Annotated in this window: 47 protein-coding genes (2 of these 47 only partly in view); 17 read left to right on the plus strand and 30 right to left on the minus strand. The window is 40.8% G+C overall.

What is annotated here, in order from left to right:
• The 4 genes from E5N72_RS20265 to E5N72_RS20280 form a co-directional block, all read right to left on the minus strand.
• Positions 1–2110 carry the 5' portion of a multiheme c-type cytochrome gene (locus tag E5N72_RS20265; protein ID WP_240704572.1) on the minus strand. 131 nt of this gene lie to the left of the window's left edge, so 2110 of the gene's 2241 nt are visible here — the first part of the coding sequence; the start codon lies at positions 2108–2110; its stop codon lies off the left edge, out of view.
• 124 nt (positions 2111–2234) lie between these two features.
• Positions 2235–3461: a threonine/serine exporter family protein gene (locus tag E5N72_RS20270; protein WP_135926886.1), complete on the minus strand. Its 1227-nt coding sequence runs from the start codon at positions 3459–3461 to the stop codon at positions 2235–2237.
• Between the two features lie 149 nt (positions 3462–3610).
• The gene (locus E5N72_RS20275) at positions 3611–4831 is read right to left on the minus strand and encodes a glycosyltransferase (protein ID WP_135926887.1); all 1221 of its coding nucleotides are present in this window, start codon (positions 4829–4831) and stop codon (positions 3611–3613) included.
• Positions 4828–5835 carry a LacI family DNA-binding transcriptional regulator gene (locus E5N72_RS20280; RefSeq protein ID WP_135926888.1) on the minus strand — a complete coding sequence of 336 codons (1008 nt, stop codon included), beginning with the start codon at positions 5833–5835 and terminating at the stop codon, positions 4828–4830. The genes E5N72_RS20275 and E5N72_RS20280 overlap by 4 nt, the downstream gene beginning before the upstream one ends.
• Positions 5836–5996: 161 nt before the next feature.
• Here E5N72_RS20280 and E5N72_RS20285 point away from each other — a divergent pair, with 161 nt between their 5' ends.
• The 3 genes from E5N72_RS20285 (at position 5997) to E5N72_RS20295 (ending at position 9640) form a co-directional block, all read left to right on the plus strand.
• Entirely contained in the window at positions 5997–8450 is a 2454-nt protein-coding gene (locus E5N72_RS20285) for a prolyl oligopeptidase family serine peptidase (protein ID WP_135926889.1), read from the plus strand.
• 339 nt (positions 8451–8789) lie between these two features.
• Positions 8790–9182, plus strand: coding sequence for a DUF4345 domain-containing protein (locus E5N72_RS20290; protein ID WP_135926890.1), 393 nt, complete (start codon positions 8790–8792; stop codon positions 9180–9182).
• A 161-nt stretch (positions 9183–9343) separates the two neighbouring features.
• Entirely contained in the window at positions 9344–9640 is a 297-nt protein-coding gene (locus E5N72_RS20295; RefSeq protein ID WP_135926891.1) for a hypothetical protein, read from the plus strand.
• Here E5N72_RS20295 and E5N72_RS20300 read toward each other — a convergent pair.
• Positions 9614–10522, minus strand: coding sequence for a LysR family transcriptional regulator (locus E5N72_RS20300; protein ID WP_135926892.1), 909 nt, complete (start codon positions 10520–10522; stop codon positions 9614–9616). The genes E5N72_RS20295 and E5N72_RS20300 overlap by 27 nt on opposite strands.
• 107 nt (positions 10523–10629) lie before the next feature.
• Between E5N72_RS20300 and E5N72_RS20305 the strand changes: the two genes are divergently transcribed.
• Positions 10630–11391 (plus strand): SDR family oxidoreductase, encoded by a 762-nt coding sequence (locus tag E5N72_RS20305; RefSeq protein ID WP_205994335.1) that lies wholly within the window; start codon positions 10630–10632, stop codon positions 11389–11391.
• A gap of 91 nt (positions 11392–11482) precedes the next feature.
• Positions 11483–12100, plus strand: coding sequence for a LysE family translocator (locus E5N72_RS20310; protein WP_054562642.1), 618 nt, complete (start codon positions 11483–11485; stop codon positions 12098–12100).
• A gap of 51 nt (positions 12101–12151) precedes the next feature.
• On the opposite strand, the gene E5N72_RS20315 is transcribed toward E5N72_RS20310, so the two are convergent.
• The gene (locus E5N72_RS20315; protein ID WP_135926893.1) at positions 12152–13060 is read right to left on the minus strand and encodes a LysR family transcriptional regulator; all 909 of its coding nucleotides are present in this window, start codon (positions 13058–13060) and stop codon (positions 12152–12154) included.
• A 118-nt stretch (positions 13061–13178) separates the two neighbouring features.
• On the opposite strand from E5N72_RS20315, the gene E5N72_RS20320 reads away from it, so the two are divergent.
• Both E5N72_RS20320 and E5N72_RS20325 read left to right on the plus strand, forming a co-directional pair.
• A complete protein-coding gene (locus E5N72_RS20320; RefSeq protein ID WP_135926894.1) occupies positions 13179–15155 on the plus strand; it encodes a ligand-gated channel protein in 1977 nt (658 codons plus the stop codon).
• A 220-nt stretch (positions 15156–15375) separates the two neighbouring features.
• Positions 15376–17556, plus strand: a complete 2181-nt coding sequence (locus tag E5N72_RS20325; protein WP_205994337.1) for a PHB depolymerase family esterase — start codon at positions 15376–15378, stop codon at positions 17554–17556.
• Positions 17557–17601: 45 nt separating this feature from the next.
• On the opposite strand, the gene E5N72_RS20330 is transcribed toward E5N72_RS20325, so the two are convergent.
• The 5 genes from E5N72_RS20330 to E5N72_RS20350 form a co-directional block, all read right to left on the minus strand.
• Positions 17602–19680 carry a TonB-dependent siderophore receptor gene (locus tag E5N72_RS20330; protein ID WP_135926895.1) on the minus strand — a complete coding sequence of 693 codons (2079 nt, stop codon included), beginning with the start codon at positions 19678–19680 and terminating at the stop codon, positions 17602–17604.
• A gap of 441 nt (positions 19681–20121) precedes the next feature.
• Positions 20122–21768: a hypothetical protein gene (locus E5N72_RS20335; protein ID WP_135926896.1), complete on the minus strand. Its 1647-nt coding sequence runs from the start codon at positions 21766–21768 to the stop codon at positions 20122–20124.
• A 167-nt stretch (positions 21769–21935) separates the two neighbouring features.
• Positions 21936–22820 carry a DMT family transporter gene (locus E5N72_RS20340; RefSeq protein ID WP_135926897.1) on the minus strand — a complete coding sequence of 295 codons (885 nt, stop codon included), beginning with the start codon at positions 22818–22820 and terminating at the stop codon, positions 21936–21938.
• A gap of 151 nt (positions 22821–22971) precedes the next feature.
• Entirely contained in the window at positions 22972–24543 is a 1572-nt protein-coding gene (locus E5N72_RS20345) for a PepSY-associated TM helix domain-containing protein (RefSeq protein ID WP_135926898.1), read from the minus strand.
• Positions 24540–24830, minus strand: a complete 291-nt coding sequence (locus tag E5N72_RS20350; RefSeq protein ID WP_119853064.1) for a hypothetical protein — start codon at positions 24828–24830, stop codon at positions 24540–24542. The genes E5N72_RS20345 and E5N72_RS20350 overlap by 4 nt, the downstream gene beginning before the upstream one ends.
• Before the next feature lie 444 nt (positions 24831–25274).
• On the opposite strand from E5N72_RS20350, the gene E5N72_RS20355 reads away from it, so the two are divergent.
• Complete coding sequence (locus E5N72_RS20355) at positions 25275–27290, plus strand: TonB-dependent receptor (protein ID WP_063701349.1); 2016 nt, start codon at positions 25275–25277, stop codon at positions 27288–27290.
• A gap of 31 nt (positions 27291–27321) precedes the next feature.
• On the opposite strand, the gene E5N72_RS20360 is transcribed toward E5N72_RS20355, so the two are convergent.
• Complete coding sequence (locus E5N72_RS20360) at positions 27322–28893, minus strand: methyl-accepting chemotaxis protein (RefSeq protein ID WP_135926899.1); 1572 nt, start codon at positions 28891–28893, stop codon at positions 27322–27324.
• Positions 28894–29182: 289 nt separating this feature from the next.
• Here E5N72_RS20360 and E5N72_RS20365 point away from each other — a divergent pair, with 289 nt between their 5' ends.
• Positions 29183–30538 carry a flagellin gene (locus E5N72_RS20365; RefSeq protein WP_168246771.1) on the plus strand — a complete coding sequence of 452 codons (1356 nt, stop codon included), beginning with the start codon at positions 29183–29185 and terminating at the stop codon, positions 30536–30538.
• A 16-nt stretch (positions 30539–30554) separates the two neighbouring features.
• Here the strand turns inward: E5N72_RS20365 and E5N72_RS20370 are convergent, their stop codons facing one another.
• The 7 genes from E5N72_RS20370 to E5N72_RS20400 form a co-directional block, all read right to left on the minus strand.
• Positions 30555–31544 (minus strand): Gfo/Idh/MocA family oxidoreductase, encoded by a 990-nt coding sequence (locus E5N72_RS20370; RefSeq protein ID WP_135926901.1) that lies wholly within the window; start codon positions 31542–31544, stop codon positions 30555–30557.
• 2 nt (positions 31545–31546) lie between these two features.
• Positions 31547–32347 carry a class I SAM-dependent methyltransferase gene (locus tag E5N72_RS20375; protein ID WP_135926902.1) on the minus strand — a complete coding sequence of 267 codons (801 nt, stop codon included), beginning with the start codon at positions 32345–32347 and terminating at the stop codon, positions 31547–31549.
• Positions 32348–32351: 4 nt separating this feature from the next.
• The gene (locus E5N72_RS20380; RefSeq protein WP_135926903.1) at positions 32352–32723 is read right to left on the minus strand and encodes a hypothetical protein; all 372 of its coding nucleotides are present in this window, start codon (positions 32721–32723) and stop codon (positions 32352–32354) included.
• A 54-nt stretch (positions 32724–32777) separates the two neighbouring features.
• Positions 32778–33197, minus strand: a complete 420-nt coding sequence (locus E5N72_RS20385; RefSeq protein ID WP_135926904.1) for a DUF3429 domain-containing protein — start codon at positions 33195–33197, stop codon at positions 32778–32780.
• A gap of 81 nt (positions 33198–33278) precedes the next feature.
• Positions 33279–34814, minus strand: coding sequence for an AMP-binding protein (locus E5N72_RS20390; RefSeq protein ID WP_135926905.1), 1536 nt, complete (start codon positions 34812–34814; stop codon positions 33279–33281).
• A 9-nt stretch (positions 34815–34823) separates the two neighbouring features.
• Entirely contained in the window at positions 34824–35504 is a 681-nt protein-coding gene (locus E5N72_RS20395) for a hypothetical protein (protein WP_135926906.1), read from the minus strand.
• 103 nt (positions 35505–35607) lie between these two features.
• Positions 35608–36621, minus strand: coding sequence for an AraC family transcriptional regulator (locus tag E5N72_RS20400; protein ID WP_135926907.1), 1014 nt, complete (start codon positions 36619–36621; stop codon positions 35608–35610).
• 148 nt (positions 36622–36769) lie between these two features.
• Between E5N72_RS20400 and E5N72_RS20405 the strand changes: the two genes are divergently transcribed.
• The 4 genes from E5N72_RS20405 to ahpF all read left to right on the plus strand — a co-directional run bounded on the left by E5N72_RS20405 (position 36770) and on the right by ahpF (position 40837).
• Entirely contained in the window at positions 36770–37771 is a 1002-nt protein-coding gene (locus tag E5N72_RS20405) for an NAD(P)-dependent oxidoreductase (RefSeq protein WP_135926908.1), read from the plus strand.
• 47 nt (positions 37772–37818) lie between these two features.
• Positions 37819–38322: a 2,4'-dihydroxyacetophenone dioxygenase family protein gene (locus tag E5N72_RS20410; RefSeq protein WP_135926909.1), complete on the plus strand. Its 504-nt coding sequence runs from the start codon at positions 37819–37821 to the stop codon at positions 38320–38322.
• Between the two features lie 209 nt (positions 38323–38531).
• Positions 38532–39101, plus strand: a complete 570-nt coding sequence (gene ahpC, locus E5N72_RS20415; RefSeq protein ID WP_135926910.1) for an alkyl hydroperoxide reductase subunit C — start codon at positions 38532–38534, stop codon at positions 39099–39101.
• Between the two features lie 155 nt (positions 39102–39256).
• Positions 39257–40837: an alkyl hydroperoxide reductase subunit F gene (gene ahpF, locus E5N72_RS20420; protein WP_135926911.1), complete on the plus strand. Its 1581-nt coding sequence runs from the start codon at positions 39257–39259 to the stop codon at positions 40835–40837.
• Between the two features lie 88 nt (positions 40838–40925).
• Here ahpF and E5N72_RS20425 read toward each other — a convergent pair whose 3' ends face one another.
• From E5N72_RS20425 to E5N72_RS20470, 10 genes are all read right to left on the minus strand, one after another.
• A complete protein-coding gene (locus E5N72_RS20425) occupies positions 40926–41396 on the minus strand; it encodes a DM13 domain-containing protein (protein WP_135926912.1) in 471 nt (156 codons plus the stop codon).
• A 2-nt stretch (positions 41397–41398) separates the two neighbouring features.
• Entirely contained in the window at positions 41399–42205 is an 807-nt protein-coding gene (locus tag E5N72_RS20430) for a transporter substrate-binding domain-containing protein (protein ID WP_135926913.1), read from the minus strand.
• 18 nt (positions 42206–42223) lie between these two features.
• Positions 42224–43855, minus strand: coding sequence for a methyl-accepting chemotaxis protein (locus tag E5N72_RS20435; RefSeq protein WP_240704573.1), 1632 nt, complete (start codon positions 43853–43855; stop codon positions 42224–42226).
• A 114-nt stretch (positions 43856–43969) separates the two neighbouring features.
• Positions 43970–44806 carry a patatin family protein gene (locus E5N72_RS20440; protein ID WP_135926914.1) on the minus strand — a complete coding sequence of 279 codons (837 nt, stop codon included), beginning with the start codon at positions 44804–44806 and terminating at the stop codon, positions 43970–43972.
• 86 nt (positions 44807–44892) lie between these two features.
• Positions 44893–45345, minus strand: a complete 453-nt coding sequence (locus E5N72_RS20445; RefSeq protein WP_135926915.1) for an NfeD family protein — start codon at positions 45343–45345, stop codon at positions 44893–44895.
• 8 nt (positions 45346–45353) lie between these two features.
• The gene (locus E5N72_RS20450) at positions 45354–46307 is read right to left on the minus strand and encodes an SPFH domain-containing protein (RefSeq protein ID WP_135926916.1); all 954 of its coding nucleotides are present in this window, start codon (positions 46305–46307) and stop codon (positions 45354–45356) included.
• 353 nt (positions 46308–46660) lie between these two features.
• The gene (locus tag E5N72_RS20455) at positions 46661–47578 is read right to left on the minus strand and encodes a GGDEF domain-containing protein (protein WP_135926917.1); all 918 of its coding nucleotides are present in this window, start codon (positions 47576–47578) and stop codon (positions 46661–46663) included.
• Between the two features lie 150 nt (positions 47579–47728).
• Positions 47729–48622 carry a bile acid:sodium symporter family protein gene (locus tag E5N72_RS20460; protein WP_135926918.1) on the minus strand — a complete coding sequence of 298 codons (894 nt, stop codon included), beginning with the start codon at positions 48620–48622 and terminating at the stop codon, positions 47729–47731.
• 9 nt (positions 48623–48631) lie between these two features.
• Positions 48632–49381 carry a class II aldolase/adducin family protein gene (locus E5N72_RS20465; RefSeq protein WP_135926919.1) on the minus strand — a complete coding sequence of 250 codons (750 nt, stop codon included), beginning with the start codon at positions 49379–49381 and terminating at the stop codon, positions 48632–48634.
• Positions 49382–49390: 9 nt separating this feature from the next.
• On the minus strand, positions 49391–49711 hold the full coding sequence (locus E5N72_RS20470; RefSeq protein WP_135926920.1) for an Mpo1-like protein: 321 nt from the start codon (positions 49709–49711) through the stop codon (positions 49391–49393).
• A gap of 97 nt (positions 49712–49808) precedes the next feature.
• Between E5N72_RS20470 and E5N72_RS20475 the strand changes: the two genes are divergently transcribed.
• The 4 genes from E5N72_RS20475 (at position 49809) to E5N72_RS20490 (ending at position 56892) form a co-directional block, all read left to right on the plus strand.
• Entirely contained in the window at positions 49809–50774 is a 966-nt protein-coding gene (locus E5N72_RS20475) for an AraC family transcriptional regulator (protein WP_135926921.1), read from the plus strand.
• A gap of 232 nt (positions 50775–51006) precedes the next feature.
• Positions 51007–52941 carry a methyl-accepting chemotaxis protein gene (locus E5N72_RS20480; protein ID WP_135926922.1) on the plus strand — a complete coding sequence of 645 codons (1935 nt, stop codon included), beginning with the start codon at positions 51007–51009 and terminating at the stop codon, positions 52939–52941.
• A gap of 205 nt (positions 52942–53146) precedes the next feature.
• Positions 53147–54040 (plus strand): cation diffusion facilitator family transporter, encoded by an 894-nt coding sequence (locus E5N72_RS20485; protein WP_135926923.1) that lies wholly within the window; start codon positions 53147–53149, stop codon positions 54038–54040.
• A 62-nt stretch (positions 54041–54102) separates the two neighbouring features.
• Entirely contained in the window at positions 54103–56892 is a 2790-nt protein-coding gene (locus E5N72_RS20490; protein WP_240704574.1) for a response regulator, read from the plus strand.
• Here E5N72_RS20490 and E5N72_RS20495 read toward each other — a convergent pair.
• Positions 56864–57671, minus strand: partial view of an EAL domain-containing protein gene (locus E5N72_RS20495; RefSeq protein ID WP_240704575.1) — the 3' portion only. It continues 3725 nt past the right edge of the window; only the last 808 of its 4533 coding nucleotides appear in the window; its start codon lies off the right edge, out of view; its stop codon occupies positions 56864–56866. The two genes, E5N72_RS20490 and E5N72_RS20495, sit on opposite strands and share 29 nt — an antisense overlap.

Below are 57671 nucleotides of genomic sequence, written 5' to 3' on the forward strand. Positions count from 1 at the left end.
GTGTAAGACTGTAGCTAATATCCGGGTTATTCGGAGTCAGATTAAAGGCGCGTTCAAGGGCAGATATAGCTGCGGGCATATTGCCTAAATCTTGTAACAGTAACGCGTAGGTATACTGATAATTTGCATTTTCTTGTGCAAACTGCGCGGCTTTTTGTAAATGGTTAAGGGCCGTGTCTTTTTGTTTTGTGCGAATAAGGCTCATTGCCAGGGCATAATGAATATCGCCGCTTTCTGCGTTTACTGCTAAGCCTTGTTTTAAGATAGCTTGCGCGGCATTTTCATCGCCTTGATTGCGATATAAATCAGCTAAATTCACATAAGCGGGAGCAAAAATAGGCTCAACACTGATTGCTTGTAAATAATGTGCTTTGGCTTGTTCTGGCTTTTGTAATGTGAGCGCCAGATTCCCTAAATTAGAATGCGAGTAGCCGCGCTCTGCTTGGTATTGTTGAATATCTTTGTACTCATCGAGCGCTGAATTTAAGCGCTTAGTGTCTTGCTCATTGAGGCCTGCTGGGAACGGCTGAGTTAACATGGCCGCCAGAGCTCTTGCAGCTTCGGCTCTGATTGGTAAATGTTCATCATCTAAAAGCGGGTTTAATAAACGCCAGCGTTGGTTGATATCAAAAGGCATTGCCGCTTCAATGGCTGCTTGGCGTTTCAATGGCTCGTTGTCTTTTACTGAGCGAGCAATCGCAACGACAGCGTTGTTATCTGGGCTTGCGGCTAAGCGGCTGAGCGCTGATGCGCGAATAATCTCAGGAAAGCCCTTATCTTGCACAATTTTAGTCAGCATGGTTGAGGCATTAGGTAAACGGTTATCGGCGGCATAAAACGCCTCAGAAAAATGCGCAGTACCAAGATATTTTGAATTTGGGTGCCAGTCTTTTATTTTGGCGACCGCCCACTGCGGCGTTTTATCTTCATGGCAGCTATTACAGGCATTGGGAGCATTGGTTTTTAACGTTAAATCAGGGCGAGGTACTCGAAAGCTGTGGTCGCGCCTTGCATCTACTTGCATATAGGCAGTGGTGGGCATATGACAATCGACACATTGGCTACCTGTACTTGCCACTTTATGGCCGTGATGTTTAGGTGTATCGAACACCTCTTGGCTATGACATTGCGTACAAGTTTGATTCCCAGGCAGTTTTAATTTACCCGAATGAGGGTTATGGCAGTTAGTACAGGTAACCCCTGCATTGAACATTTTACTTTGTAAAAACGAGCCCCATACATAGTCTTCATCCCATACTTGACCATCAACGTGATAAAGCTCAGGAGTGAGTAAAGAGCCTTGAAAGTTTTGTAAAAAGCTATGTGGGTCTTTGCGGTCATCAAGCTGTGAACGGCGAGCATGACAGGTTGCACACACTTGCACTTGCTCGCTTTTTACCAGTGGCTGTACGCTTTGCATACTGCCATCAGCTTGTTGAGTAAACAGTGGGGTTTGCTTTTTAATGTTATGGGTAAAGCCCTTATCGGCAATACTGCTATCGCCATCAGCCCATTTTAAATGAGCTTGGCTATCGCCATGACACGCTTTACAGCTCACGTTAATGCTTGAATAACTTGAGTTAAAGCTATTCGTTTTAAGGTCGAACTGCTTTTTGAAATCAGTTGAGTGGCAATCAGCACACATATGATTCCAGTTTTGGCCTTTTTGCGCCCAATGAAATAGGTCATGCTGTTTCTGCTCAGGATGCAATACAAACCAGCGCTGACCGCCTTGCGCTTTGCTGCGTGAGTCCCACGCAAACGGAAATAGCTGTATGTGGCCATTGCCCATATCAAACATGTATTGCTGCAATGGCTCATAGCCAAATGTGTATAAAACAGGGTAGTCAGTTAGCTTGCCATCAAGGTTTGGCATGCTTATAAAAAGTTGTTGGCCTTGTTGATAGAAGCGCGCTGGTTGGCCTTGGTAGTCTAGAGTTTGATCATTGAAATTACCAAGCACCGAAGTGGGAGTGGCTTTTTCCATAGCATGAAAATGATGGGATGTTTGCCAGTCTTCAACTTGGGTCTGATGACAGTTAACACACAGGGTTTCTGCAAACACACTAAATGCGAACAAGCTGCATAGCAGCCAAGCCAATCTTATCACTAAATAAATCCTTTTTTATTTTTACCACATGCACTTATGAGTTATATCAGTTTGTTACTGATAAGCAAAGTCGGCTTATTAAAACGAGGGTGTAAAAAAGCCCGATAAACTCGGGCTTAGTAGATTATAGACTTTTCTTTGGTGGAAGCGCGACGTTAGCAAAAATAAGCCCCGCCACTAATGACATAAATATCAAGAAGGTTTGTTGACCAATATGCTCAGCATAGACGAAATCTTGACCTTCAATTAATGAGTTCAAACCAATATAGGTTTTACTCCCCGGTACTAATACGATTAAGCCTTGCATAGCAACAATGGAAGCAGGTGCATTAGCAACACGGTTAAACAAGTTACTAAAAATCCCTACAGATAAAGCGCCAACAAATGTGCCAAGTGTGTAGTCTAGATACATGGCAGATCCAATGCTTGTGCCATAGGCGATAAAGCCAGACGCAATAGACCAACCCGCATGCTTTAGTTTGGTTCTAAAAATCACGATTAGGCTGCTACATAGCATGAATATAGCAAGCCATGCTGTCCATTTTGGTAAAGGCTCTGGTTGCACGTAGTCTGCTTGACCAAACATAGCGAAACCAATTCCAATACCAATAAAAGCGCCAAAATAGAGCTTAAACAGCAGCATGAATGAGTCCATCACCCGTGCTGTACCAGACACCAAGTGCCGTGCTGCAAGCTCTGCTAATCCAAGGGCTAATGCTAAGCCGGGTATAAACACAATGATGGCTGATAGCACCACCAATCGTATGTTTATTTCGGCGTCTAGGTAAACACTGACCGCACACGCGATAATTGCAGAAACAATGGCCACTAAAGGCTCAAGCATATGCGCGACGCGTTTTGAGCGTGTTGACCAAAGCACAAATAAGTACACCACTAAGGTGATCAGTGCTGACCAAAACACATCATTCCAACCGGTACCCATTAACATGGCAAATGCACCGCCAGAGGTTGCAAAAGCAACGCCGGTCATAAATTTATTATACGGGTTTGGCAGGTTGTAAATGATGTCGAGTTGTTTATCGACCTCTTGTAGCGTTAGCTCACCGTTAAGCATTTTGTTTACTAAATCATCGGTATCTGCCAGCGAGCCTAAGTCGTGATCGCCCGGATCAACACGCGCAACATGGGTGTACTCTTCTTCGTGACCATCTGTCCAAATAACAAAGGTCACTGATGTTGGCGACATAACAAAAGATGATTTTAAGCCGAGGTAAGTCGCAACTTCCATTAAGTGCGCTTCTAGTCGGTAAGCAGGTGTACCGTATTTATGAAGCATTTTGCCAAGCTTCACGATAAATTTTCGTTTTTCAGTAAACGTTGCGGTTTTCAAAGGCGTTTTGAACCAAAGGTTAAATTGTTCAGTTAAGGATAGACCAAAATTCAATAAGATATAGTCTAGTAGCAAGACTATATCGCTTAAATTCACCAGCGCGATTTTAGCGACAAAAGCCGCTATGTCTAGTGTTATTTACGGCAAAATTACTTATTTTTAGCTTCAATCCATTGCGCCATATATTGGGTAGATCGCATGGTGTGATGTTTGAGCATTTGGCCGGTAAAATTTTGCTGTCTATGCTGTGCTAATGACTCACTAATGGCGGTGATTTTAGCGATTAACTGCGACTGAAGTTTTGATTTATCATAATATTTTTGCAATAACAGCTGGCCATTTTGCTGTGCCTGAGTAAATAACGCTTCATCTTGATAAAGTGCCACTGCTGCATCAGCAAATTGCTGTGCATCTTCACATATTGCACCTGACCACGGCTCGTTTTGATGCATGCCTTCACTGCCAATCGGAGTTGTTACGCTTGGTGTTTGCATGATCATTGCTTCGAGTAACTTGCCTTTAATACCTGCACCAAAACGCAGTGGAGACAAACACACGCGTGCATCTTCCATGACTTTGTAGGCATCATCAGCCCAGCCTTTTATTAAGAAACCGGTTTTTGGATTGTTCAGCGCTGTCGCCTTTGGTGGCGGGTAAGAGCCATAAATGTGAAGTTCGGCATCGGGCAATTGTTTGCGGATCAGCGGCCAAATTTGTTGTAAGTACAAAACAGCATCCCAGTTTGGCGCATGACGAAAATTACCTATGGTCATAAAGTGTTTACGCTCTGCAAATGCTTTGGTGCTGGTAGGAATATGCTGCAAATCAACCAAAAATGGTAAGTGGTGAAGTAGGGCGCTATCAACTTTGAAAATGTCATTGAGTAGCTGCATCTCGTAGTGCGAGATAATTAAGCTGATGTCTGAGCGTAAAATAGCGGCGATTTCTCGCTTTGCAATATCACTGTGTAAATCGCTATGGCTGAATTCTCGGCCTGCTATGTGAGCTTCGTGGCGTGCATTTCTGAGGCACTGTAAATCTTCGGTATCAAGAATCTTAATTGCCTTAGGGCAGTATTTATCGACTCGCCAACCGAACTGTTCTTCCATCATAAAGCGGTCAAACATCACAATATCAGGATTATACGCTTGCACGTACTCATCAAAGCTTGAGCAGTTTAATGCAATTACCTGCGTGGTGATGCCATCTTCGCTGAGATCTACCATATGTTCGGTTTTTTGCGCTGGGCTTGCAAATTCAACTTGCCAATTTTCTGCACGAAAGGCGCGTAGGAGTGACATCATGTGGGTGCCGGCTGCAGACGAATTAGGCTCAGGCCAAACATAGCCGATCACTAACACTTTTTTCATTGACTTGAGTCTCGTATTTTTAAGTTAACATCCACCAAGGTGCGAACTGGGGGTGTTGATTTATCTAATAGTTCTTTTAACACCTGACAGGTGCGTTTACCGATCTCGTCGGCATTAATAGCGATGGTCGAAAGAGAAGGCAGCATTAAGCGCGAATCTTCTAAGTCATCAAAGCCAATAACTTTGATATTTTTACCCGGCTCGAGACCGTGTTGACGCATTGCTTCAATCGCGCCGTAGGCAATAACATCATTAAAACAGACAATGGCTTTGGTATTTGGCGCTTGCTTTATAAGGGTATTAAAGGCTTCTCGACCACCTTGGCGATTGGTCGGCGCTTGAATAACAGGTTTTTCGTCAGTGATATTAAATTGCTCCAGCGCAGATAAAAAACCACTTAAACGTTCATGGTAATCAGATATTTCTGCGGTGCCACCTAAAAAGGCTATATCTTCAATACCTTGCGATAAAATATGACTGGTTGAAATGTGTGTGCCTTTCTTGTTATCAGGCAAAATACACGGCGCTGATGAAAATGGAATTTCGCGCATGATATTAATAACCGGAAAACCACTATTTATGAGATCATCTTGCCACTGCTGCTGTGTGCCCGGAGCCGGACACATAATAAATGCTGCTACATTATATTCTTTTAAGGTTTTCACCACTTGGGTTTGTCTTTCTACGCACTCTGCAATATTTACCAGCATCGGCAACATACCAAGCTCAAAAATGTGTTTTTCGAGGCCAACAGCAAGTTGAGCTGAGTAGGGGTTGGTTAAATCATTTATAACCAACGCGACTAGGTTAGATCGTTTACTGCGAAGCGCTGCTGCATCACGGTTATACACATAGCCTAGCTTATCAATGGCTGCCAGCACTTTTTCTTTACTCTTTTTACTGACCTTATCACTGTTGGTAAGGACCAAAGACACGGTTGATTTTGAAACCTGTGCCTGTTCAGCAACATCCCAGATAGTGACTTTGCCTGTCGATTTTTTCATTTTTATTAGCAAAAGTGGTGAATAGCGTGTGTCTATTTTAGCTTAAAGTAGCTGTTTAAGTCACTGATTGGCTGCCAAAAGAGCCGAAACTCTTTATGAAATGCTGCAAACATGTTCTACTTGTTTACATAATCGAAAATAAAAACGAAAAAGGAACGAACATGAAAGCATTTAAATTGCTTTTTGCGCTAGTCATTGGCGCAGCTGTTTGCACACCCAGTTTTGCTAATCAAGGTTATCAAACTCCATCGCCAGCGCTAGCTGCTGTGGTTGACGCTAAGCTTGCGCCGAGTAGTTATTTATCAAATGATGGTCAGTGGCTGGCGTTATTTGATAGAAAACGCATTGATACACTACAAGACTTGGCTAAAGAAGAGTTAAAACTTGCGGGTATTAAGCTTAACCCTGCTAATTTTTCGCGCTCACGAGTGCGTAATAAGTTTACATCTTTAGTGCTTAAGCATGTTGAAACCGGCTCTGAAATTGTTGTATCGGGTTTGCCAAATGGCATTTTACGCTCACCAAGTTGGTCAAGTGACAGTCAGTACTTAGCGTTTGTGGTTGAGCAAGCATCCAGTGCTAATTTATGGGTTTATAATGTTAGTACTAAACAAGCCCGTCAGTTAAGTGACACCTCGCTTAATTCGGTTTTAACCAGCACACCTTATACTTGGCTACCAGATAGCAGCGCCATTGTTGCTAATGCAGCGGTTAATATTGGTAAAGCTCGCTTAACAAACGATAGCACGCAAGTGATGCCTGTTATTCAACAAAGTAGTGGTGAGAAAGCACCAGCGAGAACTTATCAAAACTTATTAACTAGCCCATTTGATGAAGCCCTATTTAAGTTTTACGCACAAAGCCAATTAACTTATATTCCGCTCAGTGGTCAGGGCCAACCGATTGGTCAACCTGGGTTAATTAAAGCGTTTTCGGTCTCGCCTGATTCAACCAACATTTTGGTTGGTATGATTGATGAGCCTTTTTCATATCAAGTACCTTTCAGTCGTTTTGCTGCGACTTGGCAAATTTGGGGCATGCGTGGTTATACTTTAGCTGAGCTCGCAAAACAGCCTTTAGCAGATAACATTCCACAAGGTTATGACAGTGTGCGTACTGGTCGCCGCGAATTTCAATGGCGAGCAGATCAAGGCGCTGAAGTCATTTGGGCAGAAGCACAAGACGGCGGTGATATGAAAACTGACGTGCCTCATCACGATTACCTTTATAGCCTAAGAGCACCATTTAAACGTGATGCTAAGTTATTTGCTAAAGTTGAACGCCGTTTTGACTCAATTGCTTGGGGCAATGGCAATGTAGCCTTATTATCTGAGTGGCGCTTTAGCGACCGACAAAAACGAGTTTTTGTTATTCAACCGCGTAATGCAGATAAAAACCGCGTGCTATTTTCTGAGCGTAGCTATAACGATGCCTACAAAGATCCCGGCTATCCAATTTATGAAAAGAATGACTTAGGTGCTGATGTATTAAAAGTGGTTGGCGGTCGTTACCTTTTCTTACGCGGTAACGGTGCATCTGAACAAGGCAATATTCCGTTTTTAGACCGTTATGATGTAAAAACCAATACCACAACACGCGTTTGGCAGTCAGAAGCGCCATACTATGAGCGTGTGCGTGCAATGCTTGATGACGAAGGCGAACGTTTAATTACCATTCGTGAATCTAAAACTGAGCAGCCTAACTTCTTTATTCGCGACTTAGACGATAAAACCCTCACTCAACTTACGACCTTTGAGCACCCTTACCCAGAATTTAAAGGAGTGACTAAAGAGTTAATTCGATACAAACGTGACGATGGCGTTGAGCTAAGTGGTACGCTTTATTTGCCGCCGGGTTATGATGCAACTCAAGGCCCGTTACCAGTTCTAATGTGGGCTTATCCACTTGAATATAAAGATAAAGCTGTTGCGTCACAAATGCGCGAATCGCCGTATGAATTTACCTATATCGGTTATTGGGGTCCAATGCCTTATCTTGCAAAAGGTATTGCCGTATTTGATGACCCGAAAATGCCAATTGTGGGTGTTGATGGTAAAGAGCCGAACGACTTATTCCGTAAGCAGCTGGTGGCAAGTGCTAAGGCAGCGGTAGATGTACTTGTAGAAAAAGGTGTGGCAGATAAAGACAAAATTGCCATTGCCGGTCACTCTTATGGTGCCTTTATGGTGGCGAATTTACTAGCACACAGCGACTTATTTAAAACGGGTATTGCCCGCAGTGGTGCTTACAACCGCACCCTAACGCCATTTGGTTTCCAAGGTGAAGAGCGTGATTTTTGGCAAGCACAAGATGTTTACGCGGCGATGTCACCGTTTTTCCATGCTGAGAAAATCAATGAGCCTATGCTGATGATCCACGGTCAAGAAGATCCTAATTCTGGCACGTTTCCAATGCAAAGCGAGCGTATGTACGCTGCATTAAAAGGCCTAGGAAAAGAGGCTCGTTTAGTTATGTTGCCTTATGAGGCGCATGGCTATCGCGCTCGAAAGAGCCTGCTACATGTGCTTTGGGAGCAAGAGCAGTGGTTAGATAAATACTTATTAAGTGACGAAAAACCCGAAGAGCCAGTTGCCGTTGAAGGCGACACTCAGTAATTAGTAAAATACTTAAATTAAAAATCCCCGCTTTATAGCGGGGATTTTTGTATTGGCTACTTTCATATTCTTTTATCGATTTATATTTAAAAACTGGCAAATGATCATAAGCATGAGAATGTAAGATTTTTCTGATTTAACCAATATTAATTAAAATATTCTTACTAAGTCCGTCAAGTGGTAGTAGATTTAGACTGAATGGTGAAACAAGCAGTTTACCAACTCTAGGATAAATGATGTTCTAGTTATCAGTCATGTATATGGTTTTTGATGCTGGTTGTGGGGTGAGTATCGGCCGGAACTAAATTTTCATACTAAGAGATTTGACCAATGGTAAAGATGAAAATAGATAAAAGTTGTGCCTTACTTCTTATTGCGTCTTTTGGCTTAATTCCTATAGCTCTTTCTTATGGAGTAAATCCTGAGCTAAGTCTAAATTACCTGTTTGAGCTAGATATAAACAATGTTAATGGCAATCATATTTTTAGAGCTGTCATGTTTTTGTACATATTTAATTTGGCGTTCTGGCTTTTAGGGGTTGTAAGAGCATCGTATCGTCGTATTGCATTAATCGCGTTATCTATATTTATGCTTGGTTTAGCAATGGGTAGGTTATTAAGCTTCATGTTAGACGGGTTGCCCCACTGGCTATTAATTTTATATTTTATATTGGAATTTTCTATAGGTTTCAGTGCATTGTTTCTTATAACACAAAAGCAGAATGAAGAGTAAAAAACACTCATTGGATTGGTTGAATTGAGTCAATAATAAACCGCCATTTTTACACGAACGTGGTTTAAGCTTCTAATTTTATTTTTTAATTTTCAGCGTTTGTTTAAAATTACTACAGCAATTTGAAAGTGAGTTCACTAATACATTAAAGGAATAATGAAATGTTTATAATTCAACTAACGTTTTCTGATAATAAATCTCAAGCTAAAGATTTCATGGAAGGCCATAAAAAGTGGCTTCAGACAGGCTTTGATAAAGGTATTTTTGTATTATCTGGAAGCTTGCAGCCTAACGCAGGCGGCGGCATTATTGCAGTCGATGTTTCAAAACAGGAGATCGAAGAAATTATCGCTGAAGATCCTTTTGTAATCGAAAATGTAGTTAAATCTGAAATCATTGAGTTAACGCCATCTAAAGCTGATGAACGCTTATCATTTTTGTTTGATAATCGGTTTTAATTGCTCGCTTAACCAATCAATAAACACTCGGGTACGTCTTGGTAAGTGACGTCGATTTGGGTAGACGATGTTCATAGGCATGGGCGGCAAATTATAGTCAGGTAAAACTTGGATAAGTTCACCACGGCTGAGCTCGTCGAGAACCCCATGACGAGGCACTTGAATAAGGCCAAGCCCTGCTAAACACGCTGCTTTATAAGCATCAGTATTGTTGACTGTGAGCTGCGATTTCATGGTGAGGGTTTGCCAATCGCCTTGTGTATCTTGGTATTCGAAGCCGGGGTCAAGTTGACCGAGTGTTTGGCTATAGCGAACAATGTAGTGCTCGGCTAAATCGCTAAGTTTTGTGATGTTGCCATAGTTTTTAATATAACCTGGGCTTACACAGTTAATCATCGGGCAGTGGCCAATTCTTTTCGCAATCAGCGATGAGTCTTCTAATTGACCGACTCGCACTACGCAATCAAAGCCTTCTTCAATTAGGTTAACTCGTCTGTCTGAACTACTCAGTTCAATCTCTAATTGCGGGTGTGCAGATAAAAAGCTGTCTAGATTCGGCAGCACTAAACGCCGGCTAATTGGCTGTGGCATATCTACTCTAAGACGCCCTGATAACGCTTCGTCTTTTTTATGAAATAGGGTTTGTAGTTCGTCTATATCAGCAAGCATATCTTTGCAGCGCTGATAAAAAACCGTGCCTTCGTTGGTCAGCGTAACTCGCCTTGTTGTGCGGTTTAGAAGCCGAGCACCTAACGTATCTTCGAGTTGTTTGACCAACTGCGAGACGGATGATTTAGGCATGCTCAACGCAAGTGCTGCAGCCGAAAAGCTTTTTAGCTCTGCAACCTGAACAAAGGTTTTCATGGCATTCAGTTCATTCATGATTGTTTGTTATTTACGAACAGTTAATTCAATTTTACATGGTTTATCTGGTTTTGCAGTGTAAATATACTGGTTGCTCACAATTACTTCAAAGCAAAAGGGTAAGCATGATGAGCAACAAAATTGCAGTGATCACAGGTGGTAATCGCGGTTTAGGTAAAAATACAGTTTTAAGTTTGGCACGTAAGAACATTGATTGTGTATTTACTTACAGAAGCCATAAAGATGAAGCGCAGCAAGTTGTAGAGGAAGTAGCTGCACTGGGGGCAAAAGCCGTCGCCATTCAACTTGATGTGAGCGATATTTTAGGTTTTGCTGAATTCAAACAAACACTTGAAAGTACCTTAGCAACACAATGGCAAACATCTCGATTTGATTATTTAATCAATAATGCAGGTCATGGCAGTGACAGTGCATTTGCTGATACCAGCGAAGCTATGTTTGATAATTTGATGAATGTTCATGTAAAAGGTGTGTTTTTCTTAACGCAAACATTGCATGAGATGATCAATGATGGCGGGCGTATTATTAACTTATCTTCAGGGCTGACACGTTTTGCATTACCGGGAAAAGCGGCCTACGCCACCATGAAAGGAGCCGTTGAGGTATTAACTAAATACCTGGCAAAGGAACTTGCTGGTCGCAATATTGCCGTGAATGTCGTCGCACCAGGCGCAATTGCCACTGATTTTGGTGGCGGTGCTGTCCGTGATAATGAGCATGTTGCTCAATTAGTGAGTTCATTTACAGCCATGGGACGCGTTGGCCAAGCTGATGATATTGGTCCTATGATTGCGCAATTACTCGGTGATGAAAACCGTTGGGTGACCGGGCAACGCATTGAAGCATCGGGCGGTATGTTTTTATGACCCTGTTAGCAATCGCGTGTTTGTTTGCTTATTTAAGTGAATGTGATTTAATCGCTTTCTCTTTTTAAGTAATAAACATGTGATTGCATTTATGCTCGATTTAGCAGTACTCGCGGTTTTTATTCCGACCTTTTTCTTTGTTTCTATTACACCCGGTATGTGTATGACGCTCGCTATGACGTTGGGGATGAGTGTGGGCGTTAGACGTACGCTATGGATGATGGTAGGCGAGGTGTTAGGCGTTGCTACGGTAGCCATTGCTGCGGTGATAGGGGTTGCCAGTATTATGCTTAATTACCCGGAGTTATTTGCCTTTTTAAAATACTTAGGTGGTGCGTACTTAATTTACCTAGGGGTTAATATGTGGCGCGCTAAAACCAGCTTTAAACCTAACGATGATACACAGCAACAAATTGGTCGTGGGCAATTATTTTCGCAGGGTTATATCACTGCCATTGCAAACCCAAAAGGGTGGGCATTTATGATTTCTTTATTGCCACCATTTATTAATGTTGATTTAGCGGTTGCCCCCCAGCTTGCGGTATTAGTGAGCATTATTATGCTGAGCGAATTTATCTGTATGTTGATTTACGCAACAGGCGGAAAGAGCTTAAGGCTGTTTTTAGATAAAGGCGATAATGTGAAGTGGTTAAACCGTATTGCTGGCGCGCTAATGATGTGTGTGGGCGTTTGGCTGGCGCTAGGCTAATACTAATTTGGATAATACCCATCCGCATATGGGTATTATCCTTATTGAGTCTTAATCAACTAATTCAACTTGCTTTGATACATGGTTAAAGCACAGTTTTAAAGTATCAATGGCGGTTTTTGTTTTTGCCGCTAAGCTGTCTCTGGCAGGCGTTACTGCGTAAACAGTGTAATTAGGCATTGCCCACTCGGGTGCAATTTCAACCAGCTCTTTCGATTTTAGTAAATGTCTTACTTCTGGCTCTGGTAGCACGCCATAGCCAACACCATCACACACTAATTTAATTAAGCTTTGCATATTATTTACGGTGATCTTTGCTTTTGGTAATGGCTTGCTTGCCAGCGTTAATGGGTTAAACGCGTTGCTGTCGGCATTGCTGTGTGCAATACGGGCAAAGTTACCAAGGTCTTCCCAATTGGCTTTATCAAGTTTGCTAATTGCATGGTCTTTATGAGCACATAGCTTTAACGGCCAAGTTGCTAATTTACGAGCAACGAGATTTGAGTCAGTTAAAGGGCCAATCGCAATCGCTAGATCAGCGCCGCATTTGATCATATCAATTGGCTCATCAGTCAAAATTAACTGAATACGTAAATCATCAAACTCGTTGATTAAGCGATCTAAAGGCTCACTTAATAGGCCGCCGCCAAATCCCACAGGCGCAACTAATTTGAGCTCACCACTTGGCTTATTTTGTAGATTTTGTAACTGCGTACTGGCCTGATCCGCCAGTGCTAGCATTTTTAAACAGCTTTGATAATACAGGTGGCCAGCTTCGGTCAAAGTGAGTTCGCGTGGGCTGCGGTTAAATAGGCTCAATCCGATTTCTTGTTCTAATTGCTTAATGTGTTGACTGACAGCCGATGTGGTCATCGATAACTCTGCCGCTGCACTGCTCATGTTGCCTGTTTCAACAGTACGAGAAAATACACGCAATGTTTTGATCAGCTTGGAATTCATGGTTCAGGCCTTCTTAATTCAGTTTTAAGAAATCGTAAATTGTGAAAATTGGGACTTCTCATTAGTATGCAAACGCTAATTATTATCATTTATAAACAAAAAGTCACGGAGTATTATTATGACGAGGGTTGTTTCTTCTGTTTTACCACTCACCGCTGCTGTGTTAGCAGGTCTTTCCCATTTTGCATACGCTGATGACAAAAAACAAGACATGGAAGTAATAGTTGTATCGGCTTCCGGTTACGAGCAAATGCTTAAAGAGGCGCCAGCCAGTATCAGTGTTATTGACCGTGAGCAGCTTGAAAAGCGTTTTTACCGTGATCTAACCGATGCGATGACCGATGTTCCCGGTGTGGTTGTTACAGGTGGTGGCGACAGAAAAGATATCAGCCTTCGCGGTATGGCAAGTCAATATACTTTGATTTTAATTGATGGTCAGCGTCAAACCTCACGTGAAACACGACCAAATAGTGATGGCCTAGGTGTTGAAGGGGCATGGACTCCGCCTATTTCAGCGATTGATCGAATTGAAGTTATTCGTGGCCCTATGTCGTCGTTATATGGCTCAGATGCCATTGGTGGGGTTATCAATATTATAACTCGTAAAACACCAGAAAAATGGTACGGCGAGCTACGTTTAGATAGCACGATTCAAGAATCAAGTGACTCGGGTAATATCAACCAAGGCAGTTTCTTTACTGCGGGTGGCTTAATTCCAGAATTATTAGGTATGCAGTTATCTGGTCAGTTTTCAAAACGTGACGAAGATGATTTTGAAGCCGGCTTTCGTGGTAAAGAGCAAAGCAATATCAAAGCGAAGTTTATCTTAACGCCATCTGATAGCCATGAAATTATGCTTGAAGTAGGCTCTGCAAAACAAAAACTCGACGAAACATTAGGTAAAACAGTTGCTCCTTTAGCAGAAGGTGAAAGTTGTGGCCGTAATGGTTGCCCAGAGTCATCCACTACAGAGTACGACCAAGAAACGTATTCACTAAGTCATAATGGTTTTTATGATTTTGGCTCATCACGCAGTTACTTAAAGTACGATAAATTCGATAATACTTCGCGCGAAATGTATGTCGAAAATACCGATGCGCAAACAAGTTGGACTTTACCGTTTACCAATCATAATGCAGCATTTGGTGCGTCATATTTAAAAGAAGAGCTAGACGATTATACCAGTAACGGCATTAGTGATTTAACGCACGTTGAGAACGAGCAGTGGTCAGTATTTGTAGAAGATGAATGGGCTGCAACCAAGCAATTTAAACTCACAAGCGGACTTCGCTATGACCATGATGGCAATTTTTCAGGCCATTTCAGCCCACGTTTGTATGGTGTTTATACAGCAACTAAATCGTTGACTGTAAAAGGTGGTATCTCAACAGGCTTTAGAGCGCCGAATATTCGTCAATCTACCGCAGCTTGGGGGCAAGTGAGCAGAGGTGGTAATATTTACGGTAACCCAGATTTAAGCCCTGAAAAATCAGTAAACTACGAGATGGGTATTTACTATGATGCCAGCCGTGATTTATCGCTTTCAAGCACGGTTTTTTACAACGAGTTTGAAGATAAAATTACCCGCATTTCGTGCCCACTCACTCAGTGTACTGATGGGCCAAACCAGTTTGGTTCAATGCCAACGACCTATGTCAATGTAGATGAGGCCGTCACACAAGGCTTTGAGTTATCAGTATCTTACGACATTACCAGTGAGCTTGATGTAAGTGCCAACTACACTTACACCGATTCTGAGCAAAAAACCGGTGAATACAAAGGCAGCCCACTTAATCAATTACCTAAGCATATTTTACAAACTTCAGTTAATTGGCGCCCGGTTGATAAATTAGGCACCTGGTTGCGTGTACATTACCGTGGTGAAGAAAGCCAGCCGACAACAGGCCCATCGCAAAGTAGCCTAATTGCGCCAGATTACACCTTGGCTGATATTGGTGGTAACTACGATTTAAGCCGCAGCATTAAGTTAGGATTTGGTGTTTATAATCTGTTTGATAAAGAAATCACCGAAGCTGAATACGGCTATGTTGAAGATGGTCGCCGTTATTGGCTATCTGTAGGGTTTAATTTTTAAGCTCTTCATTAGCAAAAGCAAAGCCAACGAGTTATGTTGGCTTTGTTAATATAATTGACTTTAATTTCAAAAATAACAATAAATTGAGTTGTGCTACTTTTGGGTTGTTTTTTAATGGTCGTATAACACTATAGTTATAGTTCGCTTTTTAAATAGTTCTACTACATTGGGTTAGTCATCAACTGACAGACAACAATGATAACAACTATAAAGGTGATATATGCAAAAAGTAACACAATTATGTAAACGAAAATCAGCGTCGTTTACTCCGCTCGCAGTGCTCTGTGCTGCTATTTTCTCGCAGCCAAGTTTTGCAGGGAGTTGGCAGCAAAATGTCAGCATTGGTGGTTTTAATAATGTTCATATTTACACTCCTGATACGCAATCAAGCATAGGCAATGGCCATTCTTTGATGCTGGTATTACATGGCTGCGTACAACCCATTAATAACTACTTAACTGCGAATCTTGAAGATGCAGCCGAAGCCCATGGCATGGTAATAGCCGTTCCTGATGCTATGAATAAAGCAGGCTATAGCTGCTGGTCATATTGGCAAGGAGCAATCAATCGCAGCTCTGGCGATTATAAAAATCTGATTAATTTAGCCAATACATTAAGTGGTGATGCGGCGCGAAATATTGACCCTAAACAAGTGTACATTGCAGGTTTATCATCTGGGGCGGCAATGGCTGCACAAACGGCTTGTGTAGCGCCTGATGTATTTGCCGGGGTTGCACCAAGCGCCGGGCCGACCATCGGCACAAGTTCAAATGGGGCAATTTCGACTTGTGAAACAGTGTCTGAAAACACCTTTGTATCCCGCTGTGAAAGCTATGCTGGCAGTTATAAAGATCATTTTGCGACACAAATAGCGGCAATAGGTCACGGCACTGCCGATACCACAGTCAATACCTGTTATAACCAGCAAAACGCAGATGGCTTTGCTGCGCTTTATGGGGTTAATCAACTTTCAGGCACGACGACAATAAGTGATGATGCAACGCGTACCGCTGAGCTGTCACTTTGGCAAGACAATCGGGTTGCTATGCTGTGGTTTAATAATTTGGATCATTCGTGGTCGGGCGGGCAAGGTGCGTCTGGCGATTATGTTGCGGCAAACAGCATTAATTTTGCAACCTATCTCGGTGAGTACTTTGCGGCTAATAATAAACGAGTTGATCGTAATGCAGGCCCAGAAATTAGTAATTTAACTGCCACAGACAGTAATAACCAGCTCACCATTACAGGCAGTGCAATCGACCCAGAAGGCAGTGTAACGAATGTTGATATTAACGTGTATAGCCTAGCCGGTGGCGCGGCAAGCTTAATTGAGTCACTGAACGTGCAAGTCGATGCGAATAATACTTTTAGCGGGGTGACAAGTGCACTCAGCGATGGACTTTATGAAGTGCGTGTCAGTGCCACAGATAATGAAGCGAAACAAGGTGATGAAGCTAATCTTACGGTACGCGTTGGACCAGAGCCTGCGGCAACAGCACCGGTACTGAGTGATACTGCGGCAAGTGTAAACGGGCAGTGCGCTTCAGTAACCGGCACGGTGATTGATGATAATCAAAACTTAAGTAGCGTTGTGGTAAGTTTTAGCAATGGTGATGTGACGGCTACAGTAAATGGGCTTGAGTACTTTGCTGAGCAATGCAATTTGGCTGGTGGCAATAATACCGCAGTGATCACCGCGAGCGATGATACTTTGCTGACATCAACAGATAGCATTAGTTTTGTCATCGATGCTGGCGTGACAGGCGATTACAATCTTCATATCAACGAAGGCCATATTAGCTGGGGCGAAGGTTATTCTGCCTGTTATTTAGCGTTTGGAACCGCTGCATTTACTATGCGCGAGTATTCAGCGGGTACCAATCAATGTCAGTGGATTGCTGATGATGATTCAAGTTGTGCAGGGCCATTACAAGCATGCAAAACCACCACAGAACCTAGTAATGACGCAGACAACGACGGTGTGCTCGACGGCGCAGATAATTGCCCGAATGTAGCAAATGCTGATCAAGCTGATAACGATAATGACGGGATTGGTAATGTGTGTGACAGCACTCCAGATGGTGAAACGAGTGACTCTGACAGCGATGGTGTCAGTGATAGCCTAGATAACTGCCCGCTGGTGGCCAATAGTGATCAGATAGATAGTGATGCAGATGGTGTGGGTGATGCGTGTGACTCAACACCGAATGGTGATTACCAATGCAGCGAAACCACTTCAAGCAACTATGCACATGTGCAAGCAAACCGCGCAACCACCAATGGCTCTTACGCCTATGCGGTGGGCTCAGGTGATAATTTAGGTCTTTATAATACCTTTTATACCAGTACCTTAGCGCAAACCAGTGCTGGGTATTATGAATTAGGTAATTGCCCTAATTAATAGATGTGTGTCGCCCAACCGGGCGACACTTTTTCTAAACAGCGTTTAAAACTTATACGTAAGAGTGAGGCTACCGTTTGTTGGCGCGCCATAATAACCCACGGTTTGTAAGCTATTAATGTACTGCTCATCAGTAATATTATTAACGTTTGCCTGTACTGCAACTTGGTCATTAATATTCCAACGCGCGAAGGCGTTTAGCAGCGCGTAGCTACCTTGCTTAACATTGTAATCAGTGCTTTCAATTTTAGATTGCCAACGACCATTTAAACCAACAACCACTGCATCTGTTAACGCATAATCTACTGTTACACCGACAACATCGCGAGGTGCCCATTTATTAGTGTCATCACCATTTTCATCTGTTACATCAATATGTGTGTAAGATGCGACGATATTCATAGCGTCGGTGATTTTACCTGTGACTTCAAATTCATAGCCTTCTGACTCAATAGACACGCCTTCATAGTAATAAATACCATCTTCAGTGAGGCCCGCATATTGCGCAAAGTTATCTTGCTCTGCAGTAAAATAAGCAAATGTTGTCATAAGGGCATCATCAAACCAAGAAGCCTTAACACCAGTTTCAAAGTTAGTGCCTTTGGTAGGTGCTAAATATTGGCCGTTGTAATCAGCTTGTTCTTGTGGCTGATAAATATCTGAGTAACTGGCATATAAGTTTAAATCGTCGTTTAACTTATAGGTAAAACCGATATATGGGCTTGTCTCGCTCTCATCATTATCGATAGATGCACCAGCATTCATGCCTGAGCGTTCAAACTCAATAGCGTTAAAACCAACCACGGTAAATAATTTATCAGTAATATTTAACTGAGCCGAGCCAAAGTAACGGGTTAGCTTTTGTTCAATATCTGAATACAGAACCGGTGTTAACCAATCAGGTTCTGGGATCGCATCTAAATCGTATGGGAACGCAGGCGTTGGTCCATAAGCCGGTGTATTTGCAAAATCAAACGGGTGTTGATACATCACATCATCACTTTTAGCGTGGCTTACCCCAAAGCTTGCTTGGTGCTCTTTTCCAAACAATTCAAAGGCACCAAATGCTTTGATTTCAAATAAATCAGCATCCACTTCGCTATCATAACGACCCGGCCAACCACTTAGGCCAAGATTGGTGTCTTTATCAATGCTGCCACTGGCATAAAATAGTTTGTCTTGCTCTTCAAAACCACGGAAGTTGTAGCTCGCTTGAAGCTGCCATGCGTTTGCAAAAACATAGTTGTATTCAACAAATGCAGAGGTGTTAATGGTGTCCCACATTGTCCACTCTTGGGTGGTTGTGTCGCTGACATCCCATTTAGCTTGCGTACCATCTGTGTAGTTATAAACAAGGCCGCCCCAAGTATTGCCATCGGTATCAGCGTCTTGATATGAGTAACCCATAGTAACCGTTGAGTTATCAGTAAGCTGACCATCTACCACTGCAGAGAAAAACTCGCGATTGTTCTCAAGGCCATCCAGATATGATTCTTTATCTTCTGCGGCAGCCACAAAGCGAGCAGCCCAACTACCTGATTCGGTTAATAATAGTGAGTAGTCAGCTTGTAAACGTTTAAAATCCCATGAGCCAATAGAGACACCGATTTCGCCGCCGTTTTCGTTTTTAGGGCGTTTGCGTACATAGTTAAGGGTACCCGATGCATTACCTACACCAGTAAGTAAGCCATTAGCACCACGAACAACTTCAATTTTTTCGTAGCCATATGCTTCCATTGCGCCGGTAACGATACCCCAGTCATTCGGTAAGCCAACTCCATCGATTTGTGTATTCTTAATTTCAAAACCACGCGATGTATAGTTGGTACGGTTCGTTTCCCATTCTTCAACATTGATACCCGGGGCTAAGCGTAAAGCATCATTAATGTTAAAAGCGGAATAATTTTTTAGCTGCTCAGCAGAGATCACACTGATTGATTGCGGCGTTTCATCAATTTCTAATGCTAAACCTGTTGCGCCTTCACTAATACGGTTTTGACGTATGCCAACAATTTCGATTTTTTCGAGATTAGCTTCTACGTCAGCTGTTTGCTCCGCAAAACTGATTTGAGGGTAAAGTGCATAAAGAATAGCGGTTGCAACAGGCAACTGAGTGAATTTCATTTTTATCTCCGCGTGTTATTTAGCTGGTTTTTAGGGTTTTTGTGTTTGATAAGGAAACTATTTGCGGGTAAGTTATCACAAATGATAATAACTATCATCACCATTCATCGCAAATGGTGGTATGTTAATACAAATAAGTTTAAAAATTAGTTTTTTGAAATGCTTTTGAGGTGCTTATATTAATTCGGCTAATTAAGAGAAAGGTTTTTAGGTAATTAAACCTGAGTAATATTAGGAAAAAATTTGTTGCTTAGTTGCTCTCTGCAATTGAACCTCGATTGCTTTAGCTGGGACGCCTATAAAGCTATAAATAAGCTAATTTTAAAGCTAGTAGTGAAAGGTGTTATTTTTAAAAATAATTAAGCTTTAATGCCAATTAATGAAATTCAAATGAAGTAAACACAAAAAAGGCGCCAGTTGGCGCCTTAAATTCGGGGTATTTTACTTTCTTCGCAGAGAATACGTATCATGACCTATTAGCGTTACAGTTTGGGCAAGACTTACCTCTTCAATATCCATTACAACCACACGCTCTCTAGAGTGAAGGACTTCTGAATCAAGAGATTGCTCTTCTTGAAGCATATAGAAGTGATTACCAATCTGGCCACCACTATGATCGATATTAGCTTCGTGAAGACTGTATTCTTTGTAGCCTGCAATAGTCTCTAGCGTTCCAGATGTACCAGAGCCAGGTAAAATAGCAAGGTACGAAACACGCTCAGCAAAGTGTCCTTCATTCAAGCTTTCTTGCTCGTAAAATGCTGCATCAAATCCAGTGCTTGTTAGGTTAGCAGCGCGCGTATAAACGGTATGGCTTCCATTGAAAGTCTGTACTTGTAAAAACAAATATGGCTGTTTTGCAAATGAGTCTTTGAACTCAACAGCTTTATATTCTCTCGTGCCACTTAACATAAAGCTGCCAACCTCAACAATAGTGCCATCATTCATAGTGTAACGGCCTTCATCCATTGCTAGAAAGTCAAACGACTCAACATCTTTATGCGCATCTTTGATGTATTGCCATTTTTGAAATGAGACAGCATAGCTATTGTCGCTTACATTGGTTAATCTTAGTGCTCCACCATTAGGATCATTATTAGTAGGCGCCGATGTGAAGATAGCCGGTGCTGTAAAATATTGGTCAGCAAAGTCGAATGACTTCCATTTAGCACCCAATTGGTCCATCACTTTTTCTGAATAATAAGCGATACCTTCGTTCTCGATTAAACAAGGCGCTTGGGTGTAACATTCCGTCGTATTTTGCGTATTAGTCGTTAAATCATTGATACGTACAGGCAAGCTTGCAACAAAACATGATTTACCCGTGTATGGGCTTAATTTATAAAGTTTTGATTCGTTTTTGTCACCATGGTCATTGATAACTGAGCGACTGATGATAATATCACCTTTTTGACTCAGTGTTGCACCACCAACATTTACTAAGTTGTGTTCAGCAAGCTTTGTGTATTGATAATTGCTTTGATCAACACTGTAAACCGATGTCGCAGTGATCAGGAAAAGTTCGCCATTTTTGATAACTAAATCAGCTCGGCTTAAGCCTTCAACATCACTAAAGTCTGCAAGCTCAGTTGTACTACCTGTATTTTTATCAATTTTTAGTAGCTTAGAATAACTAACTGCAATTAATGAGTCAGTTTGAGGATCATAGGTTAAACCAATAACAGAACTCGTTCTGCCAACAGAAACATGCTCACCTGTAGCATGGTCTAAATACGCTAAACGACTATATTTAAACTTTTCGCCTTGGATTGGCAATTGTGATGATTGCTCTTCACTAATATTAAGGTGAGAGGTATCAACTTTGTACTCTAGTGGAATAGGTGATGAAACATAATAAGTTCGGTTTGTTGTTTCATCATAAGCAATAGCCGATGAGCTAAATTTAGCGATTGAATCGGCTTTAGCTGTTTTATTTTGTTCGTCTAGGCTAAACATAATGCCAAGTTCGCCTCGGCCTGAATTCATCGCAAACAACTCGCCCTGACAGCTATTTGCAGTTGCATTGCTTGCTGTCATAACACCAGCAACAGCAAGGGTCGATAATAACAAGTTATTTTTCTTAGACATTCGTATATTCCACTAGTTAGTACATTAGGATACAAAGCAAAAAGGTGAGCCTTGTATTAATAATGAGCATTATAGTGAGAACAGTAACTTTACGAATGCCGAGAAAAGCTGTTTTTAAGTCTTGAAATTAATCCTTTACTATTAAAAACAGGCTCTTTTAGAGTCAATCAATCACATTTCTGACTTTTCTGATCCTCCTCCGATGAGTGAGACATTGAGCTGCCAACAGAAGCCGTGATAACCAATAAAATCGCTAACCACTGCCATACACTAAGCAACTCAGCTAAAATAATAAATCCAGCAAGTGCAGCAATGGCAGGTTCTAGGCTCATCATGATGCTAAAGCCTTGTGCTGGCATATTACGCAGCGCAACCATCTCTAAAGTGTATGGCAGCGCACTTGACATGATGGCAACTAAAATACCAAGCGGCAGAACTTCCCAGCTCAAGAGTGCTGCGCCTTGTGAAGCTGCGCCATAAGGTACAAGTACAATCGCGGCAACGCTCATCCCCATAGCAACCGTCATCCCGCCAGAGCCTTGGTTACCTGTTTTTTTGCCGAACAAAATATAAAACGCCCAACAGGCACCAGCCGCAAGGGCTAGAATCACACCCACGGGGTCGAGGCTGTCTTCGCCTTTCATATCAGGTAATAATAAAATAATGCCTGCAATGGCACAGGCTACCCAGAATAAATCGCGCTTTTTACGTGACGAAAGTAAAGCAACTGCAAGGGGACCGGTAAACTCCAGCGCAACACCTATTCCTAAAGGGATACGCTCAATTGCGTAATAAAATAGAATGTTCATACCACCTAAGCTCAGACCATAGATGATAATCGGCATGCGTTGACCCATTGGCGGAAGCGCGCGCCAAGGTTTAAACACAAGGCACAAAATGGCAGCTGAAAAACCCAAGCGTAGGGCAGTGGTTCCCTCAGGGCCTATTACAGGAAATAATTGCTTTGCAACAGAGGCTCCCGATTGAATGGTAACCATTGCAAGAAGTACGCATATAACAGCAACAAAAAACGGTGGGATGGTGCGTTGCATCACTGTCCTTATGAATTATTAAGAGCTTAAGTTTGCGGCGATTTTACTGATGTTTTAGTTTATAAGAAACGTTTTTCGTTAAATGGACATGGATTATCGATAAAGCAAAATAGCGGGTATCAAATTGCTTTGATACCCGTGTTCAAAATGCTTAAATTTGGTTTGCTTGTTGAAAGGCCGGCATGATGGTTTGCGTGGCCTGCTTTTGCTGCTGGCGTTTGGCCATGTTAAAGAACAAAGCGGCAAAAATAGCAGCGACAATATCAACCATATAGCTTGTGTAAAAAAGCGAATTAACGTTACTTAAAGCAAGTTTCAGTAAGGTTGAGAGCACCATTAATGCACATAGGCCTGCAAGCAAATAAAGCCCAACAATGGTCGCCTTTTTTACAGGTTTTAAAAAGCAATAAATCACAAAAGCAAAAAAAGCGGCGTAGTAACTGTATAGGGTGGCGTAGTTTGTGTTGCTAACAAATGTAGGTAGCCATTTGGCAGCAACGAGTGTGAAGGCAACGGCAATCATCGACCCGAAACAAACGCCAATGGTGAGTTTTGCCATAAACAAGGTACTGCGTTTATTAGCATCTTTTTTAAAGCGTTTGTCTATCCACAGTAAATTACCTGAATAGAATAAGAAGGCGCCAAGTAACCCCATAACGAAGTAGCCCCAACGACCCCAGTCTCCCCCATAGGTGCCAAAATGGAGTGAGAAAATACTGGCAACCATGTTACCCCACACTGCACCTTCGCCTTGCGGGTAGCTTGAGTTTACCACTTCTAGTGTGTACGGGTTCATGAATAGGTAATCAGTATCTGGTCCGCGCACTACCGCATTATTGTTACTCATCATAAACACCGCAGAAGGTGATGCTGAATTTAAATTACTATAGCGAATATGGATTGGCTCATAGCCGGGGGCATAGTTTTTCGCTGCAAATACTTGTTCATCAATGCGTGGTAAGTTCTCAATATGAAAACTTTGCGCGGCAGGCGTAGGGCGCTGAAACAGTGGCTTGCCATCATAAAATTGCGCTAAACCACCATAAATAAAGTCATGAAATGCAAACACTACTACGGTAAAAGCAATGACTAAATGAAACGGTAAACTCGCTATACCGACAAGGTTATGGCTATCGAGCCAGAATCGACTAGGTCCTTTTTCTTTTCGCAGTGCAAAAAAGGTTTTAACTAATGTCGGCAGTAAAATAATCACTCCTGAGACCAAAGCTAAAAAATACAAAATACAGGCAATACCAAGAATATAGACTCCTGATTGGTCATGACCAATTTCGCCTATAAAGCCTGCTGTACGGTGTAAATAATCAACTAAATCGGCAAGTTCATTTTCGGTTTGTGCGCTGACGTTTAAAGTGCCATCAGCATTTAGGTGTGCGAAGTTGAGTTGTTTATCAAGCTCCATACCTCGGGCATTGCCTTTGATATACCACGAAAGAGGTGCATCTTGGGTATGTAAATCAAGATTAAAGCCTTTAGCAAGTTGTGCGCCATGTTCATTAATTACCGTATCTACCAGCGTTTGGTAGTCATAATTAGAGCTGGTGATTTTAGGGGCTTGAATAGGTGCTGCCCATTGCTGTATTTCGTGTTTGAACATGGTCAAACTGCCCGCATAAAAACCAATAAACAGCACTAAACCTGCAATTATGCCAGTCCATGTATGTACACCTTGATAGGTGCGAAGAATATCCGATCTGATTTTCATGATGCACTCCTTAGCATAAAAAACACGCCATAAAGCAGCACAGTTAAGCTGCCAAGCACAAGCCACGCTTGCTTTGCTGAGTTGAATAAATAACTAAAACTAAAAATGGTTAGCCAAACAGGCGTGATCATCCACATGTTAAATTGCACTTTATCGCGAGCATCAATGCCTCCTGGGCCATACCAAGCAAAAAATGCAACGAAAATAAATGAGAGGGCTAGCCCTAAAAATGCACCCGCTAGGGTTTTCCCTAACCAAGTTGGTTGGCGTTTAGATGAGCTTGTCATGAATTATCCTTTTCTTTTCAGCAGGCTAATAAAAGGGATCAGCATCAACATTAGCATCAAACTAAAAATGATATAGAACACGGCCGCTGTGACTGAGTATTGTTGCAAGGCAAGTATTAATGCGCAAACGATTAACGCAATCGAAAGTAATCGCCATTGTTTTTTAATAGGTTTTTTTAAGAATCGCTGCTGTTTTCTAGTGCAGTACACAGTAATGACAGCAAAAACGATAAGCAGGGTAACGGTAAAAATGAGCATAAGATTATAGTTGTAGTTGACGTTAAATCTAATTGTAAATGATAACTAAACTCAATTGCAATATCATTAAGCTTGTGTTAATTTCCTAGCGCTTTTTTATCAAACTCAATTTGTTTAATTCTAATAATCTCTTACGGGGAAAGGACATTGGCTACTGCATTTAAACTTAATTCACTCACCAAAGTTATGCTTGCATCATTACTTGTTACACAAGGCTCAGCATGGGCCGATGACGACCAAAGCAGTCGAAAATCAATGGATACCATTGTTGTTACAGGTGAAAAAACAGAGAAGTCACTTAAAGAGACCATGTCGTCAGTGGCGGTTGTTGATAAGTCTTTACTAGAAAACGGTCAACTTGCTTCTATATCTGAAGCGCTGTCAGAAATGGCGAACGTCGTTGTGTTAACGGGCTCGGTACCAGATATGCGAGGCGTGTCAGGTAATGGTGGTGCAACAGGTTTTAACTCATTTAGTGGTGGTTCCAAAGCCCGTGTTTCAACCTTAATCGATGGTGTAAGCCAACCGTTTGTTGCAGATTTAACCGGTGATACGGGTCTGTGGGATGTAGAACAAATTGAAGTTTACCGAGGGCCGCAATCAACCAGTAATGGTCGTAATAGTATTGCGGGTGCCGTTTACATGACAACTAAAGCACCTACTCAAGAATTTGAAGGGGCTGTGCGCGTTGGTTATCGTAACCAAGATAGCTACCTAGATACTGCCGCAGTTGTGTCCGGTGCGTTAGTTGAAGATGTATTAGCATTTCGTTTATCAACTCAGTACGTTGATGGCGAAACATTTTCAAATCCACCGGTATACGAAACAAACCCAACTGATCGTGAATTAAACAAGTTAAATACCAGTAGCACACGTGCTAAATTACTTTACACACCAAGCGAAGATCTTGCTGTACAGCTAACCTATTCAACTTACAGTGAAGAAGGTAATTCGGGTCGTAAGTACTTTTTAGCGGATGAGCCATTTGATTATGAGCCCCTATATCAACGCATTATGGATACTGAGTCTGACACCACGCAAGTGAATGTTGATTACAAAATTAACGATGATTTTTCGTTAGATGTTTTAGTTGCTTATATGGATTACAAATGGGGCTTTGAAGCATACGAGCCACTTGAAAGCGCAGAATCTGACGTATCAATGGATGAAAGTAACATCACTGTCGATACCAAATTGAACTTTGGTTTAAGCAATGATTTTTACTCAGGCTTTGTTGGTCTTGCTTATTTTGACCGTGACCAAGACTTTGAAAGTGTCGGAGCAACCAATTATTACGGCGACGATAGCAGTAAATCGACCGCAGTTTATGGTGAAACAAGCTTTAACTTAAGCCGCGAATTAACGTTAACAGCGGGTCTGCGCATTGAGCGTGAAGAACAATTACGTAATTTCAATATGGCATTTCGTGGTGATATGCTCGTTGAGCAACTTGATAATTCACACACACTGCGTTTACCAAAGCTCGCGATTCAATATGATATTAGCGACGAAACAACGTTATTTGCCAGTGCTCGTCGTGGTTACAATGCGGGGGGCGGCGCACTTGATTTTACTGCTGAAGATTATTACTACTACGATGAAGAAACCGTTAATACTTATGAAATTGGTTCACGCAGCGTAATCAATAATGGTGACATAAATATCAGCGCTAATGTGTTTTACAATAACTTTAACGGTTATCAAGCGCTAAGCTCAGAGCGTAAAATCACTAATATTGAAGATGCTCATAGCTATGGTTTAGAAGTAGAAGCCTACAGCATGCTGGGCGATCAGTGGCAGTTACATGGTGGCTTTGGTTTATTGAAAACTAAAATTGATGAATCATCAGCCTTTCCTGATGCCGTCGGCAATGATTTAAACTCTGCACCGGAGTTAACGGCGAGTTTAGGTCTGTCGCATTGGTTTACCGATAGTCTAAAAGTGAATTTAAGTGCCAATTATGTTGATGAATTTTATGGTGACTTAACAAATACAGAAGAGCGCGTTGCAGGTGATTACACCATTACGCGTTTATCGATGACTTACGATACTGAACAATGGTTGATAAGTGCCTTCATCAACAATGCCTTAGATGAAGAGGCGTATACCTCACAAGAACCTGTCAGTGGTCGCTACCCACAAGGCTATGTGGCAGTTGTAAACCCACAAACAATCGGTGCATCTGTTACTTACCGATTTTAAACTAAACGCTAGTCGCTGGTTTACTCAGCGACTAGCTCAATTTAAAACGATTTATCTGCTTGTTTAAATTATTTGCCAAGCTAGCCAGTTTACTCGATGAATCCGATATGCTTTGCGTTTGTTGCTGTGATTTTCGGCTGGTGTCTTGTACTTCGTTTAAGCGTTGGGCTATTTCTTCGGTCACTTGAGATTGCTGCTCAGATGCAGAAGCAATGGTCATATTAGCATCCGAAATAGCTTTTGCTTGCACGCTAATTTCATCAAGCATATGGCCCACTTTTTCTGAATTTACCACCGCCTCTTTTATTTGCGTATCACTTGCGCGGATCCTTTGCGTCACAGCATTGGTTGCCGTTTGTAACGAGTTAATTTTATCTTGGATCTCAAGAGTAGAGCTTTGCGTACGACTAGCCAAAGTTCTTACTTCATCAGCAACAACTGCAAACCCTCGCCCTTGTTCACCGGCTCTTGCAGCTTCGATTGCGGCATTAAGTGCCAGTAAATTAGTTTGTTCAGCAATGTTACTTATAACACTTAAAATAGCAGTTACTTCATTCACTGAGACTTCCAGTTGGTTAAGGTCTGTTAGTGATTTGGTTAAGGTATCGGCCACTGACTCAACAGAGCTCACTCCTTGTTGTACAACTTGCAAACCTTCTTTGGTTTTTTGATTGGCAGAGGTCGCACTGTTTGCTGCTTCTGCACAGTTTTGTGAAACTTCTTTAACGGCCGTTGAGTTTTCATAGACAGAGCTTGAAATCACTTCAATTGCTTGGCTTTGAATATCATTCAACGTTTTGGCCTGTCGTGAAATTTCATCGAGGCTTTTTGCTGCTACTTGGGCCTGCTCTGAATGATCATGAATTTCTTTAAGAAGCTGGGAAAGCTTATCAACCATAACGTTAAAGGTGCTCGCAAGCTGACCTATTTCGTCATCAGCTTTATGGTCAATATAACAAGATAAATCACCTTCAGATATACGCTTAGCTTCATCAATTAAGGCATGGGTTGCTTTAATCACTTTTTTCTCTAATTGCCAGTAACACACTATCAAGGTAGCTATAATGGTCAGCACTAAAACGGTGCTAGTTAAACTTAAGGTGACCACACGGTCATGATTACTTTTTACTTCTGCGGCACTTTTTTTCTCAATTGAACTTAAAAATGCTTGTACAGGTTGCTGAATTTTCTCAACTTCTGCCATGTAAGCCGCGTTGGTTAAAAGCTCGATAGCTTGCACCCATCTTTTATGTTCGCTTACGGTTAAGTTATTTGTATCACGACCAAGCAAATCACTGACTAGGCTAAAGGCTTTTTCTTCTGTTTCGACTAGTTTGAGTGATAAGTCGTTGGATTTTTGCAAGAGAGCTAAATCATCAGCAGCCACATTAAAAGCTCTTAAGCGCTGTACATAACTTTTCTTTTCGCCATTAAGCCAAGCAGCTTTTCCTTGAATTTGATCAACAAGATTTTGGTATTCCACTTTATAGCGAGGGTCTAAGGTTACAACATGTTGACGAGCAAGTTCTGTAAGGTGAATCGAATTTGAAGATGAAAACTTAGCAAGGTGGCTTAGTTCATAACGCTGTTGCGCCGACTCCATACTTTCTTCTTGTCCTGATTGTAGAAATAAAATTATGAGGAGTAGGCCGGTTGCAAGGGTAATGGTAGCCGCAAAAACCGCTCTTAATAAAAATCGTATAGACAAGGCTAATTCTCACAAATTAAATAATGCATGATTTAAACATAGTGCAATAACCTGCAACCGCAAAAAATATTGTTACAAATGATTATTTATTAAAAAGGTTAATTTAAGGAAAGTTAAAAGTCTTAATTATTAATAAAATGGTATGAGTTTTGCTGTGTCTAGCCTTTTTGCCAAGGAAGACAAAATGTTGACGATCAATTCGCCACGACTACGAACGCCAAATTTACTGCAAAATACGCAATCTATCACCTCAACCTATGAGAAGTTAGCTTCTGGAAAGCGTATAAACTCTGCTAAAGATGACGCTGCAGGCCTACAAATAAGCCATCGATTAACAACGCAAATAGCAGTAAAGCAGCAAACGCTTAGAAATTTACAAGATGGGATCAGCTATGGGCAAGTGGCAGATGCTGGGTTATCCGAGCTAACAGACTCGCTTCAACGCATGCGAACTTTAGCCCTTCAAGCCGCAAATGGCTCAAATACAGATATCGATAGAGAAGCGTTAAATGAAGAGTTTTCACAGTTACGAGATCATATAAACAGCGTTGTAGCCAATACAGAAATTTTTGGTAAAAAACCATTAATGTCTAAGCCTGAGCAAGAGACGAATTTAGATAATGTACCTGTATTGAATGAGGTGTTTTCTAATAATGTTCAGCAAGGAATGAGATCAGGGGATGTTTCTTTAGGCCTAATACCTGCAGGTTCAACGAACGTTAGAATTCAAATAAATGATAATGGTGCGAATGATGATTTAAATCTATTTACCCAAACTGGCGAGCATTTAGTGGGGCAAGATTTATCGTCTGTGCAATCTAGAATTGAAGCAAATCTATTTACTCCAGCAAATGGTTACCAAGGAACAGAAACATATAGCAATGGCAATTTATTTACGGGGGGAGGTTTTAATTTCCCAGCTGTAAATAGTCAAACAATTAACGGAATGAACTTTACCTACTCGGGGAATGGTAACCCAAGCTCAGGAAGTTCAAATGAAGAAATATTCATTGATAATGTAACCGAGCCGCTGCTTCTTACTGTGATTGGCTCGGGGATGTTTCGAATTACTGCCAGTTGGGATTCTTTGGGGAGTTTAAATTCATCATCTGCTGAATCAAGTGATGGTCCAATGATGGTAACATCAACAGACCAAGCGGTCGGCGAAGATGGTTATATTATATTTGATGATATAGATGCCAGTGCTGGCTCTTTAACGATTGACGGCATTACTATAAGCAGCGAAGACTTGGCTCAAAATGCAATTGCCAGAATCGACACTGCATTGTCGCGAATCGGGGGATTTAGAGCTGAAATCGGTGCAAAAATGAACGCTATTGAGTCAACTATGCGCAATCAATCTAATCAATCGTCGATGCTAAGCTCAGCAAATCAGCGAATTGAAGATACTGATTTTGCAAAAGTAATGGCAGAAAAAGTATCTCTAGATATTGTTCAGCAAGCGAGTGTTAGTGTTGCTATGCAAGCAAGAGATATTACTAAGAATGGAATTTTGAGTTTGTTAGGGCAACTAGAATAGTTGCCCTTAAACGCTATTAGCTTTTATCTGCAGGATACACAACACCAAGCTGACTTCGCGCTTCATCAAGCACTGCCATGACTTGCTTTGAAAGTGCATGGGTATTAACTGATGACTCAATTTGTCCTGCATTGGCCGCTTGAATAAAGTGGCTTACTTCATGGCGCATAAAGTGTTCATCAAATGGCTCAGAGAGTTCTTCGACCGTGCCATCGTTACCAATATATTGCATACGCTTTAATAAAGAGACAGCTTCGATACGAATACGGCCTTTTTCACCTTGAATTTCAGTAAAATTATCGCCTTGTGAGATTTTAGAGTAGCTTATTACTGCTTGTTTATCGGCATAATTTAATAATACATCGCCGGCGCCATCAACACCGGTTTCAAGTAACACACCACTGGCTTTCACACTCTGAGGCGCGCCCCATAAAGCGAGTAAAATATACAGCGGATAAATACCTAAATCGACTAATGCGCCGTTAGCAAACTCCGGTAAAAAAGTATTTGGGCGCTCACCATTTTTATACTTATCGTAACGTGATGAGTACTGACTATATTGACCAATATATTTGCGAGGTACGCCAATTTTAGTGAGGGCACTTTTTAAGCGAGCAAAGTTTGGTAAATGCGTGGTCATCATCGCTTCCATGTATAAGCGTTGATTTTCTTTAGCTGCTTCGATAATCAGCTCAAGCTCTACGCTGTTTGCTGCCGAAGGCTTTTCACCTAAAACGTGTTTACCCGCTTTTAAACACATAACAGCATAGTCTTTGTGTAAGCTATTTGGTGCCGCAATGTAGACGGCATCTACCAGAGGGTCTTGGCATACTTGTTCAATATTGGTAAACACTTTAGCGTCTGTCATGTCGTGCTTTGCAAGGAAAGACTCACCTGTTTGCTGCTCTCGAGAGCAAACGCCATACAAGGAGAATTGTTCAATTTGTTTGGCTGCGCTCAAAAGCGTGTCGCTTATAAAATTGGTACCTACAATCACAAAGTTCATGGTTACTCCTCGTTGTTTTGTGCAAGCCATGCTTGCCAATCCTGTTCAAATTTTTCCATCTGTTTGTGCTTTTTGCTTAACAAATGTTTGTCTTCGTCTTCTTGGGCCATATAAGGGCCAACGCGACATAATGCACAGTGTTTATCACCTAAATAAGCGGGTAAAGTCAGCTTAGTAGTAATGTTGTTATCAGTTTTTTCGCTAAATACATAGGTAATGCCACTGGTGTCTTTTACATGTTTATCACGGTCAACATTGCGAATTTTATAGCCTGGGAATAAATTAATATCGAATGGCATTTGGCCTAAATAATGGCAGTTTAGCCCCTGATTTAAGCTGCCTTCAATATTCCATTCGCGATACGGTTTTACATCTTTAGAGGTTATGTAACACAGCATCGGGCCGTTTTTATCTAATGCAAATTGGCTTGCGTAGTCTAGATAGCGATGCAACAAGGCACGGTTTAAAACATTCATACCACCTTGTTGGGTATTTGCTTTAAATGCTGCCTCACCTTTGAATGCGGGTATAAGTGGAAATTGAAAAATAACTACATCGAAACGTGCATCGACTAAGCGCAGCCACGAGTCTGGCTTTGTTACATCAAATTCAGTGAGTGTAGCTACATTTAGTTGTTGCAATGCGCTTAGTGCATTGTTGGCATATTTTTGCTCAATAGTGTTTGCATCATCATAAGTCGAAGCAACAAGCTTGGTTGGTTTTATATGACGAGCTATGGCGTGCGAAAATGACAAATCACCATCGCCTACCGTCAAAATGCGCCAACTTGGGTCTAAAAACATGTCGTTATTTGCCTTGTTCTGGCGCTGTTTCAACTGCAGTTTTTGGGCAAAGCGCTAAACGAGTTTTTAGCCCTTCAATGGCAATTTGTTTAAAGATCAAGTTAAAGCTAATCAAAACGGCAATAACGATATGGATAGGACCGTGCGTAAACCCTGCGTCGGTGTCAAAGAGCATTAAACCGAAAAGCAAAAACATGGTGGCTAAAAATATTTCAATCAACTGATTAGAATATATCTTTAAAGTACCTTGGTTTTTGTGATCTTTTTTAATGTGGATAGCACAAAAAAAGGGAATCACTTTAATTTTAAAGTGAGCGCCTTTTTCAACGTAATTTTCGCCGAGTAGGTCTAGTTTGGCGCGCAATTGATCTATCATAGCAAGTCCTTAAGAAACTGAGCCGCGGATGTTACCGCAAACCGGCCTAAAGGGCTACTCAGGATAGATGCTGATGCCAATTACAAAGATGTGGCATACAAACACCACTGACGTTAAAACAAAACGCATTTTTTGATAATCAACGTGATAGGTTTGCCACTGTGGTGAGCTTTTTTCAAATAACAGCACTAACCAAAAACTTGCTGCGAGCCAAGCCAGTGTCCAAGTTGCTGGTAAAAAGCTTAAAAAGCCAATCGGTAAGATAGGAATAATCGCTTTTATAGCATCAGCATGCGTTTGCTGGCCTGCATGCCATAAGTTACCAGCCATAAAGGCTAAAATAGCGATGCTATAAAAAGTGAAAAAGTCTAAGTTGACGGCATTACTTCCTGCAATAAGTGGCCAGCCTACGCAGCCTAAAAACGGTAGTAAACCTAAGTAACCAAGTTGAATGTGATTAATAAACTTTTCCATAATGACCTTAAAGCCGCCTAACTGGTATAAAATAACTCGTAGTTATTTTATACCAGTTAGGCGGCTAAAACGATCGCTTTATTATTGGCGTAACTCTCGACGTAGAATTTTGCCAACCGTCGATTTAGGCAATTGTTCCATAAAAATGATTGATTTAGGTACTTTATAAGCACTTAAGTTTTCGCGGCAATAGTCACTCACCTGTTGCTCATCAATCTGCTCTTTTAAAGTAATGTAGGCACAGACACGCTCACCGGTTTTTTCATCTTTTGCACCAATAACGGCCGCTTCGCAGATAGCAGGGTGCTGACAAAGTACGTTTTCAACTTCGTTAGGGTACACGTTAAAGCCAGAGACAATAATCATGTCTTTTAAACGGTCTACAATTTTATAATTACCACTTGGTAGCTTCAGACCCACATCACCGGTTTTGAAAAAACCTCGTTTCATAGATTTATCGGTTTCATCTTGGCGCTGCCAGTAGCCCATCATCACTTGCGGGCCTTTAACAACAATTTCGCCAGACTCACCGTCAGCAACAGGCTCATCGTTTTCATCCCAAATTTCCACAGTGGTGTTTGAGAGTGGGCGGCCAATACTGCCAATCTCTTCTTTTTTAAAGTCGTTTAACGTCGCAACTGGCGAGGTTTCTGATAAGCCATAGCCTTCTGTGATTGTACAACCTGTGGTGCTCATCCATGCATCAGCAGCTGCGTGTGTTAGAGCTGCGCCCCCTGAGACTGTCATTTTTAGGTTTGAAAAATTCAGGGCTTTAAAACCTGGATGCATACACAAGCCAATAAATAAGGTGTTAATGCCTGAAAAGTAATTAATTTCAAATGGTTCAATTTGCTTTACTAAGGCATCTAAATCACGAGGATTTGGGATAAGTACATTAAATTGCCCCATTGCGAATAGGCCAACCATATTCACCGTAAAGGCGTAAATATGATAAAGCGGAAGCGGACAAATACCCGTTTCTTGGCCAGGGGTTAAAATTTCGTCAAAGCGTTCATTCATTTGCTCGGCATTAGCTAAGATATTGCCATGACTAAGCATTGCAGCTTTAGCAACTCCTGTTGTTCCCCCCGTATATTGCAAAACGGCAATATCATCACGGCTTGCTTGGTGTGGTTTAAGTGGAGCGAGTTTTTCCCCTTGGTGAATGAGTTCAGGTAATGACAATTGGCCGGGTTGCAGTGAAGGTTCACCCACCGCTGAAGTAACAATCACTTTTTCTATGGAGGTTTGACTAATGATAGTGGCTAGTTTATCGGTTAGTGCGTCCAGTATTACGATGGCATTTACGCCTGCGTCATTGAACTGATGAAGCATTTCACGAGCAGTGTAAAGCGGATTGGTATTAACAACGATTAATCCGGCACGAAATGCAGCATAAGTAACGACAGGGTAGTCAACTATATTAGGCAATTGGATCGCGATTCGGTCGCCAACCTTAAGGTTACTTTGCTGTTGAAACCACTGAGCTAAGTAACGAGATTGCTGTTCGATTTGTGAATAAGTAAGTGTTTTACCCGCACTATTATAGGCTGGGAGTTCTGCATAGGTTTGACATGTTTGGTCTATCAATTGCGTGAGGTTATCATGTGTGTTCATGGTTGTTCCTTAGCGTGTTGTTCTTATTAGTTGTTGTTTGATGAGGCGATCCATTACAGAGTCCATAACCCAATTAGGTAAATAATGGCTCATGACATAAGTTAGTTTAGATTGTAAGCCAAGGATCACCATTCGTTTTTGTTTATCTAAGCTTTTTACTATTTGCTTAGCTGTGTCAGCAGCATTTTCTGAGGCGTTATGTGCTTTGTTGAAACACATCAAGCTGAGTTTAATTTTGTTTGGCTTAAACGTTTGGCGTAGTTCCTTTGCAAGTATCAATACACTTGGTTCTGGTGAAACTTGAGCTTTATTTGTAACAGGAACCATTAATGCAAGGTGGCTATTCATCGCCAGTTCTGGGCTTATAACTGTGGCAACGTTTCGTAGTGCAAGAGCGTGATCACTGTTGGTTATTTCATCCGAACGGTCACAATAAATTGCCAATTCAGGTTTACCAATAGCGGCAATTGCATTATTTACTTGGATTTGTAACCCTTCAATATCGCAGATATGGGTGGCAAAAAATTCTATATATTGATTGCTGTGTGCAAGGCTACACAAGGTTTGCTTTGTTATATCGCTAAATTGCTTGTCGAATAACGCAACATCATCACCACGACGAATATATTGCTTTGCTAATTCGAACCCAATACCACTATTACTACCGGTAATAAACACTCTTCTTAACATTACTCGACCACTGATTAGCGAAACTAGCTAGTCAATATATATAAATTGTTAACCAATTAATTAACTTTATACGACCTGTTTTTAGCTTTTTGCGCCATTATAATCAATGTGACTTACGATAGTCTTTTGGTGGCATGCCATACCAGCGTTTGAATGCTCGGGTAAATTCGCTGTAATTAGAAAAGCTTAAGATATCTGAAATGTTTGATAAGCTTAGGCTTGATTCAGTTAAATATTGGTGAGCTAAATTGCAACGAACCTCATCAACGAGTTCGCGAAATGTTGTGTCATACTGGGCTAAATGTCGCTGTAGACTTCGTGCACTCATTGATAGCTTTTCAGCGATTAAATTAACACCAAATTGTTCATGAAGTAGATATTGTTTTATAAGCACTTCAACATGTTCACAAATATTTTCGCGTTTAGACTCATTCGGGTGTCCAAGTTGTTGACTAAGAATAGAAAACAACTGCTTATCTGAGTTCTTAATGGCCAACTTTAGGTATTTTTTCTCAAACACTAATGCGGTATGAGCACAGTTAAATACTGGTATTTGACCAAGGGCTTGGCGGTATACACTGGTGTTTGCATCACAGCTGTGAGGCAGTTCTAGGCGGTGAAGTTTTATTTGGTCATCGGTTAATTGTTTTAAAAGATTAACCCCAACACTCAGAGCTAGATCTGCTCCGTGATATACACCGACTTTTAAACTACTGCGCACTAAAAAAGACAGTTTTACAAAGTCTTGGCCACTTTCGAGCAACAGATCAGCACTATTTTGATGAATATGATAGTACTTGGTTAAGTTTTTTAACGCCATTTCAAGAGTCTCGCAGTTACCCATCAAATAACCAACCGAACCTAAGATGTTGAGACTTTGCCAGCGACCTAGCTCTAGGCCGAAATAGGGCAGATTTAATTCTTTCGCTGTGATTTCTAGTAACTCAATGAGCTGCTGATATTGCACAAAATTATTGGGCTCAATGAGTTGTTTTCTGTCTAAGCCTACGCGCTCTAATAGTGCATCTGGGTTTACTAATTTACTTTCAATCAGTTCGACATAGCCATGTAAAGCAGATGCTCTAATTAGGTCAGGTGTGTGTGTTTTGCGAGGCATAGTTTGCTCTTTTTTAGTGCGTTGGCGTAAAAAGTAAAAAATTTTGCGTAAAAAGTAAAGTAATACAGGTCATTAAAGTTTAACAATGTATTAACCAAATGGCCTGCTAAATGCAATTGAGGCTGTAACGTGCTTAGAGGAACACACAATGAACTACTCAAAAGTTTTTATAAGTGGTGGTAATGGCTTTATTGGCCGCACGCTGGCGCGCTACTTTAAAGCGAATGGAGTCGATGTATGCGGCGTTGATTTAACGCCCTGTAAAGAATTCAATATTGTAGCAGGTAACTTGAATGAGCCTGCTGGCTGGCGTTCATTATTGAATGACTGTGATTTGGTTATTCATACTGCGGCAATTGTTTCAAATGCGTTTAGTTACAAGCAAACATGGCAGGCGAATGTAGGCTGGACGAAAAACTTACTTGATGCAGCGGTCGCAGCAAACACAGTAAGGCGTTTTATTCATATTTCGTCGACTGCCATTTATGGCAGTAATTGGCAAACAGATATTAAAGAAGACGCGCCTTTGTTACCTGATGGTCGAGCCTATAACGACTCAAAAATGATGAGTGAACATTTAGCGCTAAGCTATCACGCCAGTAAAAAACTCAATGTAACAATAATTCGTCCTGGCGATGTTTATGGCCCTGGTTCAAAGCCTTGGATAGCTTACCCATTGCAAGAAATCGCCAAAGGCACGTTTATGGTGCCACAGGGCATGTTCGGCCCTGTTTATATTGATGATTTAGTGAGAGGCATTTATCAAAGTGCCATGAGCGAGGGGGCAAATGGTGAGATTTTTAATCTATCGGGCCCAGAGCAAGTAACTAATCAAACTTATTTTAATTATTTAGCGCAAGCACAAGGGAAAAAGCACGTCACAGTTGTGAACTTGTCCTTAGTGCTAAAACTAACGGGCTTTATAGAGTGGTGTTATCACCTTTTTGGTAAAACCACCGATATCAATCCATCAACTATGCGCATGCTAAGCCGAAAAAGTGCGGCATATAGTAGTGAAAAAGCGCACCGTGTTTTTGGCTATCAACCTGAATTTACCTTACAGCAAGGTATGCAACATGCGTTGCAGTGGGCATATGAGCAAGGGCTTTGTAAAGAAGAGCTACGCACTAATACCGTAGAAGCAAATTAAAGACAACTAGTTAACTTATTGAAAGCAATTGAAAAGAGGGCACACACATGGCATTACCAGATATTATTAACCATCAAGATTTCTTACTGACAATTCATACCAATGATGAAAAGCTAATCAAAAACGCCTTACCGGGCGTGCATATCTACCCACTGATGCTGGATTCTGAAAATGGAGTATGGGTTTTGCGTGTTTTATTTGAACCAGGTACGGTTTTACCAAAACATTTTCATACTGGTGTTGTGCACTTATATACGTTAGCGGGAAGTTGGCACTACACTGAATATCCAGATGATTTACAAGTAGCGGGCAGCTATTTATTTGAGCCAGGCGGTTCGATTCATCAATTTCAAGTACCTGAAGACAACACTGAAGTGACAGATACCTTTATGGTGGTTATGGGATCTAACATCAATTTTGATCATGATGGCAACTATATGAACATTATGGATGCAGGTTGGATTGAGCAAGTGATGTTAGCAGCTGCAAAAGAGCAAGGAATTGAGCCTAACTACATTAAACCTAAGAGCTTATACGGCTTTAGTAAATAATTTAATTCCCTGAAGCAAAGCCCTTAATTGCAGTAAGCTATTGAGGGCTTTATATTTATTACGGGTTATTTGTAGTTCAATCTAAAAAACAAATCAATTTAATCTAAACAATCAATTTTATTTTAATCGCTCACACCTCTATTGTATTAATCAAGCAGACGCAAGGCTGCGTTAATTAAACTTTTTTAAATACATCAATGAGGAATACTATGAGCACTTCATTAATTAACACAAAACTACAACCATTCAATGCAACAGCTTACCACAATGGTGACTTTGTAGAACTAACAGAAAAAGACGTGCTAGGTAAGTGGTCAATCTTCTTCTTCTACCCAGCAGATTTTACTTTTGTATGTCCGACTGAGCTTGGTGATGTTGCAGACTACTACGAGCAACTACAAGAAATGGGTGTTGAAGTTTACTCAGTATCAACCGACACGCACTTCACTCACAAAGCATGGCACGATACGTCTGAGACAATTGGTAAAATCAAATTCCCAATGATTGGTGACCCAACAGGTCGTATTACACGTAACTTCGGTGTGATGATTGAAGATGAAGGTCTTGCACTTCGCGGTACATTCGTAATGAACCCTGAAGGCGAAATCAAAGTAATCGAAACTCACGACCTAGGTATCGGCCGTAGCGCGAAAGAGTTAGTACGTAAAGTACAAGCTGCACAGTACATTGCTAACCACGACGGTGAAGTATGTCCTGCATCATGGCAGCCAGGTGAAGAGACACTTGCTCCTTCATTAGACCTAGTTGGCAAAATCTAATTTGCCACGGCATTAAACAATAGCAAAGCTTTGCTTTGCTATCCCAATGCAACCTTAATTGCCCATCACAACTCACATTAAGCACATTAGCGGGTGGTGGGCAGTTATACCCAAAATTTTTCTAGATTATTTATTCTGAACTCAAGGGCTAAGCCATGTTAGATACGAATATCAAAAACCAATTAACAAGCCACTTTGCTTCTATTACCAGCCCTGTTGAGCTGCTTATCGCCTTGGATGACAGCAATAAATCAACAGAACTTAAAAACTTAGCAAACGATTTAGCATCGTTAAGCGACAAATTCTCGGTGCGAGATAACCCTAACCAAGACGTACGACGTCCGTCTATGGTGGTATCTTCACCTATTAACAACACGCAAATTACATTTGCGGGTGTGCCTATGGGCCACGAATTCACCAGCTTGATCCTTGCACTTCTTCACACAGGTGGTCATCCAAGTAAGGCATCACAGAGTGAAATTGAACAAATTAAATCATTACCTGGGCCGCTTAACTTTGAAGTGTATATTTCATTAAGTTGTCAAACCTGCCCTCAAGTAGTGCAAGCACTTAACTTAATGGCAGCACACAATAAAAACATTACGGCCACTATGATTGATGGTGCCTTGTTCCAAGACGAAGTGAATGAGCGCAATATTCTAGCGGTGCCAGCGGTGTATTTAAATGGCGAGCTGTTTAGTCAAGGTGCAGTTAATCTGACTGATATCTTAAATAAAGTAGATACCAAAGCGGCTGCACGCCAAGCCGAAGCACTAAACGACAAAGAGTTATTCGATGTACTTGTTGTTGGTGGTGGTCCGGCAGGGGCTTCTGCGGCAATTTACTCAGCACGTAAAGGCTTAAACACGGGCGTGGTTGCAGAGCGTTTTGGTGGTCAGGTTTCAGATACTTTAGCAATTGAAAACTTTATTTCAGTTAAAGCGACCGAAGGTCCTAAATTAGTTGCTCAACTTGAAGAGCATGTAAAAGAATACGACGTTGATGTTATGCAAAACCAACGTGCGGCATCACTTACTAAGCAAGGTAATTATCAAATCACGCTAGAAAATGGCGCGGTTTTAAATGCTAAGTCAGTGGTATTAGCAACCGGTGCCCGCTGGCGCGAAATGAACGTACCGGGTGAGAAAGAGTATCGCGGTCATGGCGTTGCTTACTGTCCTCACTGTGATGGTCCGTTATTTAAAGGCAAAGCGGTAGCGGTTATCGGTGGTGGTAATTCAGGTATTGAAGCTGCAATCGACCTTGCAAACATTGTTGAGCATGTCACCGTGCTTGAGTTTGCTGATACCTTACGCGCTGATGAAGTCCTTATTCGTAAAGCAAATAGCTTAAACAACATTACGATTATCAAAAATGCGCAAACGACAGAAGTTGTTGGTGATGGTAAACGAGTAACAGGCTTAAGCTATATTGACCGCATCTCTGGCGATGAAAAATCACTTGAGCTTGCAGGTATCTTTGTGCAAATCGGCTTGGTGCCAAACACTGAATGGTTAAAAGATTCTGGGTTATCACTAACTCGCTTTGGTGAAATCGAAATTGATAGCAAAGGTGCAACATCATTACCGGGTGTTTACGCGGCAGGTGATGCAACGACAACGCCGTTCAAGCAAATCATTATTGCAATGGGCAGTGGTGCGACGGCCAGTTTAGGTGCATTTGATTACTTAATTCGCCACAGCGAAGAGGTACAAAGCACTGAAGATGCAGCTTAATTAGCGACTCTTGATTAGGCAGCTCACACCCATAGCTGCCGCTTTAAAGCCGCCCTCTCCAAAGGCGGCTTTGTTTTTATTAATCCAGCTATTGATACTGTGCTGCAGTAATAAATTCCTCGAAACTTTCACACCAAATAACCACTGTATTGTAATCGCTGACATCAATACCTTGTGGAACAACTAATTTAAAGCCATTGAATGAACGTACTCCTGCAACACGTTGCATGGTGCCTTTTTGTGCTAAAAAATCAGCTTCGTTATCAACAAAATTGCGCGATAAGTAAACTTGATAGTCAGGTCCAGGTGATAAAGTACCTTGCATAGAAATAGCATCACTTGTTAGATAGACCATTCCATCACCATAATGAAGGCGATCTGAGCCTTTAAGGTCCGGCTTAAACGCGGCACTAAACTGAGCTCTATCTTGATGCTGCTTCAAAATAGCAACATCGGGCGCTGGTTGCTCCGTTAAAATAGGCAAACTGTAAACCCCAGCCATAAAACCCATGGCAAAAATAGCCAATGCCATGATGATAATTAGCACTGCTTTTAGCATGCTTACTCCTTGTTCTTTAGCGTTATGGTGTGGCGTTGATTTAAAGAGTATTGTTTTTCAACATCACCAAAATATTGCAAATAGAGCCGCTCAAGTTCACCTGATTGCTTTAGCTTTTGCATACCTTGTTCTAGCAAATCCCTAATGTGTTGATTCTCTTTGCTTAAGTAAAAGTAATAGTCGCTGGGATATCGCAGCATAATGTCTGGTGCAATGATAAAATTGAACTGTTTGAGTCTATTGAGTTCAGTGCCAATAGCCAGTACTGAGCGTGGAAAGTAATCGGCAAAACCTGTCTCTAGAGCTTTGATCATGCCAGGATAATCAAGCTCGCCATTAACGGTTAAGTCATTGTCTCTTAGCACCGTATAATCAGACCAACTTTGCTGCTGTAATGCAATTAATGGTTTTAATTGATCAAGGCTTTTTATTGCACTGAACTTTGCTTGGTCATCAGCACGAATAATAAGCAAACGCTTACCGTGCAAACCCTTGTATAAAGGAATTGTGGTGTTAACTAATGAAGTGGGTTGCTTATAAGGGAAAGACAGCCAAGCTAAGGTAATTGTTTTATTATGACTAAGTTGTTCAATAATGCGTTTATCATTCATTGGCTTGGCGTTGTTCATTAATACAGCGTCTACGCCCATTGCGGCGAAGCTTTTAATGAGAATATCGTGGATGTATTGATTTTTTACCGCGTCGGTATAGCTCGGTTTTGCAAGTTGAATAACAATTTGCTCTTGACCAAAGCTCTGTTTAATGAATAGCGCGAATACCATCAATAAAATAAATATTGTTCTATTCATTTATTTGAGTCTCTGCATTTATACTTTGAAAACATGCACCTGCTGTTGTAAACGCGAAGCCAAAGAAGCCAATTCTTGGCTGGCTTGTGCATTTTGTTGTGAACTTTCGCTAACCAGTGAAATGCTGCTACTAAACTCATTAATATTACAACTTAGCTCGTTTGCAACAGTCGTTTGCTCATCTGTTGCGGTGGATACTTGGTTGTTCATATCGGCAATAAGTGCCATTTCTTGAGTGATTTCAGTGAGTAATTGTGATGAGCGCTCAGCGTACTCAACACTTTGTTTGGCACTGTCATCTGCATTACCCATGGCGGTGACTGCTTGCTGTGCCATTGCTTGTAGTTTAGTTATCATTTCATTGATATTAGCGGTCGCTTTTTGGGTGTTATGTGCAAGCTGTCTGACTTCATCAGCCACTACTGCAAAACCACGACCTGATTCTCCCGCACGAGCTGCTTCAATCGCCGCGTTAAGAGCTAATAAATTAGTTTGTTCAGCGACTCCTTGGATCATCATCACAACTTGGTTTATATCAGTTGTTTGTGTATTTAACTCATTGATAAGTTGTGTATTTGCATTAACTATTTGCGATAAGCGGTTTATTGCATCAATGTTTTCTTGCACCGATTGCTGGCCAAGTTTAGCTGTTTTATCTGTGTGGGTGGCTTTTTCTGAGGTTGAAAGCGCATTTGCGGCCACTTGCTCAATCGCGCTACTCATTTGCGTAATTGCGGTGGCAATCATTGCTGATTGGTGCTCTTGCTCTGTGGCAGTGCTTGCTACTTGATCACTAATTGAGTTCATTTGCTCTGCTGCTGAAGATAAGGTCAATGTTGCATTAGTTACATCATTTACTAGGTCGTGTATTCGCTTCATCATCGCGTTGAAATGAGTGGCTGCTTGAGCTATTTCATCGTTACCATAAGTTTCTGCTCTGAGCCGTAGGTCAGCACTTTTAGAGATAGAACCAATAGTTTTACTTAATGATAACAGAGGGTTATGAATAGAGCGATAAATGACAAATGCAATAAATAATAAGATGATTATTAAAATACTGATGGATGCGCTCATGGCTATAGTGACTTGTTTAAAATCTTTTTCAGATGCAAGTTTAAACTTATTAGCTTCATTGATTTGAAGGTTTATCAACCCTTGATAGCTTTCGCTGAGTGGGTCAAACACATCGTAAAGATTTTTTACGAACACCTCGTTAGGCACTACTTTAAGTTGGTCACTTTTAACTTGGGTTAAAAACGCGCTGAGTTCGCTTTCTACCACAGCAAGGTTTTTTTCCACGATATTAACTAAGCGTTGCTCTTCATTGGTGAGCTTGGTGCCTAAATAGCTTTTCCATTTGTTGTCGGCAACACCCTTTGCGTTTTCAACCGCAGCAAGAAAATCATTTTTTGAAATTTGCTCAGCACGGTATTTATGAAACAAATCGACAATGCTAACGGCATAATTGTCCGATACTGTTTTTATTTGCTCAAGCGGGATGACTCTATCGTCGTAAAGACTGTCGATGCCTTTTACCATGCTCGACATTATAGACATTGTAAAAATAGAGGTGATCACAAAAACTGTAACCGGTAACAAAGCCAAGATGGCTAATCGCGTACGAACGGTGTAGTTATTTAACATGAGCATTAGAATGTTTGTAAGGACTTAGTATTAAAACTAATAGAGAATATTATTTAAGCAAGTTTTTGCAATAATTTGGGGTGTGTATTGCAAAAATTCGTTTCTATACGCGATTAGCTATTAAGCTAAATTGCTTAAAAACTGTTTTCCTGCCGTAATACCCATTTCATATCCTGCTGATAACTTAGCGTAAGACTTTGTTGTTCGACCTACAGCAAAATCAGGAGGAGGAGCGATGATGTTAACTTTACAGTCACTCGGTGGATTCATAACAAAGTCAATGCTTTGATTATAGTTTTCTGCTCGTAAGATGGATGCCTTAGCAAGCGCGGGTGTTTCTTTGTAAAGTCGTTTAACTAGCCAAGGTGCTTTCGATGGTTTTTTTCGATAGCCAATCGGCTGAGACAAAATAACTGTAATTTCCTTATTACCCATTTCGTAAGCTTTACGAATAGGAATAGAATCGGCTACACCACCATCTGTTAATTGCATACTGTTGATCTGTGGGTATTGGCGGTATGCAATTGGTAGTGCACATGAGGCTTTCAATTGCTCTTCAATAAGTTCAGCAGTTGCTTTTAAATACTCAGCGTTACCTGTTTTAATATTGGTTGCAACGATATAAAACTCACTCGCTTGTTTTTCGAAGGTGTCTAAATCAAGGCGAATATCTCGAATGGTTTCTTGCCATAGCCAGTCTAAATCAAACAGGTGACCGCCTTTTAAAAAGCGAACATAATTAATGAACTCAGGTCGACACGAGTAATCTGTGATCACCGCATGGTTACGTTTATATTGAGCACATAAATAAGCTGCGATGTTGGTGGCTCCTGCTGAAACACCATAGCATTGCTTGAAAGGTTGGTAGCTTTCTTTAATAAACGTATCAAGCACACCTGTGGCGAAAATACCGCGCATAGCGCCGCCTTCTACAACGAGTGCCTTGTTATTATTCATTACTGCTACCTTGCTTATAACCGTGATTGCTACTAACCATAACAAACACGGTTACAAAATTAAATAGAGTTTTGACTCTAAGCGAGTTAAATAGCTTCAACCCAAAGTACACCGACTTGTTTTTCGGTGACTTTTACAGTGCTCCCAGCCGCAATGGGGGAGTGGCTTTTTAGTTGCCACTGAATGCCCGAATATTGGTGTGTGGTTAAACCTTGGTCATCAACATCTGCATTTACAACAAAGGTAAGTTCAGCAAAGTCACTGTGAACAGGCTGAGTCTCTGTTTTATCTTGCATGCGTTTTAGGGGACGCCACAGCACGACCGCAAAACCAAGAGTAAACACAATATTACTCCAAAGTGCCGTGGTGTAAGTACTTGCAAGTAGCTCTATATTCATAAGTAAGCCACTGGCAAATAAAGATAAGCCTAAAAACAATAATACGTAGGTGCTCATACCCAGTACGGCAACCTCAACGATTAGCGCGATAACACCTAAAATCATTAATGCTTCGGCTAAATGGGTATCTAAAAACGCCATCGCTTCACCTAATTTTGTTGTTTCTTATTTAAAGAATTAATAATAGACATACCTTGAGCAACCAGCGAGCTTGCATCAGTGCCACTCTCAGGTAATAAAACTACTGATGATTCACGAGCTATCGCTTCTTTAGCGGCAATGGCTTTAGTCGCAAGGTCGAGTTGAATTGCTTTTTGACCTTGTTCAGTGTCAGCGGCTTCACCGACTTTACGAAGTGCATCGGCTTGTGCTTCTGCAACGGCGATAATTGCTTTTGCTTCACCTTCAGCGCGTAAGATTTGCTCTGCTTTTTCAGCCTCTGCAGCAAGGACTTGTGCTTGCTTTTTACCCTCTGCCACATTGATAGCTGACTGACGGTCGCCTTCAGATTCTAAAATTTGTGCACGCTTTACACGCTCTGCTTTCATTTGTGCTTCCATGGCTTCCATTACAGAATTAGGCGGCACAATGTCTTTAATCTCGTAACGTAAAACTTGAATACCCCATGGCTCAGAAGCCTGGTTAATAGCACTAACTATGTTGGTGTTTAACATGTCACGTTCTTCAAAGGTTTTATCTAGCTCCATTTTACCAAGCTCTGAACGCATGGTTGTTTGCGATAGCTGAGTAACGGCAAATACATAATCATCAACACCATAGGTTGCTTTATAAGGATCAAGTACTCGGAAATACAGTACGCCATCGACGATAAGTGAGATATTATCTTTAGTGATAGCTGACTGAGAAGGCACATCTTGTGCTTGCTCTTTTAAACTTCGATCTGCTGCAATACGGTCGATAAATGGCACAATAAAGTTTAAGCCCGCTTCTTTGGTTGAATGATATTTACCAAATCGCTCTATAAGCCAAGCGCGGTTTTGTGGCACGAATTTAACGCTGCTTTTTAGTAGCACTAATACAAAAATAAGAATAAAGGTTTCGACATTCAAAAGTAAGTCGAGAATTTGTGATACTGGATCCATGTACTTTCCTTAGATACGGTTAATGTTTTTACCAAATATTGAGATTATCACTACAGGATAAGTGCTGCCATCATTTTGCAATATAAAAAATACAGTTAATAGATCCCATTTTTTAAAAAGAAGTATGTAAAGCTTTGGTAAATGAACGTTTTTTCATTACAGCAAAATGCCGGTGTTGGCCTGGAGTCACAAACGGGTAAAAGCAAAACATGGCACTATGAAAAACTCTGTCATCTGGGCCTATAACTAGATAAAAATTAGCGAGTAACACCACCTTATTGCATTAATGAGGTGGTGTTTATGGTTTATGCTATTCATTACACATCTCTAGCTAAGCTCTTTTTGCTAATAGGCTAGCAATCAATCCGTTTGTTAAGAGAGTGTTTTATTAGATACATGCTTTGATCAGCTTGAGCAACGACTTCTTCAGCACTTTTGGTATTACCATAAAACATGGTAACCCCAACACTAGCCGAACCATAATACGTAACATGAGGGTGTCTAAATTCGACCTCTATTGCTGATTGGATCTTATGGGCAACTCTACGCGCATTATCTTTTGCATGTTGCTCTTCACGTCCAAGTCCTTCTAAAAGAATAACAAATTCATCTCCTCCTAGACGCGCTATACAGTCGTTATCACGCATAGTGGTTTTCATTCGCTTTGAAATTTCTATTAAGTAGTCGTCGCCAACATTATGGCCATACATATCATTTAGCTTTTTAAACTTATTGAGGTCGATAAAGATAACAGCGCCGTAAGTTTGCTTGCTTTTACTCAATTGTAGCGCGAGAGCAAGGCGAAGGAAGAAATAACGTCGGTTTAATAAATCGGTTAATGGGTCTGTGGAGGCATCGTATAGGAGTTGTTGTTCAAGTTCTTTTCGTTCGGTTATATCGGTTGAAATTCCCAGTATGCCAATGACTTTATTAGGATCCGAATCGGAAAAGATGGGGGATTTTACCTCCCAGAAAATACTTTTCTCTCCTTTTGATAAAGTAAGTTCAATTTCTTCACGAGTGCGCTCTCCACTAAGAACACGCGCATCGATGTTTAATAGTTTTTCTGCAGTACTTTGCGGAAATAGATCCATATCGGTTTTAAAAAGCAGCTCTGATTCATTACATGCTAATAGGTTTAACGTTAATTTGTTTGCATAAACATATCGTGAGTAATCATCTTTGATGTACACATACGCAGGTAAGTTGTCGAGCGCTAGCTTTAACTCGGCGGTATGAATTGGTAATTGAGTATCGTTATATTTGGCCACACTATGTCCCTATAAAAACAGCCATACAGAGATATTGACCCAAAAAAAGCCGATGTACAAGAACGATTACAAATGTAAAAAGCGCCAAGTAAGTCCTTGGCATGCTTTAGTTTTAAGGTTGTTTTTTTTGGTCAGAAATAGGTGTGATTGTTATGGCTTGTCTTTAATAAGTTGTAGCGCTTGTCTGTTATTTTGTAACTTGAATAGAGCACAAAAAGCATACCCCGTTACGAACATAAATAAGCTGTAAGTTGCCCCTGGAATAGCAATTGTAGGGTTATTCATTAAAGTGCTGGCAATTAAAATCGCCAGTGTGCCATTTTGCAAGCCAACCTCTACGGCAATACTCATTTGTTGTTTGTTTGATAACCCCGACATTTTAGCAATTAAGAGTCCAAGTAATAAGGTACTCACGTTTAGTGTGAATGTTGCGATACCGCTACTGGCGAAGAAGCCAATCATTTGCTCTGAATTTTTATGAATTATTGCAATGACAATAACGATTAAAAAAATACTAGAAAAACTGCGAGTAAGAGGCTCAAGTTTTTTACTTATGTGTGAGCGATAATGATTAAACAGCATTCCCAAACTCACTGGTAGTAGGGTGATGACTAACATTTGCACAATTGTTTTTACGATAGGTAACTGGAATTCGTGTCCTGGAACGCTAAACATTTCCATTGCAAAATGCATAATTATTGGCAGCGTAAATGGCGATATAAAGGTTGCTATTGTTGTTAAACTAATTGAAAGGGCAACATCACCCTTAAATAAGTATGTGTATAAATTAGAGGTCACTCCTCCTGGACAACAGGCTACTAAAATCAAGCCTATCGCCAGCTCTGCTGGTAAGTTAAAACTTACAGCTAGTAGAAACGCCACACAAGGCAGTAATAACAGTTGGCAGCTTAGACCGATACTGAGCGCTTTGGGGCTGATAAACAAAGCCCCAAAGTCTTTCTTTTTAAGCCCTAAGCCCATGCCAAACATGATGATAAATAGTGCTAAAGGCAGCACTACTTTAGTCATGATATCTACTTGCATAGGAAATCCTTATTGATCATATCCGGGGCTCTTATTGTCCAATAAACGCAGTAACGCAGGCCATGCGATTGCACCACCTAGCCCTTTAGTTGCTATTTCTGTTTGTCCTTTAATCCCATCAATGATAGCGCTTGGCACTTGCACGAGTTGCTCGGTGTTTTGTGACGTACGGGTTTGCACAGCACACGCTGCTTCAAATACGTACATAAATAAAAATGCATCAGCAACAGTTTTACCTACTGTTAATAGGCCATGATTGCGCAGCATTAAAAAGTTGTTACTACCTAAATCATTAACTAATCGGTCTTGCTCAGCGGGGTTTAGCGCAATGCCTTCATAGTCGTGATAACTTAACCCTGAATGCACCACAACAGCCTGTTGTGAAATTGGCAGTAAACCATCTTTATTAGCCGACACAGCTGTGCCATTTAGTGAATGAGTATGAATAACGCAATGGGCATCATTGCGCGCCATATGAATGCAACTGTGAATATTAAATCCCGCAGGGTTGACCGGGTATTCACTGTCGTGCAGCTTATTACATTGTTGGTCTACCTTGATAAGACTAGATGCAGTGATTTCGTGAAACATCATGCCGTAAGGATTGATCAAAAATTCGTTTTCAGTGTCTGGTACACGCATAGAAATATGGGTAAAAATCAAATCATCCCAGCCATACAATGCAACCAATCGATATGCGGCAGCAAGCTCAACACGGGCTTGCCATTCTTGCTCTGATACTGTGTTTTTTATGGTCATGATAGCTTCCTAAAATGGCACTTTACGAATAATAATGTCTTTAAACATCACCCAATCGCCTATGAAGCTATAAAATGGGTGCGTAAAGGTCGCTGGGCGATTTTTCTCAAAAAAGAAATGCCCCACCCAAGCAAAGCCATAACCCACAAGTGGGCATAAAATTAGCCAGCTATATTGCTGTTGATAAATAGCGGCAAACAAAATTGCCAAAACTAACCAACTGCCAAAGAAATGTAAGCGACGACAGACTTTATTTTTGTGTTCTTGTAAGTAGTAGGGGTAAAACTCTTTAAAGCTCGCGAACTCGCGTTTACTTGCTACAGTGCCCATATTGTTGTCTCCTTTGTTAATTACAGGTAAACAATAGGCTTTTATTTATTATTTTACTTGATAATATGGGTCATTAAATTGTTTTTGTAGGACAAGTATGCGCACCCTATCAAGCTGGTGGCTTAGGGCTATGGCTGAGTCATTTAAGTGGCAAGGTTTGCCGATTAATGAGTTATTTGCACAAGCTAATATTCCCTTAGCCGATTTGAGCAGTCAAACAGCACGGTATCCACAGGCTAATGTCAGTACACTTTGGAAACAAGCACAAGCTTTATTGCCCGATACGCACTTGGGGTTGTATGTAGGCAGTAATATGAATGTACGTGCTATTCCTGTCGTTGGTATGGCCATCATTCAAGCAACACATTTGCTGAGTGCATTTCGACTGATTTTACGCTATCAAAAACTGATGGGAGATACCCATAATGTGTCGTTAATTGATCATGGTAACGAGTATGAGTTGCGATTTAACTTTAACGATGGTGAACGCGATATGTCCTTACTTAGCTATGAAGCGCCAATGGCATTTTGTTTAAAAATAGCGCGAACAGTAAAGGGAAAGGACTGGTGTCCAAGTCGAGTTTATTTACAACGTAAAGAGCCTAATGCCGAAATTAATGAACATTTTAACTGCCCAATTGAATATGGCGCTAAAACCCATAGCTTATTTTTTAGTGAATTAGTAGAAAGCCAGTCAGTTGTGTCAGGTCAAATTAAAATCACAACACAAACCAAAGTCACAGATATTTTGCGCATTTTACTGGAAGAGCATTTAACCCAAGGACAAGTTAGTTGCAGTGTAATGGCGCACGCACTAAATGTGAGCGAGAAAACGCTGCAAAGGCGCCTTGCAAAAGAAGGCACGACTTTTAGTCAAGAATTAACCAAACTTCGACAACAAAAAAGTACTTCGCTTATAAGCGAAACAGACTTATCACTAACAGAAATTGCTTTTTTGTGTGGCTATTCTGAGGTTAGTGCATTTCATCATGCATTTAATCGCTGGTACGGCATGTCACCTAAAGCATATAAACAAAAAATAACAATAATCACCGAACCTTAGAGTCAAAGTATTTACGACAATCAGCGTTAATTTAGTGAGACTTTTAGAGTAGGAGAGAAGCAGCGTGGAATCTGTTAATGGTGTGCTTGAGTTTGATAGTCATTTAACTTAAAACAATAATAAAAGCTTAAATTGCAATTGCTTAACATTGACTTGTTATCTAAAATTGCAAATAAGACGCAAGGATGGCCTCTAACCTAAAAATCCACCATTAAAGTATGAGGTTTGCCACATGCGAAATCTATCGCTGCGGACTATTTTTATTAGTTTTGTATTAATTGCACTATTTGTTGTCACTGTGGTTAGTGCTTTAATCAACACCAGCCAATTTTCAGGGCTTTATTATCAACAAACTGAACAACAGCTTCTGCCAGATGCTGTGGGTAAAGTTGCTGCTGAAATTGATGCACAAATGCGATACCCCATCTCTGTTTCAAAATCATTGGCAGGAAACCAAATTCTGCATACGTGGATGACCGAAGGTGAGAAAAACTCGCCTATCCATCAACGCGTAATGGCTTACTTTGCTGATTTACAAAAAAAGAGTGGGGCATCATCGGTGTTTTGGGTGAGTAAAAACTCGATGAGTTATTACACACAAGATGGCTTTTTTAAATCAATCTCACAAAGTGAGCCAAGAGACAGTTGGTTTTTTGATTTCATCCGCTCAGATAAACGCCAAGCGCTCGCATTAGATGTCAGTGAACAAGGTGGACACCTGACTCTATATGTAAATACTTTGGTTGAAATAGCAGGGCAACGTCTTGGTGTTGCTGGGCTTGGATATGATATTTCAGATATTTCTAGTATTGTCACGTCGCGCAAAATAGGCGAGCAAGGTTACTTATTTTTAATTGACGATAGTAAGCGCATTATTGCCCATGCAAATGATGCCTACATTGGCAAACCAGTTTCAGAGGTAAGTTCATTGAGCACATTGCAGCAGCTAATGAAAAACCAACATGATGGTTTTATATTATCGCAAGTAGAACTAAGTGGTGAAGATGTTTACGCTGGGGTTATGCCAATTGAGGGGACAGGTTTGACCTTAGTTGCGATACAGCCAAAGCAAGAGATTTCCAGTGCAATTAATAAGGTTGTTTGGATATCTATTGTTGTTAGCGTTGTGCTTGCTGTTATCTTTTTGGTACTGACTCTGTATTTTGCGAATTGGTTAAGTAAGAAAATACGCGGTGTGGGAGACGAACTGCTCGGTATGGCCGGCCACGGTGGTGACTTAACAAAGCGTTTGGACGATAGCGTTGATAACGAATTGGGTCATCTTGCTAAGGGATTTAACGCAATTATAGGCAAAGTCGCTGAGCTCGTTGATGAAATCAGTGTTACAGAGCAAGCCATGCGTGAAGGCATTGATGAGCTAGCAAGTTTTGCAAACAAGACATTTACCGCAACTGATGACCAACGAGCACAGACCGATCAAGTTGCGACAGCTATCACAGAAATGGGACAAACGATCAATGAAGTGTCTGATATCGCCCATCGTACTGCTAACGACACCGAAGAGGCCGTAAAAGAAACCGTTGCAACGAATCAAAGCATGGCTGCGACCGCTCAAACTATGAATGAACTTAACGACATTCTGCTCACGGTTGATAAGAGTATCGGCGAATTTGCCAATCAGGCTGCAGAAATTAACTCAGTTGTTGAAGTGATCAATGCTATTTCGGAACAAACTAATCTGTTGGCGCTCAATGCTGCTATAGAAGCCGCCAGAGCAGGTGAACAAGGGCGTGGTTTTGCTGTTGTTGCAGATGAAGTGCGTTCACTTGCACAACGTACGCAAAAGTCGACATCAGAAATAAGAGAGCAGGTATCACGTTTACAAAGTTCTTCATTGCAATCACAAGAAGCGATAGCTGAAGGTACTCAAAGTAGTCAAAAGGTGACTGAGCTGACACATATTGCAGTATCTGCGTTGCAATCTATCCAGCAAAAGTTTGAAGTTATTAGTCAAGGTAATCATCAAGTTGCTGCTGCGACTGAGGAGCAGGGCACAGTCGTTGAACATATCAATCAGTCGGCACATGATATTTCAGACAGTGCAACACAAATTCATGATAACGCAGAGCAACAACAACGTGGCACGCAAAGCTTATTATCGCGTGCACAGCACCTTAAAGATTTAGTGAGCCAATTTAAGGTGTGATTTGTCATTGTCATAAGCGTTAACTATTTCGTTGTTAACGCTTTACTTTCTTCTGTAGGTTGAACTCTTTTTAACTTATGAATCGCGCAAATAACTTTCAAAAAGGGCTAAGTACCTAAGTTTTTAGTGCGTTTAAGTGCTTCTCGTATTACAATTGCTACTTTATATCATTTCTTTATACAGCGAATAGGTTTTTCACTTCTTCATGACAGATATTACTACGCACCAAGCATCTAGACGCCGCTTGTTAATTGCCTTAGCAATAACATGCTCGTTTATGGTTATTCAAATCATCGGTGCCTACTTTTCAAATTCGCTTGCTGTACTTGCCGATGCTGGGCATTTATTTGTTCATAACAGCTCTTTATTTATTGCTTTGATCGCTTCAAGCATGGCGATTCATTTTGCAAAAAATTATAACGATGGTTACCAGCGTGCTGAACTGACAGGGGGCCTAATCAATGGCATTTTGTATCTGAGCATTAGTGTGATCATCTTATTTGAAGGGGGAGAGCGGTTTTTACACCATTCTGATGGACATGATTTACAGATTAATAGCTATTTAATGTCTGTGATTTCAGCGATTGGCTTCTTATTTCATGGTGCTGCTGCGTGGGTTCTGTACAAAGGGCGTAAAGCCAGTATTAATGTGTATGCGGTATTTCTGCACTCATTTTTTGACTTAATCTCTACAGTTTCTACTTTCTTTGCAGGTATTTTAATTCATTTAACTGGCTGGCCTGAAATCGATATCATCTCAAGTATGTTGATCGCTTCCTTTGTTTTGTTCACGGGAGTAAAAGTAATTACCCGCTGTATCAAAGGACTTATGGAAAACAAAAGTAAACTTCCAGATGTATCAGAGATAGAGCAAAGTATTGCCTCAGTTGAGCATGTACAAAATGTTCATAATGTTACAGTGGTTCGCCATGACAAAGACATCGTGGTTGGTGCGCACGTGGTCTTAAAGCGCCATTGTACTGTTGAAAAGCATGATGAGGCGTGTCGCTTAAAAATTGAGACGCTACTACGTGTGCGCTTTAATATCGAAAAAAGTGTTTTGCAGGTAGAAAGTCATGAATGTCACCATGTTAATTAAATTGGTAAAATGTTAATTTTTCTTTTAAGTTAAAGGTAGAACATATTAGTGGAATAGCGCCTTTGCTTAAAAATAAACCAGTATATTTTAACTTTATGACTGCGGTGCTTTTAGGATGCATCGCAGGTGTTGTTAATTTACTGCCTATTTGGTTTCTAGATAGCTCTGAATTTTTACTCGGTCAGCTTTTCGTTATCTTAAGCTTATTGCTTTTAGGCTGGCGATTTGCAGTTATCACCTTTATTTTGAGCACTGGATTTATCTTTTATCGATGGGGTCATGCATGGCCGTCCATTGTTTTTGCACTCGAATTAATTTATCTGCAGATAGTTTGTTTATCTAAAGCAAAGCCGGTTTTTCTCAGAGGGATGATGTTTTGGTTTGCTTTAGGGTTACCTGCATTGTGGGCCTTTGGGCACTTCTTCTTAGCTCTTCCTATTCTAACTATCGCAATTGCGTTGGCTAAATATTGCTTAAATGCCGCGATTTATCTTTCGGTTATCGACTTATTAAGTTTCTTTTTCAGCCGTTACTCTTGGCATAAACATTACTCGTCTCTTTATAAAATTTTAAATTACGTTGTTACCCTACTCGTTGTGTTAGTTGTTATTTTGACCTCAATAGTATTAACCAACAATCACTATGCACGGATTGAGTATGAGATAAATGCCCAATTAAAAGAAAAAGCTAAGGAGATCACACGTAATATTGATGCGCATCTTGATCATCACAAGAAGGGGGTTGTTCTAACTGCAAAAAGTATTGCTAGTGGTGTTCCTAAGCAAATTGCCCTCGAAAACATGGCGCATTTATACCCTGGTTTTAGGACACAAATCATCGTTGATGCGCTTGCTGATGTTACACATTTTTATCCTAAGTCATTAGCTGTCAGCCTACAGCAATCTAATATTCGCGCCAATGTTGCAGATAGAGACTATTTCATTAACGCCCCTAACAATCACAACGGCTACATATCAACAATCTTTAAAGGCCGGGGATTTGGCTCTTTACCTATAGTGGCTGTATCTGCGCCAATATACACCGATGGGATGTTTTCTGGTGTTGTAGAAGGTTCACTGATGTTTGATTATTTTGCTGGCTTGCGACCAAGTTTGTTTACGCACGAAGGTGAGTTATTAATACTTGATGCATCAAACAAGGTTGTTTATAGCACTTTAGATGATTTTACTGAGCTACAGCAACTGACAACTGATGAACTAACAACCTTTTCCGATGATACACGCTTTAAAATGTTTAATATTGAAAATGAGCAACAATTTTATGCTCGTGAGGCGCGTTCAAGTGAGCATAATTGGTTGGTTGTAACCATGCTTAATCGTCGTTATGCAAATGACGTTGCGGTCAGTGCATGGGGGCAATCTATTGTGATGATTATTTTTATTATCTTACTGACCAGTATTTTCATCACTCAACTTAGCCGCTGGCTTACTACGCCAATATTAAAGTTGGCAGAGCAAATAGATAAGTTTGATCCTGAAAATGCAATTACCAAAGCTCACTTACCCGAAACATGGTTAGAAGTAAGTCGATTGCAGGCTCAGTTTTCGAGTTTGGCAAATAAGCTTGCCTTGAGCTTTAGTCGCTTACATCACGCTAATCACGAAAATGAACAGCTTAATAATAAATTACAAGACTTTAACGCCAAACTCGAGCAGCAAGTAAATGATAAAACGAATGAGCTTGTTGAAGCGGTAAGGCTTGCCAATCAGGCTAATAGAACTAAGTCACAGTTTTTAGCAAATATGAGTCATGAAATACGTACCCCACTCAACGGCATTTTAGGGATGACGCAACTGTTGTTAGATAACCAAACCTTACCTGAGACTGAGCGTGAAGAGTTGGCGATGATACATCAAAGTGCTAATAATTTACTGCTGATTTTAAATGACATTTTAGACTTTTCAAAAATTGAAGCTGGGGCGCTTAAATTAGAGTATCGGGCTGTTGAAATCAAAGCTTTGCTTAGTCAACTCGCCAAGGTGTTTAGCAATACAAGTGTTAAGCCGACAGTAAAGTTCAGCTTGTCTATTGCAGACGACATTCCAAATTATATTAGTTTAGATCCATTAAGGTTTAGCCAAGTCGTTAATAATATTTTGAGTAATGCGGGTAAGTTTACAGAAACTGGTGAAATTTCATTAAACTGTACTATTGAAGAGCCGTATTTAGTTATTCGAGTGCGTGATACCGGTATTGGTATTTCAGCTGAGCAGCAAGCTAAACTATTTAATGAATTTACCCAAGCAGATATTTCAACTACCCGTAAATACGGTGGAACGGGTTTAGGCTTAACAATCAGCCAGCGTATTGTGGAGTTGATGAGCGGTACGTTATCACTGGAAAGTCAACAAGGCCAAGGTAGTGAATTTACAATTAAAGTGCCTATTGTGCAAAGTGACGCAAAAGTAATGCAAAGCCAAAATGTACAAAAACCTGATTTAAAAGGGATCCAAGTTTTAATTGTTGAAGATAATCCTATAAATCAAATTGTCCTTAAAAAAATGATGTTAGATACCTCCTGTTCATTGCATCAAGCTAATGATGGTATTGAAGCGCTTGCGCACTTAGAAAAGTCTGATGTAGATATCATTCTAATGGATTGTCAGATGCCAAATATGGATGGTTACCAATGTACTCAAAAAATAAAACAAAACCCTGAACGTTATGGTGATGCAGTCATTATTGCTATCACTGCAAATGCGTTTGAAGAAGATCAAAAGCGTTGCTTGGTCGCGGGAATGGATGACTTTATATCTAAACCAATAAACAAAGATGAGCTTTATCAGTGTTTAAATAAGTGGCTTACAACTCGTTTAAACGATCTACAATAGTTTGAATGGTACTTTCTTTGATTAGATCTTCAGCTTCCATTGGCTTTGCAAAATAATAGCCTTGTAAATCATCACAACCCATATTGCGTAAAAAGTTAATCTGCTCAAGTGTTTCAACACCTTCGGCGATACAATACAAGCCTAGATTAACGGATAAGGCGTGAATGGTCTTAATGATTGATTCATTACTGTTATCAGAACCAATGTTACGTACGAAACTTTGGTCAATTTTTATCACATCTATCGGGAATTGGTTTAAATAGGTTAGTGACGAGTAACCAGTTCCGAAGTCATCAAGTAACAACTTAAAGCCTGCATTTTTGAGTTTTTGCAGTTGTTTTGATGCTTTGTCTTTGTCTTCGAGTAGCGTGTTTTCGGTGATTTCAAGACGCAGTTGAATAGGTTTAACTAGATGATTGTTGAGGATCATTAGCAAACGTTCAGTTAAGTTTGACTTTAGAATATGGGTGGGTGACAAGTTCAAAGACAAGTAAAATTTTGGGTTGGCACGCAGTATAGGTTTTAACTCTGTCAGTGCTCGGTCAAGTGCTTGCTCGGTCATTAAATCAATCAAACCAATTTCTTCGGCAATAGGAATGAACTCTGCAGGAGACACATAACCTTGTACGGTCTTCCAGCGCATTAGAAGTTCTGCACCATTAATGGTTTTCGTGTTTGCATTGACAATAGGTTGATAATTGTTGAATAAAACATCGTCTTTGAATGCGTCTTTTAACGCATTTTCTAGCAATAACTTTTTAGTTAACTGGTTATTCATT

The sequence above is a fragment of the Pseudoalteromonas sp. MEBiC 03607 genome, assembly GCF_004792295.1.
GTDB classification, from domain to species: Bacteria; Pseudomonadota; Gammaproteobacteria; order Enterobacterales; family Alteromonadaceae; genus Pseudoalteromonas; species Pseudoalteromonas lipolytica_C.

Coding starts and splice junctions, on each gene's coding strand:
- E5N72_RS20275 (WP_135926887.1), bottom strand. CDS start 4,831: ATGAAAAAAGTGTTAGTGATCGGCTATGTTTGGCCTGAGCCTAATTCG.
- E5N72_RS20280 (WP_135926888.1), bottom strand. CDS start 5,835: ATGAAAAAATCGACAGGCAAAGTCACTATCTGGGATGTTGCTGAACAG.
- E5N72_RS20285 (WP_135926889.1), top strand. CDS start 5,997: ATGAAAGCATTTAAATTGCTTTTTGCGCTAGTCATTGGCGCAGCTGTT.
- E5N72_RS20290 (WP_135926890.1), top strand. CDS start 8,790: ATGAAAATAGATAAAAGTTGTGCCTTACTTCTTATTGCGTCTTTTGGC.
- E5N72_RS20295 (WP_135926891.1), top strand. CDS start 9,344: ATGTTTATAATTCAACTAACGTTTTCTGATAATAAATCTCAAGCTAAA.
- E5N72_RS20300 (WP_135926892.1), bottom strand. CDS start 10,522: ATGAATGAACTGAATGCCATGAAAACCTTTGTTCAGGTTGCAGAGCTA.
- E5N72_RS20305 (WP_205994335.1), top strand. CDS start 10,630: ATGATGAGCAACAAAATTGCAGTGATCACAGGTGGTAATCGCGGTTTA.
- E5N72_RS20310 (WP_054562642.1), top strand. CDS start 11,483: ATGCTCGATTTAGCAGTACTCGCGGTTTTTATTCCGACCTTTTTCTTT.
- E5N72_RS20315 (WP_135926893.1), bottom strand. CDS start 13,060: ATGAATTCCAAGCTGATCAAAACATTGCGTGTATTTTCTCGTACTGTT.
- E5N72_RS20320 (WP_135926894.1), top strand. CDS start 13,179: ATGACGAGGGTTGTTTCTTCTGTTTTACCACTCACCGCTGCTGTGTTA.
- E5N72_RS20325 (WP_205994337.1), top strand. CDS start 15,376: ATGCAAAAAGTAACACAATTATGTAAACGAAAATCAGCGTCGTTTACT.
- E5N72_RS20330 (WP_135926895.1), bottom strand. CDS start 19,680: ATGAAATTCACTCAGTTGCCTGTTGCAACCGCTATTCTTTATGCACTT.
- E5N72_RS20335 (WP_135926896.1), bottom strand. CDS start 21,768: ATGTCTAAGAAAAATAACTTGTTATTATCGACCCTTGCTGTTGCTGGT.
- E5N72_RS20340 (WP_135926897.1), bottom strand. CDS start 22,820: ATGCAACGCACCATCCCACCGTTTTTTGTTGCTGTTATATGCGTACTT.
- E5N72_RS20345 (WP_135926898.1), bottom strand. CDS start 24,543: ATGAAAATCAGATCGGATATTCTTCGCACCTATCAAGGTGTACATACA.
- E5N72_RS20350 (WP_119853064.1), bottom strand. CDS start 24,830: ATGACAAGCTCATCTAAACGCCAACCAACTTGGTTAGGGAAAACCCTA.
- E5N72_RS20355 (WP_063701349.1), top strand. CDS start 25,275: ATGCTTGCATCATTACTTGTTACACAAGGCTCAGCATGGGCCGATGAC.
- E5N72_RS20360 (WP_135926899.1), bottom strand. CDS start 28,893: ATGGAGTCGGCGCAACAGCGTTATGAACTAAGCCACCTTGCTAAGTTT.
- E5N72_RS20365 (WP_168246771.1), top strand. CDS start 29,183: ATGTTGACGATCAATTCGCCACGACTACGAACGCCAAATTTACTGCAA.
- E5N72_RS20370 (WP_135926901.1), bottom strand. CDS start 31,544: ATGAACTTTGTGATTGTAGGTACCAATTTTATAAGCGACACGCTTTTG.
- E5N72_RS20375 (WP_135926902.1), bottom strand. CDS start 32,347: ATGTTTTTAGACCCAAGTTGGCGCATTTTGACGGTAGGCGATGGTGAT.
- E5N72_RS20380 (WP_135926903.1), bottom strand. CDS start 32,723: ATGATAGATCAATTGCGCGCCAAACTAGACCTACTCGGCGAAAATTAC.
- E5N72_RS20385 (WP_135926904.1), bottom strand. CDS start 33,197: ATGGAAAAGTTTATTAATCACATTCAACTTGGTTACTTAGGTTTACTA.
- E5N72_RS20390 (WP_135926905.1), bottom strand. CDS start 34,814: ATGAACACACATGATAACCTCACGCAATTGATAGACCAAACATGTCAA.
- E5N72_RS20395 (WP_135926906.1), bottom strand. CDS start 35,504: ATGTTAAGAAGAGTGTTTATTACCGGTAGTAATAGTGGTATTGGGTTC.
- E5N72_RS20400 (WP_135926907.1), bottom strand. CDS start 36,621: ATGCCTCGCAAAACACACACACCTGACCTAATTAGAGCATCTGCTTTA.
- E5N72_RS20405 (WP_135926908.1), top strand. CDS start 36,770: ATGAACTACTCAAAAGTTTTTATAAGTGGTGGTAATGGCTTTATTGGC.
- E5N72_RS20410 (WP_135926909.1), top strand. CDS start 37,819: ATGGCATTACCAGATATTATTAACCATCAAGATTTCTTACTGACAATT.
- ahpC (WP_135926910.1), top strand. CDS start 38,532: ATGAGCACTTCATTAATTAACACAAAACTACAACCATTCAATGCAACA.
- ahpF (WP_135926911.1), top strand. CDS start 39,257: ATGTTAGATACGAATATCAAAAACCAATTAACAAGCCACTTTGCTTCT.
- E5N72_RS20425 (WP_135926912.1), bottom strand. CDS start 41,396: ATGCTAAAAGCAGTGCTAATTATCATCATGGCATTGGCTATTTTTGCC.
- E5N72_RS20430 (WP_135926913.1), bottom strand. CDS start 42,205: ATGAATAGAACAATATTTATTTTATTGATGGTATTCGCGCTATTCATT.
- E5N72_RS20435 (WP_240704573.1), bottom strand. CDS start 43,855: ATGCTCATGTTAAATAACTACACCGTTCGTACGCGATTAGCCATCTTG.
- E5N72_RS20440 (WP_135926914.1), bottom strand. CDS start 44,806: ATGAATAATAACAAGGCACTCGTTGTAGAAGGCGGCGCTATGCGCGGT.
- E5N72_RS20445 (WP_135926915.1), bottom strand. CDS start 45,345: ATGGCGTTTTTAGATACCCATTTAGCCGAAGCATTAATGATTTTAGGT.
- E5N72_RS20450 (WP_135926916.1), bottom strand. CDS start 46,307: ATGGATCCAGTATCACAAATTCTCGACTTACTTTTGAATGTCGAAACC.
- E5N72_RS20460 (WP_135926918.1), bottom strand. CDS start 48,622: ATGCAAGTAGATATCATGACTAAAGTAGTGCTGCCTTTAGCACTATTT.
- E5N72_RS20465 (WP_135926919.1), bottom strand. CDS start 49,381: ATGACCATAAAAAACACAGTATCAGAGCAAGAATGGCAAGCCCGTGTT.
- E5N72_RS20470 (WP_135926920.1), bottom strand. CDS start 49,711: ATGGGCACTGTAGCAAGTAAACGCGAGTTCGCGAGCTTTAAAGAGTTT.
- E5N72_RS20475 (WP_135926921.1), top strand. CDS start 49,809: ATGCGCACCCTATCAAGCTGGTGGCTTAGGGCTATGGCTGAGTCATTT.
- E5N72_RS20480 (WP_135926922.1), top strand. CDS start 51,007: ATGCGAAATCTATCGCTGCGGACTATTTTTATTAGTTTTGTATTAATT.
- E5N72_RS20485 (WP_135926923.1), top strand. CDS start 53,147: ATGACAGATATTACTACGCACCAAGCATCTAGACGCCGCTTGTTAATT.